This is a genomic window from Bacteroides sp. 43_46 (assembly GCF_001915455.1).
Classification (GTDB): Bacteria; Bacteroidota; Bacteroidia; order Bacteroidales; family Bacteroidaceae; genus Bacteroides; species Bacteroides caccae.
Genome location: NZ_MNQN01000016.1, coordinates 1 through 57,671 on the forward strand (window position 1 = coordinate 1; position 57,671 = coordinate 57,671).

The following is a 57,671-nucleotide window of genomic DNA, read 5'->3' on the forward strand; positions in this document are numbered from 1 at the left end:
TTGAGTGTGAAACATTGTTGCCAATCATGGCTTTCTTTCCGGTAATTTGACAAATCTTCGACATTTCTATCTTATTTTTATAGTTTTATATCTATACTTCTTTCAAACAGGACGCAAAGTAAGCACTTTTATCCGTATAAAACAAGAAATTCCTAAAATAATTCACTTCTGAATACCAATTTTCCCTTATTTGAGTAAATCCCGTAAAATTAATAACGCATTATTGCCGGCTCTTTCAATATTCATGGATCTTCCGCGATTTGTTTCCTGCTTGTAAGTACGAATTTCGTTTTTATAACCAGCAGCTATCCAAACTGTCCCTACCGGTTTTTCAGGAGTTCCTCCTCCGGGACCGGCTATGCCTGAAGTTGCCACAGCACAGTCGGTTTTCAATGCTTTCATCGCACCTTTTACCATTTCAATCACAGTTTCTTCACTAACAGCTCCATGCCGTTCCAAAGTTTCGGGAGAAACGTACAAGAGATTCATCTTTACTTCATTGGAATAAGCCACTATACTTCCATTAAAATATTCCGAACTTCCGGCAATAGATGTTAATCGTGCGGCAATACTTCCTCCAGTACAACTTTCTGCGGTGGAAACGGTTATTTTCTTCTTTTTTAGTAATTCGCCGATAATAACTTCCAAAGGAGTATCTTCCTCACAGAAGATATCTTCACCCAAAATTTTCTCTAATTTAGCTTTTTCGCTATCTAGAAGCGCCCGCACTTCTTTTTTATCTTGTCCGCGTCCAGTCAATCGCAGGCGGATTATTCCAAGTTTTGGTAAATAGGCCAGTTTGATGCTTTCCGGCAGTGCAGTTTCCCATAGTTCCAGTTTTTCAGCCAATACAGACTCTGGATAGTGTTGTACAAGAAATGTTTGATGCATAATCACATCCGTTTGAAATTTCTCATGCAGCTTGGGCAATATGGATTCCGTCATCACAACTTTCATCTCCTGCGGAACTCCCGGCATTGAAACGAGAACTCTGTCGTTTCTTTCAAACCAACTAACAGAAGCACTCCCTACCGGATTATTTATAACGGTACAGCCCTCGGGAACCATTGCCTGCCCTTTATTTAAGGCATTCATGGGGATTTTTCCGGCCAACACCCGTTTTATGTTTTCAAAAACTTCTTCACTAAATACCAGTCTAGTATGGAAATACTTACATAGCGTTTGTTTTGTTATATCATCTTTAGTAGGACCTAGTCCCCCGGTCACTAAAACAATATTCACCCTTTTCATCGCATTATCGATCGCTTCAAGAATCTCATCTTCCCGGTCACGGATTGAAACAATACGAAGAACCTCAATGCCTATCTTATTTAATTTCTGTCCTATCCAGGCAGAATTAGTGTCGACAACCTGCCCTATCAGCAGTTCGTCACCAATGGTTATTATTTCAGCAAACATACTTTCCTTATTTTATCCTATATATTAAGGTATATTTTTAGTCTTACGGACAAGGAGCCTATTTTCAATAAGGAAATTATTCTAATGTAACGCGAGAATAGGCCGGAAGATCAATAGAGCAAAAATCCCTATCCAAATATTTAAAATATCCGGTAATAGCGATCATTGCTGCATTGTCGGTAGTATAGCTGAATTTTGGAATAAAGATATCCCAGCCATATTTTTCGGCATGTTCCCGAAAAGCATTACGTAATCCGTTATTCGCAGAAACTCCTCCTGCTACGGCTACTTCCTTGATTTTGTATTCTTTTGCAGCTTTACGCAATTTATCCATTAGAATATCTACAACTGTTGCTTCCAATGATGCAGCCAAATCCACTTTATGATGTTCTATAAAATCAGGGTCCTCTTTCAGCCAGTCACGTAATGAATAGAGGAATGAAGTTTTTAATCCGCTAAAGCTATAATCCAGCCCCGGAATATGCGGTTTGCTGAATGTGAATACTTTCGGGTTTCCCTGGCGTGCCAGTTTATCAATAATCGGTCCACCCGGATAACCGAGCCCCATTACTTTGGAGCACTTGTCAATAGCTTCACCTGCAGCATCATCAATCGTCTGCCCCAAAATCTCCATATCGTTATAGGCTTTCACTAATATAATTTGTGAATTTCCTCCAGATACTAATAGACATAAGAAAGGAAAATTGGGTTGTCTATTTTCCTCACCTTCTGCTTTAATAAAATGAGCTAAAACATGTCCATTCAAATGATTAACATCAATCAATGGAATATTTAAGGAACGAGCGAATCCTTTAGCGAAAGAGACACCGACGAGCAATGAACCCATTAATCCCGGACCACGTGTAAAAGCTACCGCACTCAATTCTTCTTTAGTGACTCCAGCACGTTTCAGCGCTTCATGTACTACCGGTACGATATTTTGTTGATGCGCCCGTGAAGCCAGCTCGGGTACTACTCCACCGTATGCTTCATGTACGGCTTGGCTCGATACCACGTTCGACAGCAGATAACCATCTTTGATAACAGCTGCCGACGTATCATCACAAGAGGACTCAATTCCTAATATTATTACACTCATAAGTAATTAAACTATTAAAACGGTGCAAAAGTAATCATAAAACTACGATTCATAACGAACTATTTTATATTTTTGTTCGCAAAATAAAAATAATCGCTTATCAGAACGCTGAAAAAGACTGTACGCTGGGTAGTTGGTATTGTACTGGGAGTATATATCGGAACTATTGTTTTGCTGAATATACCAAGTGTTCAGCAAGTCATGAGTGTATTTGTAGCCGAGGAGCTCTCCGACTTATTGAATACACGGGTGACAATTGGCCGGATAAATATAGGATTGTTGAACCGTATCATCATTGACGATGTATTGCTTGACGACCAAGACGAGCAGGAAATGCTCAAAGTGACTCGTTTGTCTGCCAAATTTGATATCATGCCTTTTTTTAAAGGTAAGATATCCATTAGCAGTGTCCAGTTATTCGGTTTCAATATCAATCTTCAAAAAAAGACACCAGACTCTCCACCTAATTTTAAATTCGTATTAGATGCATTTGCTTCCAATGATACGGTGAAGAAAGACAACTCATTGGATTTGCGTATTAATTCTATCCTGATTCGTCGTGGGCGAATGGCTTATCATGTACTTTCAGAAGAAGAAACACCCGGGAAGTTTAATGCCAAACACATCCATCTTCAGAATATTATAGCTAATATTTCATTGAAAGCCTTGAGTAAAGATTCAATAAATCTGGGAATTAAGCGGTTGAGCCTTGATGAAAAAGTATCCGGTTTCTCTTTGAAGAAGATGAGTCTGAAGCTAGTTGCCAATAGCAGGCAGACAAGCATTGACAATTTTGCTATCGAATTGCCCGAAACATCTCTGAAACTGGATACAATTCATTTGATATATGATAGTTTGAAAGCCTTTGACCGTTTTACGGAGCAGGTTCGTTTTTCTTTCCGTACGTTGCCGTCACAAATCACTTTAAAAGATATTTCTCCTTTTCTTCCGGCGCTATCGCACTTCAAAGAGCCGATATCGTTGGATATGGAAGTAAAAGGTACTGTCAATCAATTGACCTGTTCGCATCTGGAAATAACAGCCGACAATCGTCAGTTCCGCCTTAAAGGAGATGTGGCACTTCAGGACTTGTCGCATCCGCAAGACGCTTATGTGTTTGGAACCCTATCCGAACTTACTGCTACTACTCGTGGCGTAGGATTTTTAGTCCGCAATTTGAGTCATGATTATAATGGAGTGCCTCCAGTACTGGAACGCTTGGGAAATGTCAGTTTCCGGGGAGAGGTTTCCGGCTATTTCACAGATATAGTAACTTATGGCCAATTGCATACTGATTTGGGCGGTGTCAATATGGACTTGAAATTGAGTTCTGATAAAAGTAAGGGATTGTTTGCTTATTCCGGTGCCGTTAAAACAACCGACTATAAGTTAGGTAAATTATTGGCTAACGAGCAACTGGGAGAAATCACATTCAACTTAGATGTACATGGGCGCCATGTAACCGACCGACTCCCTGTTGTTGAATTGAAAGGGCTGATAGCTTCCGTAGATTATAGTAGATATAGATATGAGAATATTACACTGGACGGAGAATATAAGCAAGGAGGATTTAATGGCAAAGTAGCACTGGATGATCCGAATGGCTCTATTTATCTGAATGGAGATGTGAATGTTTCCTCCAGAATTCCTACATTTAATTTTCAAGCTATTATCAATAAATTGCGGCCACATGACCTGAATCTCACCTCCAAGTATCCGGATACGGAATTCTCTTTGAAACTAAGAGCCAACTTCACGGGAGGCTCAGTTGACGAAATGATTGGAGAAATCAATGTGGATAGCCTCGAATTTATGTCACCAGAGAAACAATACTTCATGAACAACATGAATATCCGGGCCAGTAAACAGAATAACGAGAATCAGTTGAGATTGACTTCTGAGTTTCTGACAGCAAGTGTGGAAGGAAAGTTCCAGTATCACACATTGCCTGCCAGCATTCTGAATATTATGCGGAAATATGTCCCGTCATTAATATTACCTCCCAAAAAGCCAATTGAAACACACAATAATTTCCAATTCGATATACATATATATAATACAGATATTCTATCCACGATTTTTGATATTCCGCTGACGGTATATACTCATTCCACTTTGAAAGGATACTTTAATGATCCCTTGCAGCGTTTGCGTGTGGAAGGATACTTCCCCCGTCTTCAATATAAGAACAACTTTATTGAGTCGGGCATGATTTTGTGCGAGAATCCATCAGATCATATTCGTGCGCGGGTGCGCCTGACCAATCTGAAGAAGAAAGGAGCAGTCAACCTTTCTTTGGATGCGCAAGCTAAAGACGACAATATCAGTACGACATTGGATTGGGGAAATAGTGCTGCGGTGACATATAGCGGGCAATTGGCCGCTGTGGCAAAGTTCTTGCGTACCGAAGGAGAGAAGCCTTTATTAAAAGCAATGGTAGAGGTGAAACCGACGGATATTATTCTGAATGATACCCTTTGGCAGATACATCCTTCACAGGTAGTAGTGGATTCCGGCAAGGTAGACGTGAACAACTTCTATTTTAGCCACCAGGATCGTTATGTACGTATAAACGGACGTCTTTCGGACAATCCGCAAGATAGTGTAAAGGTTGATTTAAAGGATATCAACATGGGATATGTGTTTGATATTGCAAGTATTTCCGATGATGTAAATTTTGAAGGAGATGCTACAGGAACTGCCTATGCAAGTGGTGTTTTCAAAAAACCTGTGATGAATACGCGTTTATTTATAAAAAATTTCTCTCTTAATCAAGGACGTTTGGGCGATTTGAACATATATGGCGAATGGGATAATGAAAATAGAGGAATCCGACTGGATGCATCTATCAAAGATATTTCTACGACCCCGTCACGTGTCACCGGCATCATTCATCCGCTAAAACCGGAAAGTGGGCTTGACTTAAATATCGAAGCAAATGAACTGAATCTGAAGTTTCTGGAACATTATATGAAGTCTATTGCAAATGATATAAAAGGACGGGCAACGGGTAAAGTACACTTCTACGGGAAATTTAAAGGATTGAATCTCGATGGCGCAGTCATGACGAATGCTTCCATGAATTTTGATATTTTGAATACTCATTTTGCTATAAAGGATACCATTCTTTTAGCTCCTACCGGATTGACATTCAACAATATACATATTTCTGATATGGAAGGCCATTCGGGAAGAATGAACGGTTATCTGCATTTCCAGCATTTTAAGAACTTAAATTATCGTTTTGAGATACAAGCAAACAACATGCTTGTAATGAATACAAAAGAATCGACGGACATGCCTTTCTATGGCACGGTGTATGGTACCGGAAATGCATTGCTTACCGGAAATGCCATACAGGGACTGGATGTTAATGTCGCCATGACGACCAATCGAAATAGCATCTTTACTTATATTAATGGTAGTGTTGCATCAGCTACGAGTAACCAGTTTATCAAGTTTGTAGACAAAACTCCCCGCCGCACTATTCAGGATTCTATTCAAATAATTTCTTATTATGAACAATTGCAACAAAAACGTCAGGAAGCTGAGGAAGAACAAAAGACGGATATACGATTGAATATTCTTGTAGATGCGACGCCAGATGCAACAATGAAGATTATCATGGATCCTGTTGCCGGAGATTATATCAGTGGCAAGGGTACAGGAAATATACGAACAGAATTTTACAATAAAGGGGATGTGAAGATGTTCGGTAGCTACCAAATTAATCAGGGAGTATATAAATTCAGTTTGCAGGAAGTGATCCGTAAAGACTTTGTTATCAAGAACGGAAGTACGATTACCTTTAACGGTGCCCCTCTGGATGCAAACTTAGACATTCAGGCTTCCTACACGGTAAATTCAGCATCTCTGAATGACCTGATACCGGAAGAATCTTCGTCAATCATACAACAACCCAATGTTAAGGTGAACTGTATCATGAATTTGAGCGGGATATTGGTACGACCTACTATTAAATTAGGTATTGAGCTTCCGAACGAACGGGATGAAGTACAAACATTGGTACGTAATTATATTAGTACGGAAGAACAGATGAATATGCAAATCCTTTATCTATTGGGTATTGGTAAGTTCTACACGGAGGATGCACGTAATAATCAAAATTCAAACGTGATGTCTTCGGTGCTTTCTTCCACCCTCTCCGGTCAGTTGAATAACGCCTTGTCGCAAGTCTTTGAAACGAATAACTGGAATATTGGAACAAATCTAAGCACAGGCGATAAAGGCTGGACAGATATGGAAGTGGAAGGCATCTTGTCCGGTCAGTTACTGAATAACCGGTTACTTATTAACGGAAACTTTGGTTATCGGGATAATCCAATGGCAAACACGAATTTTGTGGGCGACTTTGAAGCAGAATGGCTGATAAACCGTTCGGGAGACATTCGTTTGAAAGCTTACAATGAAACGAACGACCGATATTATACAAAGACAAATCTGACTACACAAGGTGTAGGTATTATGTACAAGAAAGATTTCAATAAATGGAGTGACCTGTTCTTTTGGAATAAGTGGAAGCTACGTAATAAACGAAAACAGGAAGAAAAGTCCAAACAGCAGACAGACAGTATCGGAAATGCCAATACAGCAAAGTCTGTATTAAAAAGGCAACATGAGCAGTGATAAAACGCAGATGCCTTGAAAATAAGAGTTTCACCTAGAGAAACTCTTATTTTCAAGGTATGAAACCCATAAAAAATAATCGCATGATTGACTCTACCTAAAACTATAAATGAATAGTTCGTTACCGTTCCATAATAAGATTATTGTATAATTATTAGTCAAGTATTTGTCCGTCAGCTCTTATTTTTACATCTATCTCACTATTTTCTATGTCAATCAAGTAGTATGTAACACCCGTTGCTTCTTCAACATATTCAGTGTCGTCGTCATCAACTCGTCCAGGATATGTAGCATGAATCGTATTTTTTACAGGATCAGGCAATGTGTTGAAATGTACCTCCCATGAAGTTAAAACCCACTTACCTTCTTGAGTAAACCATGCAGATGCTTCATGTCCGTCATAGAAATCTGCTACGTAATATCCGTACTTGTTTTCCCATTCTACGTTTGTGGCATTCGGATATTTAGCCGAAAATGTACTTTGCAATTCAACAGGAACAGCTATTGATTCATCATCATTATTATCGCAACTATGTAAGCTCCATGCAACACCTAATACCAATAAAAAGGTAAAAATCTTTCGTTTCATCATTAGTTCTATTTTTTTAAGGTTTAGTTATCAATATCGATCAAATTGAATTTCAGATCGAACTTTAATTCCACACGATTGGAAAGTTGCACTTCATATTCCTTTTTATCGCGTTCAATTTTCAGCACTCTAGTATCAGGATAATTAGTTGTCACATATTTCTGAATAGTTGTGGGGATAATAGCTGTGGGAACAGAAGTATATTTGCAATTCACCTCCTCCCAGTTTCCATTCTTGCCAAACTCCACTTTATTGCCATTCGTGAAAATCACTTCATAACTTTTATAGAAGAAATCACTTTCCATTTTTGCCAAAGCAACTTTACTATCGGCAAAATGCTGTTTGATGAACTGTTGAGCCGGTTGTGGCATTTGAGTAACCTGGATTGGTTTGTCATCGTCTGCACGTGCTACTGTTTGCAAAGTAAACAAACATACTAATAAGAATACTAACTTTTTCATAATCGTTGTTTTTTTAATTGGTTTTACTGTTATCATTTAATTTATATTGCAAAGATGAGGGGAAAATCTGAAAAGATTTGGGAATTTTGAGAATTTCCGAAAAAATAAATCTCATAAAAATATAGTGACGCTATGCCCTCAACATAGTGTCACCATATCTATGGAATATCGTCACTATCGAATGGAAATAACGTCACTATATATTTCATCACAGAATTAGATTCTTTATGATTCTTTTAAAACTACTAATAAACACATCGTTTATTTTTGCAAACACAAATTTGACAGTATTCATATTAAATAACCATAAGAACTTTTTTATGACTATGAGAACAAATTGTTTTTTATTAGTAGCTATTCTATTGGGATTAATTCCCTTGAACTACACACACGCAAACGACTCAATTCCTAAAAGCGTGATTCTGTACACTCCCTACACCAAAATTTCTGTATCACCGGGAGCGTCAATTGATTACAGTATTGACCTCATTAACAATACGGATGAATTGACAAATGCAAACCTTTCTGTTAGTGGATTGGGCAGCAGTTGGAAACACGAAATGAAATCCGGCGGTTGGAGCCTTAGTCAATTGTCCGTACTTCCCAAAGAAAAAAAGACTTTTAATCTGAAAGTCGATGTTCCATTGAAGGTAAATAAAGGAAACTATCATTTTGTAGTGTATGCCGGAAATGTAAAACTTCCTTTGGATGTTGTAGTTGCTCAACAAGGTACTTACCAGACTGAATTTACTACCGACCAGCCCAATATGGAAGGTAACTCCAAGTCAACCTTTACCTTCAGTACCACTTTAAAGAACCAGACTGCCGACCAACAGTTGTATGCTTTAATGGCTAATGCACCAAGAGGATGGAATGTTATTTTTAAACCTAACTACAAGCAAGCTACCTCTGCACAAGTGGAACCCAACAGTAGCCAGAATGTAAGCATAGATATTACTCCTCCTGCCAATGTAGAAGCCGGAAGCTATAAAATCCCGGTACGTGCTGCTACGGGAACTACTTCGGCTGAACTTGAATTGGAAGTAGTTGTGACCGGTTCTTTTCAAATGGAACTAACTACTCCGAGAGGATTACTAAGCACCGATATCACTGCCGGAGACGTGAAGCGAATTGAACTGGAAGTAAAAAATACAGGTTCATCATTGTTGAAAGATATCCAGTTATCTGCCAGCAAACCAGCTGATTGGGAAGTAACTTTCGAACCAACAAAAATTGATGCATTAAAAGCCGGCGAAACATCGACGGTAACCGCTATATTAAAAGCTTCTAAAAAAGCACTCCCAGGTGACTATGTGACTACCATTATGGCAAAAACTCCTGAAGTAAACGCTGATGCGCAATTCAGAATCGCAGTAAAAACTCCGATGATATGGGGGTGGGTAGGCGTTTTGATTATTGCGGCTGCTATCGGTGTAGTTTACTATCTGTTCCGTAAATATGGAAGGAGGTAAATTATGGGCGAACAAGTGATCGTACTTACCGATCTGACCAAACAATACGGTAATTTTACTGCTGTGGATCATATTCGCCTGCATATTCAAAAAGGAGAAATATTCGGATTACTGGGTCCGAACGGTGCCGGAAAATCAACTACCATTTTAATGATGTTAGGGTTGACAGAACCGACATCGGGTTCCGTTGAGATTTGCGGCATCAATTCGACTACACACCCTATCGAAGTAAAAAGAAAAATCGGCTATTTGCCCGAAGATGTAGGATTTTATGATGATATGACAGGACTGGAAAATCTGATATACACAGCACGCTTGAATGGTATTCCTGATAAGGAAGCGAGAGAAAAGGCCATGGAGTTAATGAAACGTACAGGATTGGAAGATCAACTGAAAAAGAAAGCAGGAAAATATTCACGCGGGATGCGACAACGGTTGGGACTTGCGGATGTACTTATCAAGAATCCGGAAATTATTATTCTGGATGAACCGACTTCGGGTATTGATCCTGCTGGTGTTCAGGAATTTATCGAACTGATCCGTTGGCTAAGTAAGGAGAAGGGATTGACCGTGCTCTTTTCCTCTCATCACCTGGATCAGGTACAAAAAGTATGCGACCGGGTCGGATTATTTAGTAATGGGAAAATACTCGCACTGATTGATATGACAGAACTGAAAGATAAGAAACAGGAACTGTCTGATATCTATAATCATTATTTTGAGGAAGGAGGAGAACAACATGAATGAAGTCAATCATCCTTTTTGGGTTATCGTCAATAAAGAAATATCCGATCATGTCAAAAGTTGGCGTTTTATTATTTTGATCGGTATTATTGCACTGACCTGTATGGGTTCTCTATACACTGCCCTTACTAATATTGGCGCAGCAATAAAGCCGAATGATCCGGATGGTTCGTTTCTGTTTTTGAAATTATTTACAGCTTCGGACGGAACTCTCCCCTCTTTTACGTTGTTTATCAACTTTTTGGGACCTCTATTAGGTATTGCTCTAGGATTTGATGCCGTCAATTCAGAGCAAAATAAGGGGACATTAAGCCGTATGTTATCTCAGCCTATTCATCGTGATTGCATAATTAATGCGAAGTTTATGGCTGCTTTGATAGTAATAGGTGTTATGCTATTCGTACTCGGTTTTCTGGTAATGGGATTCGGACTGATTGCAATCGGTATTCCTCCTACGGCTGAGGAATTTTGGAGAATTGTATTCTTCATTATAACAAGTATTTTCTATGTTGCTTTTTGGTTGAATTTGGCAATCCTATTTTCATTGCGTTTTCGCCAGGCAGCTACATCAGCGTTGGCATCTGTGGCAGTGTGGTTGTTTTTCAGCGTATTCTACACAATGATTGTAAATCTGGTGGCAAAAGGATTGAGCCCTTCACAAATGGCGTCGCCTTATCAGATCATCAGTTATCAAAAATTCATTCTCGGATTAATGCGTCTGGCACCTAGCGAGTTATTTAATGAAGCTACTACGACGCTGTTAATGCCTTCTGTAAGAAGTCTAGGACCACTTACAATGGAACAAGTTCAGGGAGCTATTCCAAGCCCACTTCCATTAGGACAAAGTCTTCTGGTAGTATGGCCACAACTCACGGGATTAATTGCAGCAACAGTTATCTGTTTTGCTATCTCTTATATTATGTTTATGAGAAGAGAAATTCGATCCCGATAGAGATTCGTACCACAAAATCCACAAAGGACACGGAGAAATAGTTTGAACGATCAGTTTATAATAACCGATAAATATCTTGTTCACTCTCACTCCGTGTCCTTTGTGTTCTCTGTGACGAAAACGATCATTTCAAAATCTCGAAACAATGCTCCTCTTGTTCGAAGTAATAACGTATATTCAAATGTTGTAGACGACAAATTGAATCGGCTATTGCCAGCCCTAGTCCGGTAGAACCCTCTTTTTTACTTCCTTGATAGAAACGTTCAAAAATATGTTCTTCATCTAATGGATGTCCTGACCCGGAATTTCGGAAAGTAATGCTGTTTTTTGTAATAATAATCTGTATACGTCCTCCGTCCATATTATGCACGAATGCATTCTTCAAGAGATTAGTTAATAGAGCAACTGCCAAAGACTCGTTCATTACAATATGAAAACGATCCTGCTCAGTGATATTTACTTCTATGTTGCGGTAATCATAGACCTCTTTATAGTCTTCCAAATATTGCTTGAGAAGTGTGTTCAGTTCCAAATCTTTGGTATCAGTAAACTGTCCATTGTCAATCTTAGTAAGCAATAATAAAGATTTATTCAGTTTGGTTATATATTCCAATGTCTGATGCGTTTTCATTAGTTCTCCAAGTTGATTTTCCGACAATGAATCATCATCCATTAACATTTCCAACCGATTACGGCAAATGGCAAGTGGTGTTTGTATCTCATGCGAAGCATTTCCGATAAATTGTTTCTGTTGTTCGAACATTTGTTCCGTCCGTTCGGCATATCGGACAGCTGCATCATTTAGTTTCCGGAATTCTGTGATTTGGGTATCATTGTTCAATGCTTCGTTTTTCTTTCCCGTCTGATAACTGTCCAACCAATGAAGAAGTACATATAATGGACGCATATTTCGATAGAATACCCATACAGATATGATTATGATGCAGAGTAACAGGGCTACATATAAAAAGATAATCCATACTTGAATAGCATCTTTCAAATCATCCTTCTCGATACTGGGAGTAGATACAGTCAGTTCATAATAACGTCCTTCGTCATTTTTTAAGATAGTGGTCAGGATACGCGCCGGCTCTGTTTCCCCTTTTTCTACGATATAGACCATAGAATCTTTATATTGGATATCATTGCGGTTTCCAGCATATTCTTTAGTTACTTCAGTAAGATAATACTGATTATTTGAACCGTTGTTTTCAGAAGGAAGCTCCTCTCCTGCCAATGCCCGAATGATAATTGTCTCCGAGTAGTCTTCAAGTGAATCATCGACTTCATCATTTACTTCATCAATCATTGTAACATAAAAAAATACGGCCCAAATTGTCAGGATAAGTGTCAAGGCTAAAGTGATGCGGAGAATGATGTAATATATTAATTTCATGGATGACTCCTATTGTTTCTGTTATTCTACTATCATTTTGTAACCGAATCCGTAAACTGCTTTAATTTCAAGATCTGCTCCTGCATCCTTCAGCTTTTTACGAAGATTTTTGATTTGGGCATAAATAAAATCGAAGTTATCTACTTGATCGATATGATCTCCCCATACAGACTCTGCCAATGTATTTTTATTAACCAAGTGTCCAGGGCGATTTATGAAGTATAATAAGATATCATACTCCTTTCTATTTAATTCCAGTTCCTGATTATTGACAAAAACACGATATTTATCCGGCTCTATCCGTACATTTCCCTGACGGATATCAATTTCTCCGTCATGCTGATTGCGGCGAATTACACTTTTTATCCGGGCATTTAATTCAGCTAGATGAAACGGTTTCGGCAAATAATCATCTGCACCTAATTCTAATCCCAAGACCTTATCTTCCAAAGAATCTTTGGCAGAAATTATAATCACATTTTCCCGTTTATGCAAGGCTTTCAACCGTTCTAGAAGGTCAAGACCACTTCCGTCCGGTAACATAATATCCAATAAGATACAATCATAGTCATAGTCTTCAATTTTGCGTAAAGCAGAGTTGAAGTCACCTGCTGCTTCTACAACATAACGTTCTTTCTCCAGTGAACGTTGAATTAGTTCCCTTAAAGAGGGCTCATCTTCTACAATTAATATCTTCATAAAATCTTCTCCTTTCTTTCTTACATGATACAAAGAAAGAGGATATTTCTGAAAAAAAACTGAAATGGATAAAAAAAGAGTCCGAAATTTAATCTGAAACTTCGGACTCTTGTATGAGAAAGTAATATCTTTATTAAATAAATAGACCTTTCTTTCAACTGTTTAACCGCACAGTTTAATAAGAGCGTGCAAATATAACACGGCAAGCAGACGGTTTGCCTGTTACCATACATTTGCCCGGTTCTTTATCTCCCGGAACGAACGACTCGAATGGAATACAACGGATAGTTGCCTTCGTTTCTTCTTTGATTTTTTCTTCTGTTTCAGTTGTTCCATCCCAATGAGCCAAGATAAAACCACCTTCCTCTATCTTTTCCTTGAATTCTTCGTATGTGTCTACTACTGTAATTTTAGAATTACGATAATCCAATGCTTTCTTGTAGATATTAGCCTGAATTTCTTCGAGCAGGTTCTGAACATAAGCTTCAATGCCCTCGCAAGTGATAGTTTCTTTTTCAAGTGTATCGCGACGCATTACCTCCATTGTATTGTTTTCAAGATCACGTCCACCCATAACCAGACGAACAGGTACACCTTTCAATTCATAATCTGCAAATTTGAAGCCTGGACGTTTATTATCTGCATTATCATACTTAACAGAAATACCTAATGCTTTCAACTTGGTAACAATACCCGCTACTTTGGCATCAATTTGTTTCAGTTGCTCATCGTTCTTGTAAATAGGAATAATAACTACTTGAATCGGAGCCAGATGCGGAGGTAATACCAGTCCATTGTCATCTGAATGAGTCATAATCAGGGCACCCATTAAGCGGGTAGAAACACCCCATGAAGTAGCCCATACATATTCCAATTTATTCTCTTTGTTCACGAACTGAACGTCGAAAGCCTTGGCAAAATTCTGTCCCAGAAAATGAGAAGTACCACTTTGCAGTGCTTTTCCGTCCTGCATCATAGCTTCGATAGTGTAAGTGTCAAGCGCACCGGCAAAACGCTCGTTGGCAGACTTTACACCTTTCACAACCGGAACAGCCATATATTTCTCTGCAAATTCACCATATACATTCAGCATTCTTACTGCTTCTTCTTCAGCTTCTTCGCGAGTAGCATGGGCAGTATGTCCTTCTTGCCACAAGAATTCAGCAGTACGCAAGAACAGACGAGTACGCATTTCCCAACGGAAAACGTTCGCCCACTGATTGCAAAGAATAGGCAGGTCACGATAAGATTGAATCCAGTTTTTATAAGTATTCCAGATAATTGTTTCTGATGTCGGACGAATAATCAATTCTTCTTCCAATTTTGCGGCTGGGTCTACTACTACCCCCGAACCGTCTTCTGCATTTTTCAGACGATAATGTGTCACTACGGCACATTCTTTTGCGAAACCTTCCACGTGTTCAGCTTCACGGCTCAGGAATGATTTCGGAATTAATAATGGGAAATATGCGTTTACGTGACCTGTTTCTTTAAACATATCGTCCAGTTGACGTTGCATTTTCTCCCAAATAGCGTATCCGTAAGGCTTAATCACCATACATCCGCGTACGGCAGATTGTTCTGCCAAATCAGCTTTTACCACCAAATCGTTATACCATTGCGAGTAATTCTCGCTACGTTTGGTAAGGTCTTTCAGTTCTTTTGCCATTATATTTTTTTATTTAAAGTACTCATAAGTGTCAAAACAGGGTGCAAAAATACGAAAAATGCATGAACTGCCCTATTCTTCATGCATTATTTTCATAGTAGAAAGAGACTTTGCCCATTGTTATCTTTCAGTCACAAAAAGAAAGCCAGATAGCTAAAAAATAACTATCTGACTTTTATCGTGAGCGGTAAGCGAGACTCGAACTCGTGACCCTTAGCTTGGGAAGCTAATGCTCTACCAACTGAGCTACTACCGCATTTTTACCAGTTTAAAGGATCTTCCTTTAAATTACACTGCAAAGGTAAATATAATTTTTATATCTCAAATAAAATCCTTGATTTTTTAATAGGGGAAATATTACATAACTTTGAACTAAATCAGAATAATCGATAACTCTTTCATTGAGTTTAAAAAGTTGTTTCTCCATTTATTGGAGTGAACAAACCTGTTCCTTCATCTGTTAGAAAGTCTCAAATTTAGATTTAACCTAACCAGCATGAAAAAAAATAAATCACTTTTTGTACTACTTGCTTTGTGTTTCTCTGCTATTTGGGCAGATGCACAGGTTTCATTGAGTTTTGAGGAATCATTACGTCTACTCCGACAAGAAAATCAAAGCTTAAAGATAGCCGATAAAAGTATAGAAATAGCTAAGGCAGAGCGAGATAAATTGAATGCTTTTTGGTATCCCAGTCTTCAATCTTCGGGTGCATTTGTACATATGTCGGAGAAGATCGAGGTGAAACAGCCGTTGTCTCAATTTACAGATCCGGCAAAGAATTTTGTACATTCCATAATTCCGGACGATCAAGTTATTTCGGCGATTCTGGATCAGATAGGGGCAAATACTCTTGTTTTCCCCCTGACTCCACGTAATTTAACCTCTATTGATTTATCTGCAGAATGGGTACTCTTTTCCGGAGGAAAACGATTTCATGCAACTAATATCGGTCGGACAATGGTAGACTTGGCACGTGAAAACCGGGCACAGACTGTTGCTACCCAACAAAATCTGTTAACGGAAAGTTATTACGGATTACGGCTGGCACAGCAAATCGTAACCGTTCGGGAAGAAACTTATAAGGGACTGCAAAAACATTATGAGAATGCACTGAAACTGGAAGCTGCCGGAATGATTGACAAAGCAGGACGGCTTTTTGCCCAAGTAAATATGGACGAAGCCAAACGTACACTGGATGCTGCACGAAAAGATGAAACTGTGGTTCAAAATACGCTCAAGGTATTACTGAATAAAAAAGATATGGATGAAAACATTGTTCCCACTTCTCCACTTTTTATGAATGACTCTTTGCCGCCGAAAATGCTTTTCGACCTATCTGTTAACAGTGGGAACTATATGCTTAACCAGTTACAGCTACAAGAACATATTGCCAAACAGGAAGTGAAGATTGCTCAAAGCGGCTATCTGCCGAATATAGCCCTTTTCGGAAAACAGACCTTATATTCGCATGGCATTCAGAGTAATTTACTGCCACGTACAATGATAGGCATTGGCTTTACATGGAATCTATTCGACGGATTAGATCGTGAAAAGAAGATCCGGCAGTCGAAATTAACTCAACAAACATTAGCCCTCGGACAGATGAAAGCCCGTGACGATCTAGCAGTTGGAGTAGATAAACTCTATACGCAATTGCAAAAAGCACAGGATAATGCAAAAGCATTGAATACTACGATTGCTTTAAGTGAGGAACTTGTACGTATCCGGAAGAAATCATTTGCAGAGGGAATGGCAACTTCCACCGAAGTTATTGATGCCGAAACAATGCTTGCCAGTGTAAAAGTAGCTCGCCTGGCAGCCTATTATGAGTATGATGTAGCACTAATGAATTTACTTTCACTTTGTGGTACACCTGAACAATTTATAAACTATCAACCTAAACCGTAACAAACAATGAAACCAACTAGTAGAACCCTTTCATGGGCTTTTGTTATTATTTTGCTAGTCGTCGGTATCTTTACCGCCCTTGGAATGATATTGATGCACAAACAACCACTGGTTCTGCAAGGAGAAGCAGAGGCCACAGAAATCCGTATCAGCGGAAAACTTCCCGGACGCATTGATACGTTTCTCGTTCAAGAGGGAGATTGGGTGCGTCAGGGAGACACTCTTGTAGTAATTAATAGTCCGGAAGTACACGCCAAGTTTCAACAAGTCAATGCATTGGAGCAAGTAGCAGTACTGCAAAACAAAAAAATTGATGCCGGCACCCGACGACAGATTGTAGCCACTGCATTGCAACTCTGGAACAAGACTAAGAGCGACCTGTCACTTGCGAAAATAACTTATAATCGTATACTTACTTTATACAAGGACAGTGTAGTTACTTCTCAACGGAAAGACGAAGTAGAAGCTATGTATAAGGCAGCATTAGCAGCCGAACGCGCTGCTTACGAACAATATCAAATGGCAGTGGATGGTGCACAGACGGAAGACAAAGCATCTGCCGCCAGTATGGTAGATGCTGCCCGAAGTACTGTTGATGAAGTCTCAGCCTTACTGGTAGATGCCCGGTTGACTGCACCGGAAGACGGACAAATAGCCACAATCTTCCCTAAACGCGGTGAATTGGTCGCACCGGGAACTCCTATTATGAATCTGGTAGTCATGAATGACGTTCATGTTGTACTTAATGTACGCGAAGACTTAATGCCACAATTTAAAATGGGTGAAACGTTTGTTGCAGACGTACCTGCTATCGATAAAAAGAATATAGAATTTAAAATCTATTATATTAGTCCGTTAGGTAGTTTCGCAACCTGGAAATCAACCAAACAAGTTGGTAGTTATGACCTGCGCACGTTTGAGATCCACGCCCGCCCTACTCAAAAGATAAAAGATTTGCGTCCGGGAATGTCTGTATTACTGACGTTAAATTAATAAAAGAATGAGTCCATCACAAACATATTCACCCTTTCGTACCGTACTACTCCGGGAGTGGCGACGAATGACTTCGCGACGCCTTTATTTTGGTGTCTGCATCATCCTGCCATTATTCACACTCTTCTTTATGGCAACTATTTTCGGCAACGGACAAATGGAAAATATTCCTATCGGCATTATCGATCAGGATAATACCGCTACTTCCCGTAGTATTATTCGAAATATATCTGCCGTACCGACTTTTAAAGTAACAAAGTATTTCGTGAATGAAGCAGCCGCTCGGGAAGCCGTACAAAGAAAAGAAATTTATGGTTATCTTTCTATTCCTCCCAAATTTGAACAAGACGCCATTACAGGACAAGATGCAACTCTTTCCTACTACTATCATTATGCTTTATTGTCTGTAGGTGGCGAGTTAATGGCTGCATTCGAAACAGCATTGGCTCCAGTGTCACTCTCTCCTGTTGTGATGCAAGCTGTTGCTCTGGGAGTGGAACAAGATCAGATTACAACTTTCTTATTGCCAGTACGGGCAAGCAATCATCCAATATATAATCCAAGTCTGGATTACTCCGTTTATTTGAGCCAGCCATTTTTCTTTGTCTTATTTCAAATATTAATTTTATTGACTACAGTATACGCAATCGGCATTGAAATCAAGTTTCGTACAGTAACTGATTGGCTAGTTGCTGCAAAAGGGAATATGGTAACGGCGATATTAGGAAAACTGTTGCCTTATACTATTATATATATCCTGATAGGTTGGCTGGCCAATTATGTGATGTTCGGAATTCTACATATTCCCTTTCAAGGGAGTTGGTGGCTAATGAATATAATGACAATGCTTTTCATTATTGCGACACAATCATTGGGATTGTTCCTATTTTCATTATTTCCTGCCATTTCACTGATTATTAGCATAGTATCTATGGTAGGCTCTTTGGGAGCTACTTTATCCGGGGTAACTTTTCCTGTTCCCAATATGTATCCGTTGGTTCGGGATGCTTCCTATCTTTTCCCAGTCCGGCATTTCACGGAAATGATGCAGAATATGCTTTACGGGAGTGGCGGTTTTACCCAGCTTTGGCCATCGGCCATGTTTCTTTGTATTTTCCCCCTGCTCGCTTTTTCGTTGCTTCCTCATTTAAAAAGAGCCATAGAAAGTCATAAGTATGAAAACATTAAGTAAATTACAACAGTTATCATTCATCATTCAGCGTGAATTTCTGGCTATCAGTACCAGCTATGCAGTATTGTTAGTATTGATAGGAGGTATTTTTGTATACGGGTTACTCTATAATTATATGTATGCCCCTAACATTGTGACAGATGTCCCTATCGCCATAGTCGACAATTCGCACAGTGAGTTGAGCCGTAATTTTATCCGTTGGCTAGATGCTACTCCGCAAGCTGATGTTTACAGTCAGGCAATGGACTATAATGAAGCCAAAGAATGGATGAAACGAGGCAAAGTACAAGGAATACTGTATCTGCCACACGATTTTGAGGCACGGGTATTTCGTGGAGATGAATCTATTTTTTCCCTTTATGCAACAACTGATGCATTTTTGTACTTTGAAGCCTTACAAGGAGCTTCGTCACGTGTGATGTTGGCGATTAACGATAAATACCGACCCGATGAAGCTGTGTTTCTGCCCCCACAGGGATTATTGGCTGTAACTATGGCAAAACCGATCAATGTAGAAGGGACCGCACTTTATAATTATACGGAAGGATATGGCTCCTACCTGATTCCTGCCGTTATGATGATTATTATATTTCAAACTTTGCTAATGGTTATCGGTATGGTGACCGGAGAAGAATATAGTTCAGACGGAATCCGTACTTACGCTCCTTTCGGCCATACTTGGGCAGCCGCCATACGCATTGTAGCAGGAAAGACATTTGTATATTGCGGATTGTATGCTATCTTTTCTTTCTTCTTATTAGGATTGCTCCCTTATTTTTTCAGTATTCCCAATATTGGAAATGGTCTGTATATTGTGCTATTAATGATTCCTTACCTGATAGCTACTTCTTTCCTCGGACTGGCTGCTTCCCGTTATTTTACCGATTCGGAAGCACCTTTGTTAATGATAGCTTTCTTTTCAGTCGGATTGATTTTCCTTTCCGGAGTTTCTTACCCAATGGAGTTAATGCCTTGGTATTGGAAAGCGGCACATTATATTCTTCCGGCAGCTCCTGCAACACTTGCTTTTGTACAATTAAATTCAATGGGAGCAAGTATGGCTGATATACGACCAGAATACATTACTTTATGGATTCAAGTACTCGTTTATTTTATATTAAGTATATGGGTATACCAAAAAAAGCTTCAGAAAAGTCAACTTCGTTAAGTAAATAATCAACTTAGGAAACAAAAAATTTCCAAACGAAAGTTTTCTATAAGAATGTGCTACATTTTTTTGTTTTTCTCATCGCTTTTGTATAGTTTCGTAAACTATTATTTTTAAATAGCAGTTAAAAACAATTTAAAAATAAATGATTATATGAAATACATTGTATATATTTTCCTTTTGTTTCCTATTCTGGTCACGGCACAAACTTACAAATATATAGGAATAGAAAATGGATTAAGTAATCGAAGGATATTCAACATTCAGAAAGATGATCAAGGCTATATGTGGTTTCTCACCAATGAAGGAATGGATCGTTATAATGGTAAAGATATAAAGCATTATAAACTGAACAAAGATGATAATTCCGTTGCTTCCCAAATACACCTCGGTTGGTTATATGCTACTCCGGAGGCAGGTTTATGGGTGATTGGCAGAAAAGGACGTCTCTTTCAATATGAAAAGCAATATGATCGTTTTACGATAGGATATAAACTACCGGATATATCGAAAACGATTAATTATGGTTATGTAGACCACAACAATAATATTTGGTTATGCTGCAATGATTCTATTGTATTATACAATATCAAAAATGCTCATACATTTCAGTTCCCTAATATACTACACAGCAATATTACAGCCATAGAGCAGATAGATGACAATCATTTCTTTATAGCAACAGAAACAGGCGTGAGGTATGCTAAACTGGAAAACGGTGCTTTACAAATTATCCCTACCGAGACGCTTGATTATTTTCATACGCAAGTAAGTGTGTTGTATTTCCAGCAACAGCAAAAAAAATTATATATCGGCTCATTTGAGAGGGGTATTTTTGTATATGATATGCTTTCCCAAGAGATTATCCGGCCTGAAGCAGATCTTAGTGATGTGAATATAACCCGTATCAGACCATTAAATGAAACAGAACTATTAGTGGCAACCGAAGGCATGGGCGTATATAAGCTAGACATGAACAAATGCATATTAGAACGTTACATATCAGCAAATTACCAGAGCTATAATGAAATGAATGGTGACAACATCAATGACGTATTTGTTGATGAATCAAAACGAATATGGCTTGCCAATTATCCCACAGGAATTACAGTTATAGATTATCGTTATGAAAACTATCATTGGATGAAACACTCTATGGGCAACAAGCAGTCCATTGTCAATGACCAGGTGCACGCTGTCATTGAAGACAGTGATGGAGATTTATGGTTTGGTACGAGTAACGGCATTAGTCTTTACAATTCGGGAACGGGAGAATGGCATTCTTTTCTGAGTTCTTTCAATCATCAGCTAAAAGACAAAAATCATATATTCATAACTTTATGTGAGGTTTCACCCGGCATTATCTGGGCAGGAGGCTATACTTCCGGTATATACAAGATAAATAAAGCAGATTTATCCGTGGAATATTTCTCTCCTTATTTACTTTCACACATAAATATGCGCCCGGATAAATATATCCGTGATATGATAAAAGACTCAAAAGGACATATATGGTCGGGAGGATACTATAATTTAAAATGCTTTGATTTGGCAACTAACAGTGTTCGCCTATATCCGGGAGTAAGTTCTATTACAGCTATTGCCGAAAAAGATAGTCATAATATGTGGATCGGAACGGCAATGGGATTGTATTTGCTGAATAGAGACTCCGGGAAATACGAATATATTAAGTTGGAAGCCGGATCGACCTACATCAATACGCTTTATCAAGCAGATAACGGACTGCTATATGTTGGTACGAATGGAGCGGGAGTATTTATATATGATGCACAAAATAAGAAATTTGAGCATTATATAGCTAAAAATTCCGCACTTGTTTCCAACAGCATTTTTACTATTTTGCCTGAAGTTGACGGACGAATCATGATGAGTACGGAAAATGGGGTCACCAGTTTTCATACGAAGGAAAAAATATTCCATAACTGGACCAAAGGAGAAGGATTATTGCCTGCCTATTTCAATGCTTCATCCGGAGTATTACGTAAAAATAAGAACTTTGTATTTGGTAGTACGGACGGAGCTATCGAACTTCCCCAAAATGTAAAGTTCCCCGATTATGTATATACAAAGATGATATTCAGCGATTTGAATATTTCATACCAGCCTGTATATCCGGGAGAAGAAGATTCTCCATTGGAGAAAAGTATTAATGATACGGATGTGTTGGAGCTGAAATATAATCAGAATACATTCTCATTCAGAGTTTCCACTATCAACTATGATTCTCCGGGAAATGCTCTCTATGCATGGAAGTTGGATGGTTTCTTCGAAAAATGGACCGAACCGGGAGCAGCCAATCTGATTCGTTATACCAATTTGCCACCGGGAAAATATACTCTTTATGTACGTGCCATTTCAAGGGAAGAACATGATATTGTTTTTGAAGAGCGTACAATGAGAATTGTCGTTACGCACCCTTTTTGGTCTAGTTGGTGGGCAATCACTTGTTACGTGTTATTAGTAATTTTGGGATTCATCTTTATTCTACGGGTTATGAATTTAAGAAAGCAAAAGAAAATTTCAGATGAAAAGACGAGTTTCTTCATTAATACAGCTCATGACATACGTACTCCGCTAACTCTGATTAAAGCTCCTTTAGAGGAACTGCTGGATGAAGAACCTTTATCCGCCAACGGAATAACTCGTGCAAATACTGCATTAAGAAATGTGGGGACTCTTTTACGGTTAACCAACAATCTTATTAATTTTGAGCGTGCGGATGTGTATTCTTCAGAATTGTGTGTTTCCGAATATGAGTTGAACACCTATATGCACGAAGTATATGAAACTTTTTCTTCCTATGCTGCTATCAAACATATTGACTTCACCTATGAGAGTTCTTTCAGTTATTTGAATGTGTGGTTTGATAAGGAGAAAATGGATTCAATTCTAAAAAACATTTTATCAAATTCACTAAAATACACTCCGGAGAATGGTAAAGTAAGTGTTTCAGTATCCGAAAGTAATGATTCTTGGAAAGTAATAATTGAGGATACGGGCATTGGAATTCCATCCAGTGAGCAGAGTAAGTTGTTCAAGCTCCATTTCCGAGCCAGTAATGCTATTAATTCCAAAGTTACGGGTAGTGGCATCGGGCTAATGCTGGTAGGAAAATTAGTTCGTCTTCATGGTGGTAAGATTAATGTGGAAAGTATAGAACATCAAGGAACTACTGTCAGGATTGTTTTCCCGAAAAGTAATAAGCATTTTCAGAATGCGGGTTTGATTCCACCAGCCAAACCGTTGGAACAGACTCCTGAACTGACGGTTCCCAATATTTCTGCCACACCGGTGAATACCGTAGAAACAACAAACTCACAACGTATTCTAATTGTAGAAGACAATGATGAATTGCGTTCCTATCTGGTCAGTTCATTATCTTCGATGTATCACGTACAAGCTTGCGGAAATGGGCGGGAAGCACTAATTATTGCAAAAGAATTCTGGCCCGACCTTATTCTTTCAGATATCATGATGCCGGAGATGAGAGGCGATGAGCTATGTGTCGCTATAAAAAATGATATTGAGACATCACATATTCCGGTACTGCTGCTTACAGCTTTGGGAGATGAAAACAACATTCTTGACGGGATGTCAATCGGTGCAGACGCATATATTGTCAAACCTTTCAACGTGAGAATATTGAAAGCAAGTATTGCAAACTTATTGGCTAACAGGGCGTTGTTACGTAGCAGATATGCTAATCTGGATATTGATTCGGAACCTATGATACCGTCAGCAAACGGAACCACCAGTCTTGATTGGCAGTTTATATCCGCTGTAAAGAAAAGTATTGAGGAAAATATGGATAATACAGGTTTCTCTGTCGATGTACTTTGTGAGTTGCATCACATGAGCCGTACTAGTTTCTATTGTAAACTGAAGGCGTTGACAGGACAGTCTCCGACAGATCTGATTCGAATTACCCGTTTGAAACGTGCTACACAACTATTAAAAGAAGGTGGACATACTATTGCCGAAATCTCAGATATGACCGGCTTCTCTGAAAGCAAATACTTCCGGGAGGTATTCAAGAAACATTATAAGATGAGTCCGACTAAATATGCAAAAGAAGGAAGTAACTCCTCTCCTATTATAACGGAAGACAATTTATCCGATGACTAAAAAGGAGGTAACTTTCTCGTTTTAGGAAAAAGTTACCTCCTTTAATTATTCTTCGAATGAGTTATTTACATATCAGATACTTAATGAAAAGATAACCCCCGAATACTTGCAGACACATCCCGGGAATTCCAATGCGGAAATCCTGGATAGCATTATAAAAATTACCAATGTATATCCATTCTCCTAATGTACCTGCTACCTGATAGGCAAATACTACCCCTATCAGCATTATGACAGAAATACGTCTGAAGTGTTGCGCTGTCCATCCGGCAGCAATAGCCAATAATACGGATTTCAATAAAATTACAGGTAATGTGGCGGGAGCCGGCATACTAAACAGTAGAGAATTTATAGCCGGTGATAAGACGGCAGTCAGTAAACCGACTTTCCAACCATATTTATAAGCCCCAATCAGTGTAAAGAAGTAGATTGGCAGCCAAGTTATTCCTCCTTGTGGAATGAGATGAAAGAGTTTGGGAAAAAGGATGTTACCAATGATGAATAACGAGGCTGCCCAATAGGTCTTTACGTTGCTGTAATCCAACGAATAGAGTTTCACGGTTGTTGTTTCCATATCTTCATTATTTTAAAAATTCACATTAATGCCACCCATAAATGTTGCTTTTGGCATAGGATAGCCTGCATTTATTTCATATCGTTGCGCTAACAAATTCTCTCCTTTGACAAAGATATCTGCAAAATGACATATACGATAGTTGCCTCGAAGATTCCATAGAACAAAATTTTCTTGTTGCTCATGCCCCTTTGTAACGGAGGAATAAAGTCCGCTCACATATTGAAAGCCTGTTGAAATATTCCAACGACCGGAGGTATAGTCCATACCTGCATATAGTTTATGTTCAGGAGCGGCTAGAACGGGATTTTCCATGTGCAGCCAACTATAATTGGCATAGATGTTCCAATGAGAGTTAATACGATAGCCGACATTGGTTTCAATGCCCCAGTTTTCAATTTCTCCGGAGTTGATATTCAAAGGAGGCGTCAATCCATTACTCATAATAATATTGTCGCCATTGATGTAGTAAAGTTTCACTCCGTAAGACAATGCTCCTTCCAATAAACATTGAGAGTACGAGAACTCATAATTAATCATCTTTTCAGGCTCCAACTCGGGATTGGCAGGAGCAAACATATACATTTCCCGGATAGTCGGATTGCGATAGCCTTTACTTACCATTGCTTTTACTTCCGTATTTTTCGGAAAATGAAATGCCAGACCTCCTTGTGGAATCCATTCTGTACCGACATGAGAATGATGATCTACACGGACTCCTGCATCCAGAGATAACCAGCTATTTATATCCTGACGAAAGTCAATATACCCTGCAAATTCATCCATTTGCTTATCTACTCCCGATTTGCGTTCGCCCGTAGCCAGAACTTTATTCCAAGATTCCCCTCCGAAATGTTGATAATCAAATCCTGTTGTCACACGGTTACCCGTGAAAAGAGTGGCACTCTGATACCACGATATACCCAGCATCCGGTCTTTGGAATTAAAATGTGACTTTTGTGGTTCTTCTCCAGTTTTATATCCGTCGTTTATCTTATGCCGTCCCCAGTTGTAGAAAAAGCTCAAGGTACCTGAAGTCTTTTCATAATGATTCTCTAAAGCAAACGAAGTCATGCCGCGAGTGATGCGTGAATCATTGTCGAAAAGCGGAGTTTGAACCGTTCCTGGATTGGAAGCATTGAAATGCGTTACATTTATATCTCCCCATACTTTCCAGAAAGTACTAAAGTCATAGCCTAGTTTGGCATATCCTCCATATTGCTCGAACTCCATATCGGGACGATGTCCATCCGTCCGGTTGTATGAACCTGTCACGACACTGCTGAAACACCCTTTCTTCACCCGATTTGAAAATTCTGTCTGCAAAGTATTATAAGAACCATAACCTACTTGCATATTGTTCTTCACCCCTTCTTCCTGTTGTTTACGGGTAACAATATTGATAACTCCGCCCATTGCATTCGAACCATAAAGGACAGATGCAGGACCACGTAGAACCTCTACCCTTTCTGCCAGCATGGATTGGTAGGCATCTGCTATCGGATGTCCCATTAGCCCCATATATTGCGGGTGACCATCAATTAAGACTAATAGCCCCGCTGTCGGACTACCACCAATCCCCCGTAAACTCATGCCACCTGCTGCACCTGTAGACACACCATATCCCATAATACCACGACTGGTAGTAAACAACCCCGGTACTTGTTCGGTCAATAATGGCAACAAGGAAGGTTCATACCTTTTTTCTATCTGTTGTCTATTGACAATGGAAATAGTCATAGGCAAATGGCGTATATCCGTTTCATTGCGTGTTCCGGTAACTACGACCTCATCAATAACATAATTTCGTCCTACTTGCGTACTGTCTTTTCTGTTTTCTGCCATTCCCGAAATGGACAACAGACTACTGAATAGAAATAAACGAGCTGTATTCTTTCTCATACTTTAGTCTGTATTTTTACTCTTTATTTTTGATTCTTTCGAGAAAGCCACGAATCAGCTGCAAAATAGCTTCGGCCGATTCCTCTTCACTGCACATAGTTTCTACGGGACACCAGCCTGTATGGTCGCGATTCCATATAAAGGGCACTTCCTGTACAAAGTCTACTTTTACATCTGATGTCTGAAACAAGTCCATAGCGTTTGAACTGACAACATCTGTATATAACTCTTTTATACCACCTAAAATCATGAGGGCGGCAGCTCCTTTCCCAACTACTTTATCAGCAATCAGAGCTCCTTTCAGGAACTCCGGCTCCCGGGTCAGCAAATCGTATAAATCGGCTACTCCGCGTTGGGTAAAAGTGCGAATCTTTCCTTCGTTGGCTATCACACAGGAATATCCTCCTGTATGTAGTAGATTGATTAATTCTTCCATTATAAAGTCCCTTGTTTCAGTTGTTCTACAAATTGGTCTATCCGATGCAATTCTTTCGGTATATCAATATTCTGCGGACAATGTGACACACACTGATTACATCCGATACAATGACTGGCCTGTCGGAGTTTGGGCACGCTGCGATCATAACCGATAAGAAATGCCCGGCGTGCTTTCGCATAATTTTCATCTTGCCCGTTTTCAGGGACATTGCCCTCGTTGACACAACGATTATAATGTAACAGTATAGCCGGAATATCCAACCCATACGGACAGGGCATACAATATTTACAGTCATTGCAAGGAATGGTAGGGTATTTCAACATTAATTGCGCCGTTTCTTCAAGAAATTCTTTTTCTTCATCAGTAAGTGGTTCCAATGGTGAATAGGTACGGAGATTATCTTGTAAATGTTCCATATAAGTCATACCGCTTAGTACGGTCAATATATCCGGAAAAGAACCGGCAAAACGGAATGCCCACGATGCAACACTGTTTTCAGGACGGCGCTGTTTGAGTCGTGCTACTAAATTATCATTCAACTTAGACAGACGTCCGCCCAACAACGGCTCCATAATAATAGAAGGGATTCCTCTTTTAGCCAATTCACCGTACAGATATTCTGCGTCGGTATTTCGGGTATTTGTCTCTTTGGCATGTTTCCAGTCAACATAGTTTAGCTGTATCTGCACAAAGTCCCACTTTATTTCATCATGCCGGGAGAGGAGATAATCATAAACTTCAATATCCCCATGATAAGAAAATCCGAGATTCCGGATACGTCCCGCTTCACGCTCTTTAATCAGGAAGTCGAGCATACCATTGTCCAGATACCGTCCTTTAAGTGCATCCATTCCTCCCATACCGATACCATGAAGCAACATATAGTCAATATAATCTACTTGAAGCTCTGTAAATGATTTATGATACATTCTAAGTGAAGCCTCACGAGACCATGTGTCCGGCGAGAAATTGGACAGTTTGGTGGCAATAAAATATTTGTCACGCGGGTGGCGGCTTAATGCAATGCCTGTTGCCTTTTCAGAAAAACCTTGCACATAAGCCGGAGATGTATCGAAATAGTTTACTCCGTGAGCAATAGCATAATCTACTAATCCATTCACCGCGTCTTGGTCGATTACCTCACCGTTACCGTCGGGAGATGGCTTAAGAGGCCAACGCATACAACCGTATCCCAAAAGTGAAACACGGTCACCTGTTGTTGGCGAAGTACGGTAGGTCATTTTGTCAGTAGGTATTTCCCCTTCTCCCGATACACTACTTGATGAGGAAGTACCTTTAGAAGAACATCCGTATAATATGGCTGTTGATGTAGCTGCACTGATACCTACAATTTTAATAAAATCTCTTCTGTTTATGTTCTTTTTATTCTTTTCTTCCATAATCTCATCTCAATTTAGATTATATAATTCTATGCATCTGATGTCCTGTCACATAAATAGCACTGAAAGGACGGGACGGACATAGATTCTCACAAGCTCCGCAGCCAATGCATTTTTCCGCATTCACAACCGGAATTTTGGGAGAATCCGCCATATCCGGATCGGAAACTACCATTTGGATAGCACCGGTCGGACAATGACGCGCACAGTTGCCACATTCAACTCCATCGGTCAACGGTACGCAGTTTTCTTTAATCCATACGGCATGGCCGATTTGAATGGCAGACTTATCAGCAAGGCTGGTCAGATGAATAGCGTCCGTAGGACAGACCTCCGCGCATTTTGCACATTCAGGACGACAATAGCCACGTTCATAAGACATTTCCGGCTGCATCAAAGTCAACAAATTGCCAGAAGGGCGGAGTACCTGATTAGGACAAACCGAAACACATAATTGACAGGCTGTGCAATGCTGTGCAAAATTGCGCGCACTTAATGAACCGGGAGGTAAAATGGGATTTTCCCGATGGGGAATCTTCTTGTCTTCAATGGTTGCCAGTCCGCCGTCCACTTTCTTTTCCTGTGCTTTTAGTGCGGCGGTGGTTGCGAAGATAGCCGATGCAGAAAGAAAACTGCGGCGAGCATTGTCTACTTGCTCCGTAGTAACGGATTTAGCTTTGGAGGTAGTTATCATCTCAGGTTCCGCTTCTATTTCGGGGATACGTCTTGTGTATTTAATAGCCCCTTTCTTACATTTTCCCAAGCAGTTCATACAAACGACGCAACGGCTATAATCTATTTTATGCGCTTTCGCATCAATACAGGACGCCTTACAATTACGCGCACATAATCCGCATCCGTTACATTTGGAAGTATCAATCACCGGTTTGAAGATAGAATATCGGGATATGAATCCTAATACCGTACCTACCGGACAAATCGTATTACAGTAAGTCCGTCCATTACGCCATGCCAATATAATAAGTACAATTAGAGTAACCACGGCAATAACCAAAGTAGAAAAACTTTTTATCCATACGTCCACTTCATAAAAAGCATAACTGCCGGCCCGTTCGGCAAAGTATGCCAGAAGGTTGTTTCCCCACTGCCAAACCGGAGCGAACAAAGCAGAGACCATTCGCCCATACGCGCTATAAGGTGCTATCAGAATTGCCAAAGCATTCAAGCCTACAATCATTGCAATAATAAACACTGCTAAAACGCCATAGCGGAGCCATTTCATAGCCGGAGAATAACGGAAACGATTCTTTTTACGTTTGCCGGATACCCACGAAATAGCATCCTGAAATACTCCCAAAGGACAAATGACCGAACAATAAATACGCCCGAACAAGATTGTAAGTATGATAAGGAATAATACCACACCTATATTCAAGGCTAATACAGCCGGCAGGAATTGAATTTTTGCCAGCCATCCGAACCATGTATGCAATGTCCCTGTAAAGTCGAGAAATAACAGGGTGACAAGTGTAAAACACACAATCGCGGCTGTAAGTCTGATAGTACGTAACATAATTAAATTGTTTTCTTTTTATAGTAGTTTATATCTATATTACAGATTAATCAAGCACTCATTACTTTTTTTAGCATCATATACTTTATTTATACTAATAATTTATGCAGCAAATATACTCGATTTTAAATATTCGCAAAGTAGATAGATTACAGATTATTATACCAATATTACAGAATCACTGTTTATAGACGGGCTAAATCTTTTTTTGTTACCTATTATTCTTTTTTGTAAAAGCGATATCATGATATGAACATCTTATCGTCATTTTGCCTATCTTTGTGCCCCGAAGGCAAAGAACGCTCTTTTTTAATAAACTCACTATGCAGAAATTAGTCAAGAAGGAATATCAGATTCCTTTTATTCTGGTCACTTCCCTTTTCTTTCTATGGGGATTTGCACATGCTATTTTAGATGTGTTAAACAAGCATTTTCAGGATGTGATGAATATAAGCCGTGCTCATTCGGCATGGGTACAAGTCATGTTTTATCTGGGATATTTCGTCATGGCTATCCCAGCAGGACTGTTTATCAATAAATATGGCTATCGCAAAGGAGTAGTATTCGGTTTGTTGCTCTATGGTATCGGTTCTCTGCTTTTTATTCCCGGTGAATACTGGATGTCGTTTCAGTTCTTCCTTTTCTCCCTGTTTGTCATTGCCTGCGGTTTGGTATTTTTGGAAACAGCCGCCAATCCTTATATGACGGAATTAGGTGAACGGGAAACTGCCGCCAGCCGATTAAATCTGGCACAATCATTTAACGGATTGGGTTGTATCTGCGGGCCGCTTATAGGAGGTTTATTATTGTTTTCGGAAGAAGGTAGTTCGAATATCTCATTGCCATATACATTAATGGGAATCATTGTACTGGCAGTTGCTTTAGTATTTAACAAAGTCCGTTTGCCGGAGATTATCCATGAAGAAGACACGGATAAACAGGGGCAGGCACAGGGACTCTGGTCACACAAGCTTTTTATTTTTGGTATCGCAGCTTTATTCTGTTATGAAATTGCAGAAATCTCTATTAATAGTTTTTTTATTAATTATGTGGTAGATGACGGCTGGATGAACGCCCGCGATGCTTCTGTGATTCTTTCGTTCGGTGGTCTGGGGCTATTTATGTGCGGACGATTTGCCGGTAGTTGGGTGATGCGACAGATACGGGCAGAGAAAGTATTGTTCTTTTGTGCTGTCGGTACAGTCGTAACAAGTTCTTTAATTGTACTGAATCTGGGGATCATATCACTGATAGCTCTTTTCTTGGGTTACGCTTTTGAAGCAATTATGTTTCCTACTATTTTTGCACTTTCATTACGGGGACTGGGCAATCATACCAAACGTGCATCCTCTTATTTAATGATGTCTCCCATTGGAGGGGCTGTCGGCCCCTTGCTCATGGGATATGTAGCAGACCAGACTACAATGTCCTTCTCATTCATCGTTCCGTTGCTTTCATTCATAGTGGTGATGATGTATGCATGGAAAACATTGAGATAATTAACTCCGCCTGGGGCGGTATAGAATACCGAATATATTTATCAAATATCCTATCAGACATACTACGGGTGCTACTTTTATACGCAATCCGCTGAATATATCAGGGTTGTAGGCGGCAGGGGTACTCCCCTCACCGCTCATGAATAGATAACCTACTATTATTACTACCGAACCAATTAGCAGAATTATATAATTTCTTCTGCTAAATACTGTTTCTGTCTCTTTCTGTTTCATTATTTTTGATTTCATATTCTTCTTCCGTTTTAGTTTTTGTAATTCATAGTTGGAGCGAATAGCGCATATTTTTCCTCAAACCGCCGGTTGCTCTCTTTATATTTTTCTCCGTCTATCTTCTTCAAGAGTTCATTATATTGGTTCCATTGCCAGAATTTATAGATACAATCATTGCGAACCATTTCTATACGGTTTCCTTTTAATGAAAAAGCCCAGTTAATATAATCTTCCGCTTCAGCTATCAAATGTACAGCCAGAGTCACTGCTTTCGTTTTTTCACCCAAAGCAGCATAGGCCGTTGCTATATCATAAGAACCGCTTTCATGTGTTTCGGGAACATTATATCCCGGAATAACCTGTTCCGCATAAGCGAGTACTTTCTTTGCACGCTCATTATCTCCTTGCGCTATCAGTTCTTTGGCAAGTTGCGCAAAAAGCCTGCGATGATACCAACACGTGCGTAGTGTTGTTTCATCCAGATAGAGCCCCGGAGTATCCAGTCCGCCATATTTATATCTATTCATAACGTTGTCATAAAGCCTTTCCACATCTACTGCATAAAGTCTGTTTTCACCGACATCTCCCCACTTCTTATAGTCAAAAGGTGTAAAGCGGAATGCTAATCCTTCCTGTACAAAGTAATTGTCAAACTTCAGCTTACTGACACTTCCTACGGAAATTGCAAGATAAAGCGGACGTTCCCAATTACAGTTGGCAAGCATTTCCAGCATGAGTAAATCGACTTTAGTCAACATACGTATATCCGTTAAAGAAATATACAGTTTGTCCGGTATGGCATCCTTCAAGTCCTCCCCTTTCAAATGTCGTATTGTTTTGGGGAGCATGATTCCCGAACGGAGCAGCGCGTCCTTATCAATGTGGATATTTATCGTATCCGTAGGAATTACGTGAAACTCCGGTTTCTCTGAGAATACCCAATATTTCAAGATATTTTTTACCTCAAACGGGTCTTCTCCGAAGCTGTCACGGGCTTCCTCCGGGTGCTTCCGGTACAGTTCCTCAATTTGTTTTTTCAGTTCCGGACGTACGGCCACATATTCGTTGGTTCCTTCCTGATATTGATTTTTATTCCAGCTTATAGGCAGTCCGGGAGCATTATACAACGGGCATTGCTGTTGATAAATATACCAATCGGTCTGCGCATAACTTAGGTTACAAACACGTGCATCTCTGCGTACTTCTTCCGTATCCTGATTATACCATAGCGGGAACGTATCGTTATCTCCGTTACAAAAAATAATCGGATTTCCTTCATCGGGAAGAGTCATCAGATAGTTAGCCCCAAAGTCGCGACAAGTAAAACGGGCGCTCCGGTCATGGTCATCCCAGGTCTGGCTCGCCATTTGCACCGGAATCAATAAACAGATTGTCATTAACACACTGACTTGCACCGTCGAAGTTGTTTTCCGGCGAAGCATATCACATAATCCTGCCGCTCCTATCCCTATCCAGATAGCAAAAGCATAGAACGAACCGGCGTATGCGTAATCCCGTTCACGCGGCTGACCGGGAGTTTGATTCAGATAAAGCACAATAGCCAGTCCCATCATAAAGAAAAGGAAGAACAGTACACTAAACTGCTGTTTGCCTTTCTTACTGCGGTTCCATTGCCAATAGATTCCGAACAGTCCTAATAATAGCGGCAGTCCGTAAAACACATTGTGCCCTTTGTTCTGACGTAAAGATTCCGGTAACAAACTTTGGTCACCTAATCTTAAATTATCTAACCAGGAAATTCCCGTTATCCAGTTCCCATGTTCCGGTTCGCCACTCCCTTGCACATCGTTCTGCCGTCCTACAAAGTTCCATAAGAAATAGCGCCAATACATATAATTGAGCTGATAGGTAATGAAATAAGTGAGGTTTTCTTTTTGCGTGGGAGCCGCTTCGCTTCCTCCCGTCCAGTTTTTGTATGAAGCAGCCATTCGCTCATTCCACATTCGGGAAAACAACATATTCTGAGTATAGCACACATCTTCTTTATACCGGATTATTTTATATTTACCTTTTTCCTTATCCGGACGATATACAGCACTTCCCTTTGTCGTTTTTACTCTGTAATAGTCACCTTCAGGCACATATTCCGGATCGGATGCATAAGTTTTTCCATAAAGCAGAGGAGCACTTTCATACTGCTCGCGATTCAGATAACTTTTAAGTGTAAAAATGTTGTCCGGCGCATTCTCATTAAGCGGAGTATTAGCGTTGGCACGAATCAGTATCACCGCATAGGTGGTATAGCCTACGGTGAGCATAAGCAAGCAACATAAAGAAGTATGCAACATACGTTTTCGGAAACGATAAATGGCTCCGACCAGTACGAGAAATGTTAAAGTTAAAAAGACGATCAGCCCCGTATGGAAAGGAAGTCCGAACACATTGACAAAGAGCAGCTCGAACCACCCTCCCATATCAGCTATGCCAGGAATATAAACAAAAAGGATAAATACGATAAGAAGACCCGATATGACAATTGCAGCAGCTACTCCTTTAAACGATATTGCATGATACTTCTGATAATAGAAAACCAGCACAATGGCCGGGATGCAGAGCAGATTAAGCAAATGCACTCCAATTGACAGTCCAATAATATAAGCTATCAGGATAATCCAACGGTCACCATATACCGAATCCGATTCATCTTGCCAGCGAAGAATCATCCAGAAGACCAATGCCGTAAGAAAAGAAGAGAAAGCATAAACTTCACCTTCTACCGCACTGAACCAAAATGTATCACTGAATGTATATGCCAAGGCTCCGACAAATCCCGACCCCAGAATGACGATAACATCTATCGTTGATAAATTCTGCTCTTCATTTACTATCAGGGATCTTACTAACCGGGTGATGCTCCAAAAAAGAAACAGGATGCAACCGGCACTCAACAACGCATTCAGAAAATTCACCAGCCAAGACACTTGCGATGCCTCGGAAGCAAACTGGGTAAACAGGTTTCCTACGAGCATATAGAAAGGTGCACCCGGTGGATGCCCTACTTGTAACTTTTCGGCACACGAAATAAATTCGGGACAATCCCAAAAACTAGCAGTAGGTTCAATCGTCATTCCATATACAAAAGCTGCTATTAGAAAAACAATCCACCCACTAAAATCATTCCATTTTTTAAATAATAAGTTATTCATTGCTCTGTAACTTTTTTGTTTGCAAAGTTATAGAACAAGCATATAAAAGAGAAGATTCTTATCGGACGAATACGGACACTTTATACTTATAATCAGTTGATATTCAACAGCGTCACATAAACAAGCACAGACAAATGCAGACTATAATGATTTCACAATATCCTCCAACGATTCTTTAGAGTTTGCCAGCATTAATTTCTCCGTTTTTATCCTGGAGATTCTCCGGGTCAGAGTCTCAACAGTCAGTTTCATTAAATCTGCAAAACAAGTAGGCTGAACACCTTCGCGTAAAAAAGCACATACCCTCAAATCTTCTTCTGTAAGTTTCGGACTTATCTCTTTCAATTTGGATACAAGGCCATAAACGTTTTCCTGAAGTCGTAAAAGTTCCGTCCAGTCTCTTTCTGAAAAAGACGGTATTTTGGGAGACAAAGCAGTTCGTTCCTTCAACTGACGGACTTTCGAGATAACTGGAGAATTTTCATAAATATGCTGTTGAAGGGATTGATACTTTTCTTCGAGATAATTACATTGCATCGCCAATTTGTCAGATTCAACCTCTTTCATCTGCATTTCTTCCTTAAAGGTGTCCAGTTGCGAGTGTACAGACAGATGTTTCTTCCATAGCAATCCAAGCAAGAGGGACATGGCACCGAACACTCCCAAAGCGGAAGACAGAATCACGGTAGAACGGTCTTTACTGTCAATCAACATCAATTGGCTGGCATACGCTTTTCTTTCCATTTCCAGCGCTTCGTCAAAGTTGCCATATTTCTGATAATAAAGACTACATCTCCTGCAAATCTTAGTCATTTGTTCATATTCTTCTGTTTGCGCAGCTAGTCTTATTGCTTCTTTGAAATGAGTTTCAGCGTCTTTCTCCTGATTCAAATCACTTTCTACACATGCCAGATAATAATAGGCTTTTGACTTCTGAATTTCATTTCCGTATTGCTCATAATAAGACACGGCCTGACGAATCTGATGATCAGAAGAATGAGGTATATTCTTATCTTCATTGAATTGAGTACAAAGCAAATTGTATTCTGCAAGTTGCGCCTCATTCATTTGGTTCATTTGAATAGTTTCAAGAATAATGGATGCCGTATCCGGATCTTGCTCCATTAATTGAGCAGCTTTATCTAATCCTTGTTTCACATTAGTCCCCTCTGGATGACATGCGGCCAAAGAGAGGACAAATACATACAATAAAATTCGAAGATTACTCATAGTCTCAATTTTTAATCTCTACATACAAATATGCGACAAATTTATAAGATTATTGTTAGAGTAGCGAATATTTCTTCCTTCTTTTAGTAAACTCTAAACTTGATATAGTATAAAATTAATCGTCTGATAACTGTTATTCTTTCGTCTAAATTTGCTTTCTATACTTTTCTTGATAAATATCAAGGAACAGCAAGCAGTTAATTAGGAAGATAAGCTGTATCTTTGTAGCAATAAAAAATATATCATGATTAAGAACATTGTATTCGATTTTGGTGGAGTTATTGTAGACATTGACCGTGATAAAGCCGTTCAGGCATTTATCAAACTGGGATTGACGGATGCAGACAGTCGGTTGGATAAATATCATCAAACCGGAATATTTCAGGAATTGGAGGAAGGCAAACTTAGCGCTGATGAATTTAGAAAACAACTGGGAGATTTATGCGGACGAGAGCTTACTATGGAAGAAACCAAACAGGCATGGCTGGGCTTCTTCAACGAAGTAGATTTGCGCAAACTTGATTATATGTTGGAATTACGGAAGTCTTATCATGTATATATTCTTAGTAATACCAATCCTTTTGTCATGTCATGGGCTTGTAGCCCCGAATTTTCCTCAAGGAAGAAGCCATTGAATGATTATTGTAACAAGCTGTATCTATCTTATCAGGTAGGACATACAAAACCTGCACCGGAAATATTCGACTTTATGATAAAGGATTGTAATATAATTCCTTCCGAAACTTTATTTGTAGATGACGGAACTTCAAATATCCACATGGGCAAAGAGCTGGGATTCGAAACTTTCCAACCCCGGAACGGAACTGATTGGAGAGCAGAACTGACTGCTATATTAGAGGAGTAATAATTGGCCGTTATATCACTTTCTGAAAAAACATGCAACCACAAATCATACTTATCACCGGAGCATCTTCCGGGTTCGGGAAAATCACAGCGCAAATGTTATCTGAACAGGGGCACATTGTTTACGGAACAAGTAGAAAGCCTTCCGGAAACATGAACAATGTAAAAATGCTTGTTGCCGATGTCACTAATATTCTTTCTATCCACGAAGCTGTCGGACAGATTATATCAGAACAAGGACGGATTGACGTATTGATTAATAATGCCGGAATGGGTATCGGCGGCGCTTTGGAACTCGCAACAGAAGATGAAATATCCGGGCAGATGAATACTAATTTCTTCGGCGTAGTGAACATGTGCAAAGTGGTGCTGCCTTATATGCGCAAGGCACGAAGAGGAAAAATCATCAATATCAGTTCTATCGGTGGAGTAATGGGTATCCCCTATCAGGGATTTTATTCCGCTTCTAAATTTGCGGTCGAAGGATATAGTGAGGCTTTAGCCTTGGAAGTTCATCCGTTTCATATAAAAGTTTGTATTGTAGAACCGGGAGATTTCAATACCGGATTTACAGATAACCGGAATATTTCGGAAGCAACAAGAGTAAATACCGATTACAAGGAGAGTTTCCTGAAATCATTGGAAATTATAGAAAAGGAAGAACGTAACGGATGTCACCCGAAGAAGTTGGGGCATGCAATCTGTAAAATAGTAGCACGCAAAAATCCTCCCTTCCGTACGAAAGTCGGACCATGGATACAAGTCACATTCGCTAAGAGTAAGAAATGGCTGCCTGACGTTGTCATGCAATATGCTCTTCGAATATTCTATGCCATTCAATAGGCAGGTATGTGAAAATCGCCTTCTATAACTTTAATAGTTATAAAAAGCGATTTTTTATTTCTAGAAAAAACTATTCTCTCTGTTTCAGATTAGTTTTTGGGTACTAATTCCAGAAACATTGTAGTAGTCAGTAATATAGCCAATCCGATACAGACAGTTATTAATAACCAATTAATATATTTTGCTTTCGGCTTCGTATCGGCATGCAGGTTATTCAGGAAATACTCTCTGAAGAAAAGATACAAGCCGGGAATGGTTGCACTTGCCAACAAAAAGTCTTCCGGAATCTGGAAGAAATAAGTTTTGGATAATCCTATCAATGACCAGTGGCAAAGAAAAAGCACCAGAAACATATTCACTTTATGAGCAAACAGCAATAGTAGTCCGATTGTAAATACCACCACGGAACAGGGCATTACCGGAGAGGTCATTTCCGGGAAACTAAGTCCGCGGGCCAACGAAACCAGTGGGTATATAAAAGGCATTGCCAACAAGATATACGATAAGATATCATACTTATGTGTACGTTCAAAAGTTGTATATCCCGTAATAGTATCCCAAATCCAGATAATAGCCATTACTCCCCAAAACATAGCCATTACTCCATTATAGCTGCGTTCCTCACAATAAATATAATAATAGATAACTGAAATCCATGAATACAACCCTATCATGTAGAACTTCATTCCCATTTTCACACACGGACGTGGCCGGCAGATGAGCAATGCTGTCAGCACGATACCAATAAGAATAATAACTATCTGCAAAAGCCAGGTGGCTGAGTTATAATATGCGATTGTTCTCCAAAAAATCTCCATAAAAGTAGTTTAATTAATGTCTTGTTAAAGAAAAAGCCCGGTGTGGAAACAGGAACATCGGGAATGTGGCTCCTACCGCCAACATGAATATTACAGTACTGGCTATCAAGCTATTGGAGAAAAACATACCCATGAATTTATCCAGTTGCTCCGGGTCATTCATATTCTGTAAACACATAATCAGTGAAAATACCATATTATAGGCAAACTTGCCCGGAATCATCGGAAGCAATGCCGGAATATAGAGTACCGTCATTGGGCAATAGACCCTTTTTCCCAGCCATAGACTACCAAAACCTATTACCAAACCGGCAAATAAAGAAGCGGTAGCAATATCTACCCCTAAATAAGTCATCAGGCAAAAACGACATGCGTGTCCTAATGCCGCTAAAATCGCAATCATTTTAAATGCGCGCAAAGGTGGGTCGGAAATAGCTCCGAAGCCTATACCCGCCACTGCTGCAAAAAATCCATCGGAAAGAATATCGAGTGCTACCATATCAAATTAAGCTGTTTTTTACCATTAATAATGTAAAGGAAAGGCCGATCGCAATGCTGACAATCAGCAAGGACGCCTCCGTCAAGCGGGCAAATCCGGTCAGGACATATCCTTCTACCACATCAATCACACCATTAATCAAAGGCACCCCCGGAACGAGATACAGTACGCTGGTTGCCAGTGCTATTTCGGAAGTCGTATCAAATATCAAAGCTGTGGATGCACATAGGGAAGCCACGAACGCCGAAACAATAAATGTTATATAATGATTGATTTTCTTTTTCTGCATCTGTTGTTTCAGGTAAAATCCTGTAATTGTGGCTGAGAAAACAATGCCCATAGAAATCAAATCCCCTCCGAACAGTTTACAGAAAGAAGCATTGGCAAATCCTACCAGCAATAATACAAAAAGAGGATGTATCATCGGAGCGGAAACTATTTTCCTGTATTTTTCCGTCAGTTCTTCCAACGAGAGGCGATTGTCCACGGCTTCCCAACTCAATGCACTTAATTCCGAGTTATGTTCAAAACTAATAGGATGTGCAGGAATGTCTATAACCTCGTTGCAAGCCTCATTGGTTTGTTTGTCAATAATCGTAAGAATGATGTTTTTATGAAATACTCCTAATTTTACGTCTAGCCCGAAAGCCTCACCGATACGTTTGGAATTACGGACAACCCGCGAAGTATGTACTCCGGCTCCCATTAGGTGGGCAGAATATTCGGCAATGAATTTTCCTTTTGATAATAAAGATTCGCTTGTCTTCATGCATGTGGTATTTTTAAATCGGCTGCAAAAGTACAAAAAAGAGTCATAGCAGAAGCCTTATTCTTGAATATTTTCTCATTAAATATCCGAAAACAAAAACACAGCCTTTCACAGAGCTAAAAAATAAGCTACTGTGAAAGACTGTATCAATCCTTTGATTAGCAATAAAAATAAATCGTCTTCCTTAGATGGAATAACGGGAACCAACACGCCTGCCTCTTTTAATTCATTAATCTTCTGTTTCACTTCCGGTGAAAGTTCCACCGGATCGGGATTCATCGGACGGATTCAAGAATTGTTCGCGAAGCGAATGTATTTGTTGAGTACCGGAAGGACATATAACAGTCCATACCAATAAAGAAAATACAAATATTCGATGTTTCAGTCGGCTTTCCATTCCAATCTATATTTTTACTAAAATAAAGACGGAAATCCGGCCGTTTTGTACTCACTATCCTCTACTTCTGAGTAAAATAAATAAAAAGTTATTTTATATTTTTAACCGCCTCCTCAATTCTAGATCGCAAATTCGGATTACTCGGACGTGCCGAACTACCAAAATCAATAATCTGTCCTTTTCTGTTTATCAAGATATAATATGGCATATCATGCACATTCCATTGGTTACAAATCTTCTGATAATTTTCTTTTCCAAAAAAATCATTTGCATAAATACATTCAATTCCCCGGTTCCTCAATGAATACTTATCCAGGCACTCCTCCCACTCCTCTTTCGGTTCGCTGCCACATATAGAATATATGACCAAATCTTTTGTGGAATACTTACTGCGTAACTGCTTCAACGGTTCCATCTCCGTTAAACAAGGAGGACACCACTTAACCCAAAAATCAAAATAGATCACTTTTCCGCGATCTTTCTCGAGCATTTCATAAATAGGTTCCATAAATGACATAGACGTTTTTTGACTTGCATTTTCATGAAATACCCCATACAATAAATTATCGGAAACCGATTGAGGATTTTCCAAATATGACTTAGTCCGATTATATATTTGGGTAATCTGTGCACGTAAATGCGGCATCTTCACTATTGAATCAAACTGTGCGTGTCGTTTTGCTAAAGCAAGTGTATCATTAGCCGTCAAACAATTAGCCATCATCTTTGTATACAAATACTGATTCAATGTGTTCTCCCCAATTAGAGACATCATATCCTCTATCTTCGGATATTTCCTATTTTTCAAAGCCATTCCAAATAAAATATAGTTTTCTACACTTTCAGCAATATCAAATAAACGTGCTGATAGTATGCCTTTATGGTAAAGCCCGTTAATTTCAGGCAACAACGCATGATAGCGCTCCAACTCCTTACCAGTTTCATCTTGGATGTGAGAAGCATAAAGTAGCAAAGCGTAATAATAATCCTGTTTCAATAGTTCTTCTGTGAGAAATTCAACTTCTTCTGACGGCTTATATTTTTGTATATACTCTTGCCTACGTTCCAAACGAAGATTATACTCCCTTTTAAGTTCTGTTTCAAAATCATTATTATTCAAATTAGATCCTATACTATAATTCTGTATATAGTAATAAGCATTCTCAGTAAAAGCCAATATTTCTTGGTTTAATTTTTCAGCATCACCCGTTACTTTGGGATGAAACATATCCTTAAAATCAATCTCTACGTATACACTATCCCCCGGGTGCACATACAAATGTTCGGCATAATTACGAATAGAAATCTCCCTTATTTTTGCAAAAATAGGAAAACGGAAAGAGAATGATCCATCCTTTTGGATAGGTGCACAGTACTGATTCTCCATTTTTCTAAAAAAAGGAATAATAAGAGTCAAATCTTTTTCATTAGGATAAAAATCCCGGTTCAGCACCTTGCCTGTAACAATCACTTCTTCAGCGTATTCTTCAGGTAAAGAATAGCTTTCCTCCGCTTGTTCAGAAAGTTCAGGCTGAAAATTACTTTGTGTTTTTGAACGGCAACCAAATAACAGCAAAGAAGCTATTATCAGAAAAGAAAAAAGATGTTTCATCATGTGTGAGTAGTATTATAACGTTTCGGTAATCAGAATATATAAAGCAGAACAAAGATAATGATTATTATCTTTGTTCTGCTTTATTTGTATGACTTTTAAGATTAAATATCATGTCAGGTGTCAGCACCTTTTTTATTTATTTCATATATTTGCGAATTACTATTTTTAATTTTATGCAAACTTATATCGAAACATCCCGATTGATCCTTCGCGATTGGAAAGAGGAAGACATTCCTCTTTTTGCCCTCATGAACGCTGACCCTCACGTCATGGAGTACTTTCTCCAACCATTAACTCCGGAAGAATCACTCAATTTTTATCATCGTATCCAAAAGGAATTTCAAACCTGCGGCTTCGGTTTGTATGCCGTAGAACGCAAAGAAGACCATGCTTTTATGGGCTATACCGGGCTGCATCAGATAACATTCGATGTAGATTTTGCACCGGGTATAGAAATCGGCTGGCGGCTGGCACATGAGTATTGGGGACATGGCTATGCCCCTGAAGCAGCAACAGCTTGTCTGGAATATACTCGTAAACAACCGGACATTACAGAACTGTATTCATTTACTTCCCTGCCGAATCTCCGTTCGGAACGTGTAATGCAGAAGATAGGTATGACACGAATGAAAGAGTTCGACCATCCGCTTGTTCCTGCTGACCATCCATTATGCAAACACGTGTTATATCATATCAAAACAGGATGAAAGCATTATCCGGAAGATTTGTATTCCTTTTAAAACGATTAACACACCAACCGTGACGGGTGAAGGTGGATGAAGAAGACAATCCGGCAATTATATTGGTAAAACAAAAGAAATAAAGGTAAACATAGAAACTATTGACTTTGCTCTTTTTATTTTGTATATTTGTCCGAAAGAACCAACTGGAACAAGAATGAGATATACAAAAATAAAGACATAAAGATAGACTTTGAAGGCATAGATATATGTCCGTAAGAATAGAAACGGGGCAAAATCTGTAGAGATTTTACCCCGTTTTGTTTAATATATTCAGTTTCATTTACTAAATAACCCTGAATATCATTTATTATAAACGTGAGACCCGTTTATAATAAACTGTTCCATTATTTATTAAAAACACAAAATGAGTTTATTAGCATCTTGTATAAGAAAAAGAAAACTGTTTAAGAGTAGAAAAGACAGCAATGGGACATACACAAATATATCTATACATTGAAGACAATAAACGACCTTTACAACTAATTTTCTTTTTCACTTATTACTCATTTAGTGCCTCTCAACAATAGAGATAATATCACTATTGTTCACCTATTCGTATTTTATTCTTCAGTAAAGTTTCTGGTTCACCAATTCGTCAAAGAGCCTTGCATATTTCTCTGCGACTGCTTCTGCGAACTTTTTACCTTTTTCGGCAGAGGCTCCACGCGGATCACCTACCCCGGTATCTTTCGATACTTTTCCCCAGTTTCTGGGAATCCATGCTACTTTTTCATTCAAAGACTGCACGGCAAAGGTTTTATATTCTCCACTTCCTGCTTCTTCAAGATTGACCAGTTCGGGATGATAGTGCATCATTACAGATGTCTCGACTTCATCTGCATGGTCACCCGGATTTTCAAAATAGTCCTTAACCTTTAATACGGTATACCATTCACTTGATGCAATCAGAAAGTCAGGATAGTCTACCGATAAATCACGAATCATACTTTTAAAAGTATTGCCACCATGCCCGTTGATAATTACTAATTTCCGGATACCTTGAACATAAAGGGAAGAAACAATATCCGTCAGTATTGCTTTCTGAGTTTCATAACGCGTATGGATACAAAACGGAAGTTCCCGTTGTCCCGGATTTTGCGACCCCATGCCGATAGGTGGCATGACCATACAATTTACCCCATATTTCTGTTTGGCTATCAAAGCGGCAGAAACCGCTACATCATGAGAAAGGATACAATCCGTCATATAGGGCAAATGCAGATTATGAGGTTCGGTAGCCCCCCACGGTAACGCTACAATATCATATCTCCCATCTTTTACTTCTCCATAACAAGATATGGATAAATCAACTTTTCTATTCATATACCTTATTTATTTCTGATGATTATACTATTTCATTTTTACTATCACTTCTCTCTTTTTTTATCAGACTATACTTCTTGAAGCAAAAATAGGAATTGTTTGGAGATTCTATAGCTAATCAAGGACTAAATTCACTAACTAATTAACAAATATATTACAAGCGATAGGTAACCGTTCTTTCTTCGGAAGAGTCAATTCAAAGACGCCAGATACCTTCTAAGACTTTCTCTACGGTTCCTATATTCGCTTTGGGTTGGCGGCGGCTCTTGATTGTCAGATATCCCTTGCCTTCCGTTGCTTTTACTTCCTTCGTTTTATTATCCACGTGTTGCAATCTCAAAATTACGGAAACCGTGAGAAATTTCCGGAGAATAGATTTTTAGCCAATAATACTCTTTATATAATCCGTAGGGCATACATGATAGAAATCCTTAAATTTCTTCCTAAAATATTGGACATCACAATATCCCAACATACCTGCTATTTCCGAAATATTAAATTGTTGGGAAGCCAACAATTTAAGTGCTTTATCCATTTTGAATGAATAGATGTAATCTTCCGGTGACATACCTATAATATCCTTTATCTTACTGTAAAAAGCAGTACGACTCATCCCTATATCAACACAAAGTTTATCAATCCTATATTTCTCCGTTGAGAGATTCTTTTTCCAATATTTCATTGACTTTATTCATAAATAACAAATCTGTGTTTTCCATTTCCTGCCTCATAGGCACCAAAGGGAAAATGGCATCAGATAAAAAGTTTTTTATTCGTTCACGCAACGCTATACGATTCTCAATAAGCATGCAAATATCCGCCCTGAACTTACAGATACTCTCTGTACGCAATTTCAACCGATCTGCTCCACATCCTAAATGAGAAAGATAGCTTTCATTATCAAAAGACCTTATCAGCAGAACGACTGGTATCTCTCCCATTGTTTTATCTGCTTTAACTTGAAAACAGAGCGAATCGCCACTTATGCCGTTTACATTATCATCAATAATGATTGTGTCAGGAATTTGCCGGATGATAGTATGTATTATCAAATCAGGATCTTCAAGAATGGAAATCTGATAGTATCTCGACAAAGACTTTCTCAAATAATCACTGAACGGTTTATCCTTCATTACTAATAAGATATGAGGAGCATCCTTTGCTTTCAAATCTTGTTTTTCATCCTTATGAATTCGAGAGGATTTTATAACGGGACATTCTTGATTCTGGCAATGACAGTCCGTCGGGATAACAATCCTGAAAGTGGCGAATTTGCCGTGTCCGTAGCCAATCATTTTCCCTCCATGCAAACGAATGATTTTTCTGACAGTCCTCAAACCACTATATCCATATACAGGAAACAGAGCGGAAATAAAGGAAAATAAACTTTCAGCTTTATTCTCCGTTACGGTATTATTGCTGATATGTAATTCCCATGCATCCATTGTATGCGTTACGCTAATTGATATGCAACAACCCGAATTTGTTATCAAGATTATCTTGTATAAAAGATACTGAAGTGCGGCTGTCATTATGTTCTCATTTATCCTGCAACTGACGCAATCCGAACATTCGTTGACCTTCAATTTCACTTGACGGATGTTTGCGTATGGCCGACATTGATTAACAATGGAAGTGATATAAGTGGAAAGTTCAAAATCGACAGTAGCTGTCTTAGGCTTAATACTACCTTCAATCTTATCAAGCGTCATAACATTCTGATTACAGTCTATTATACGTTCAGCATATTTCAAGACTTCCTCTATTTTCAGAGAAACCGGTTCAGACAGACTAGCAGTTTTAATATCTTCCAACTGATTTCGTAATAATGTCAAGGGTGTATGTATCGAATGAAGCATATTCATTGCAATCTTATATTTTTCATGAGATTGAAACCGGACATTATACTCTGCCGCAAGATAGGCAAGTAGGCAAATAAATAGTCCAATACCAAGTCCCCCTACGGGAATTACATATCCAAGCAGAGACAAATCAGACAAAATTACATCAATAGTCTGTTTACTGCCCACAAAATCTGCTCCCTCCTTTAAAGGAAGTAAAAGCTGAAAACTAAATAATAAATTCAGGAAACAATCATTCATACTAATATCAGATTAATTTAATTAATATTTTACACTTTCAGTAAAACACGTCTGATGATTCTTTGACGTATTAAAATCCGATGCAAGTATAAACTTTTCGATACCGGTTTACGAGGTGGTTTCTGACAAAAACAAAGGGTGTTTTCTATCTAAAATGGTAACATTTTCATTTATTACTCTAATATAAGCAAATGTAAATGTAAAGCTACATTTTTATCCGATTTACATACAATAATATATATTTTTACTATGAAATTAATCAATAGAAAGCATACAGGTACAAAACAAAAACGGGCAAATATGCAATACATCACGCATATTTACCCGCATCCTATTATAATCGAGAATTCCTATTTTCTGGAAATAGAATCTTTCCTGCCTTGTTTATTTAGAATAGTTGGATTTCCTTTATATTCAATATCTCCGCTACCGCTAACTTTTGCATCCAACTGTTTAGAAGCATAACAAGAGATATCGCCGGAACCTGAAACAGTGGCAATCACTTCAGTAGCCGCCAACTTATCAGCACTGATGTCACCGGAGCCGTTTACAGTCAATGCAGCCCATTTCGCAGTGCCTTTGATATTCACATCTCCCGAACCGCTGACTATCGTTTTTACAGTAGTGCCCTTCACATTTTTCACATCGATATCTCCACTCCCTTTTATATAAGCAGAAAGATTAGTATATTGCAGATTCTCCGCTTCAATATCTCCGGAACCGGTTATGTTCAGAGTCAAATCAACACCTTTAATAGTACCCTTCAGATATACATCTGCCGAACCTTTAATATCTACTTCATCTAATGAAGGAGAAGAAGCAATCACTTTCAAACGACGTTCTCCACTAAGAATCTTAACCCCCTTCTTGATATTCACCTGCAACACTCCATTCGCAGTAGACACTTCCAGCAAATCGACCAAATTGTCCGAACCATATATAGAGATCTCTGTTTTAGAGCCACTACTCTGTCGATATTCAACATCAGTACTGCCTAGCACCTTGATTGAGCTAAAATTGCTTACGTTATTCAACTCCTTTGTAATATACTTCTTACTGGGAGTTACGGTCTGTGCCTGCATTCCTGTTATAAACAAGAACATCAGTACTGCCAACATAGATGTAACCTTTAAACTTTTCATAATTTTTTTCGTTAAATGTTCTAACGACAAATATAAGAAGTATATTTCAATTTACAAGAAAAGAACGAATATAACTTTGCCAACCTTCCGGATCAATGCGGAACAATAATGGTCCAATAATTAAACTATACATTTTAGTTATTTGTTTATAATGAATAGATAAGTACACATTATTGTATTTACACTTCCAACGTATTTTCACCTATGCATAGTAAGTCCTTTTCAGCCGGATATTGAAATTCGTTTTTATGCCCGATAACTTTTAATTATTTCTACACCTTATTGCCTGTAGTATTCATGCACAAGAAAAGTAACCACCTGTGCAGGAATATAAACTCTGGTACGATCGCCCGGCACAAGTATGGACCGAAGCATTACCATTGGGAAACGGCCGTTTAGGGGCCATGGTATATGGAATAGAATCACCCGCTCGTTTGGACAAAAAGGAGCGGGCGATTCTTTGCATTTATCCTTTTTATATTTTACATTTGCCAGTAAAAAAGAAATTATGGCAGATAATTATATAGAAAGACAGCAGGAACAATATGAAGCCAGAAAAGCAGCTTGGAAACAAGCACAGAAGTATGGTAAAAAGAAAACCGGAACAACGCATCAGGTGAGAACGGGACAAGCTGACAAGATACCTTCCGATGCAAACAGACGGAAAAGAAGAGTTTTCGTAACAGGCGGAGCGGAAGGAATAGGCAAAGCAATCGTAGAAGCATTTTCTCAAGCGGATTGCCTGGTCGCTTTCTGTGATACGAATGATGCATCCGGTCAACAAACTGCAAAAGAAACAGGAAGCATATTCCACAAGGTTGATGTAAGCAATAAAGAGTCGTTGGAGAATTGTGTCCTGCAAATTCTGAAGGAATGGGGCGATCTTGATATCATTATTAATAATGTAGGCATTAGCAACTTTTCTCCTATCACGGAAACAAGTATAGAGGATTTCGACAAGATTCTCTCTGTCAACCTGCGTCCTGTATTTATCACTTCACGATTACTTGCCATTCATCGTAAAGCCCTTTCCTTTCCCAATCCTTACGGAAGAATTATCAATATCTGTTCCACCCGTTATCTGATGAGCGAGCCCGGAAGTGAAGGTTATGCCGCCTCAAAAGGTGGTATCTATTCTTTAACCCATGCATTAGCCTCATCATTATCCGAATGGCACATTACGGTAAACTCTATTGCACCGGGGTGGATACAGACACATGACTACAACCAGCTCCGCCCGGAAGACCATTCACAACACCCTTCCCGGCGAGTGGGCAAACCGGAAGACATTGCCCGTATGTGCTTATTTCTTTGCGAGGAAAACAATGACTTCATCAACGGAGAGAACATAACCATTGACGGAGGAATGACGAAAAAGATGATTTATGTGGAATAAGTCTATCCTTCTTGGGATGTCACGCCAATGCGATCTAATGCATTTCGAGTAATCTCAATCCCCGTCTCTACAATGGACTCTGCATGATGAAACTCCAGCATATCATAAGCATTGCCGGACATCCGTATTAATATGTCCGGCTGACAGCGTTCTATCTGATAACGAGTAATTTGTTGCATCATCATTCTTGAAGATTCTGTCAACAGATTATAAGGACTCATCTTCTTTCTCTTTCCGCAATCAACCGGTGCATTCACATCGACTGCTATCAAAATATCTCCTTCGGTGCGATGTACATGATTGAGCGGGAGGGGATTCAAGATCCCCCCGTCAATCAATACCATGCCGTCTTTCCGCAAAGGGCGGAAAAGCATTGGTATGGAAATGGATGCGCGGATAGCCTCATGTAAGCTGCCACTATCGAATCTCACCTCCTGATCACAAACAATATTGGTGGCCATGGCAACATAAGGAATCGGCAAGTCCTCGATGTTCATATCGGGGATTATCTCCTTTAACTCTTTGATGAAGCGATCTCCTTTCACCAGTCCGTCCCGACTTAATGTGAGGTCTGCCAGTTCCCACATCTTGCGCTTATCCCAGCTATACAGCCATTCTTTGCATTCTTCCAGTTTTCCCGAAGCATACATCGCTCCCACCATTGCTCCCATTGAACTTCCGGCAATAGAAGTTATTTCATAATTGTGACGTAATAATTCTTCTATGACTCCAATATGTGCAATACCACGCGCACCACCCATAGAAAGGACTAATGCTACTTTCTGTTTTCCCATAATAAATCCATTTTCTACAAAGGAAACAAATTCCGGAGAAAAAAGTCGGTTAGAAACATATAATTATCGCAAATTACTATTCGCCTTGCAGCATTCCACTGTTTACCCCAGGGATTAGGCACTTTTATCCCGGGAGTTATCTACAACGAACCCATAGTGACGCTGTTCCAGCTATATAGAGACACTATACCCGACACATACCGTCACTCTTTTTTATCGGGAACAACAATCAATATAAATGTAATAAAAAATGGGCTGCCGAACCCTGAAAAGTCCGACAGCCCTGTCAACCCAAAAACGATACCTATGAAACACTGTGTGTTACTTTAAATCAAATAATATACGTTGACTATGAACCAGTTCATCATGCGTGATACGGTATTGATTGAATTTCTTTCCGTTCAATAACACCTTGTTAATATATAAAGTTCCCGGTTGAGTGCGATTGCTTTCTATCACTAATTCTTTTTCCTTATACCATTTCGGATCTAAACGAATAGTCACTTTATTGAATACAGGAGTCGTTAATGTATATTCCGGCAATCCGGGACAATCGGGATAAAAACCAATCATATTAAAAATAGCCCATGCAGACATTGTCCCTGTATCATCATTACCGGGAATACCATTCGGCTTCGTTGTAAAGTACTTATCCAACAGCCGTTGTGTTTCTTTCTGCGTGCGCCATTCCTCTCCTCTAAAATAAGAGAATAAATGAGCATAGGCAATATCCGGTTCATTGGCCGGGTCATAAAGACCTTCGTCAAAAACCATTTGCAGTTTTTTGATAAAGGGGTTCTTTCCTCCCATTAACTTGGCAAGTCCATAAACATCATGTGGCACATAGAATGAATAATTCCATGCACTACCTTCATGGAAACCGGGATTCGGTTCAAAATTCTCCCCTTGTCTGGGATTAAACGGACTGTAAAAAGTGCCGTCAGGAAGAATCGGACGGAAAGTACCGAACTCTTTGCTATAATAATGCTTATAACCTAAAGAACGTTTATAAAACATTTCCGCATCCTTTTTCTTTCCCAAAGCTTCCGCAAAGCGAGACAACGCAAAATCTGCAATATAATATTCCAATGCATGAGATACCGAGTTATCATACTGCTCACGAAGCGGTACATAGCCTTTGGACATATAATCATCATTATCCGGACGCATCAGATTCTTTGCTCCCGGCAATGTAGCCGACTTATACATCGCTTCATAAGCCAAATCAACGTCAAAATCACGTAATCCTTTCATCCATGTATCTACGATAACCGGAATACTCGGATCACCTTCCATAGTCAATGTCTCTCTTCCATACAATTCCCATTTGGGCAGCCACCCATGTTCCCGATACATATCAAGCATAGTACGTACCATTTCCATTTGGCGTTCCGGATAGACCAATGTCAGCAACTGATGAACATTGCGATAGGTATCCCAGAGAGAAAACACTGTATAGCGGTCTCCCTTTGTCGTCATAATCTTATCACTCTCCATTGCCGGATATTCTCCGTTGACATCCTGTAATATATTCGGATGAATCAGCAAATGATATAGTGCCGTATAGAAAACAGTCTTCTGAGCATCAGTACCTCCTTCTACAGTAATTCTCGACAAATCGTCATTCCATTTTGCCCGAGCCTCTGCATGAATCTGTTCAAAGTTCCTACCCTCCTGTTCACGATCCAGATTCAGCCGGGCATTCTCTATACTGACAAACGAAACGCCCATTTGCACTTCTACCTGTTCGCCTTCCTCCGTATCGAACGAAAAATAAGTACCAACATCATCTCCTGCTATCTCTTTTCCATAGCGGGTATAAAGTTTATATTTTCCCTGGTCCGGATCCCATTCTGCCTCTACACCAGTCATAGGTCTCTGTTTCTTCCAATACCCTGTTGTTACAGGTGTTTTCTTTACCCGCATCACAAAATAAATAGGAAATACAGCTTGAGGATTATAACAGAATGTACCAAGCAGCTTCATTCCCTCAACTTCGCAATCGCTTACACGGCGAAGCATAGCACCACTTTCATTTGTCAGTCCCTCTCCCAGATTTAGTAGTATATGGCTCTTACCTTTAGGGAAAGTAAAACGGGCGATACTTGTACGTGGAGTAGCCGAAACCTCTGTTTTTACATTATACTTTGTCAGATAGTTGGAATAATAACCGGGTGAAGCCTGTTCATCCTTATACTTACTTCCATACTCCTTATAGTCTACATTCAACTCTCCGGTAGTAGGCATCAGCAACAAAGAACCTAATTCAGGACATCCGACTCCACTTAAATTAACATGAGCATATCCGGTAAAGAAGCAGTTGGTATGCTCATAAGGTGTGGACCACCAGCGGGCATCTTTATCGTATTTATTTTCTGAAGATCCCATTACATTGAAAGGAACCACAGACATCATCCCGTTCGGGCAAATTGCTCCCGGATTGGTAGTGCCAAAATTTGTTGTCCCGATAAAAGGATCAACATAATCTATCAAAAGACTTTTCTTCTCAGCAGGGGAGCTTCCTCCCTCTCCCCCATAAACGGGAAGAAGGATGAAAGCTAATGTGTAAGTTAATAGAATACGTTTCATATCTTATTAAATGATACTTGTCCGTTTAGTAAAATCAATAATCTCCTGAATATATCCGAAAGCCATACCCACAACGGTATCCGCCGCACCATAATAAACGGCTACACGTTCACCGTCCTGTAAAGCTGCACAAGGAAATACCACATTAGGGACATCCCCTTGAAGTTCATAAGGAGCAGCAGGGCCAAGCAGGTATTCGCGAGTACGATAAAGTACCTTTTCCGGATGATTTTTATCAAGTATGGCAGCCCCCATCGCATAGCGGAAACCATTACAAGTAGTAATAACCCCATGATAAAAGAGTAACCAGCCCTCATCTGTAAGGAAAGGAACAGAACCTGCACCGATCTTTGTGCATTGCCATGCACTTTCAGGGAATGGAGTTACTTTCATTACGCAACGATGCTCTCCCCAATATTTCATATCCGGACTGAAACTGATATATATATCACCAAACGGAGTATGACCGTTATCACTAGGACGACTCAACATTGCATATTTGCCGCCTATCTTTTGCGGAAAAAGAACGCCATTACGATTGAAAGGTAAGAAAGCATTCTCACATTGAAAAAATTCTTCAAAATCAAAAGTATAAGCGATACCGATTGTAGGACCATGGTAACCGTTGCACCAAGTTATCCAATAACGGTCTTCAATCCATGTGACACGAGGGTCATATTTATACTCCGATTCAATCATTTCTGTATTACCGGCCTTGAATTTTATAGGTTCATGGCTGATATCCCAATGAATACCGTCTTTGCTGAATCCTGTAAAGATATTCATCTGCACAGCTTTATTATCACAACGGAATACCCCTGCAAACCCCTCCTTAAAAGGTACGACCGCACTGTTGAAAATACTGTTAGATGAGGGAATATGATAACGTCCTATAACCGGATTTTGTGAATAGCGCCACATAACGTCTGTACATCCGGACGGACGGTCTTCCCAAGGCATTTGAATCTTACTCATAATCATTAAATTTTTATGTTATTTATTTTTTTGAATCATCATAAGTGAATGGTATAAAATAGGTAATCAGAAAAGCCGGAATTGTAGCAATCAAAACATAGATGAAGAAATCCCGATATCCTAATAAATCACTGAAATAGCCACTAACCATGCCCGGAAGCATTACTCCCAAGTTCATAATTCCGGATGCAAATGCATAATGCGACATTTGATGTTTCCCCGGAGCTATCTGTTGCATCATAAACAGTGTCAAACCGACAAAGCCAAAACCATAACCAAAATATTCCATAGTAATACAGGTTCCTATCAGATAAACATTGGTTGGTTGAGTTACAGCCAGAAAAGTATAGGCCACAAACGGAAGATTAAAAATACAACAAAGTGTAAAAAGTGTCCGTTTTAACCCGAACTTAGAGACATAGATACCTGCCAGCAAAGAGCCGAGCACAAAAGCTGCCGAACCAAAAACTCCATTTAACGTACCTATCTCTTTTAAAGACAATCCCAATCCGCCAACTTCTCTTGAAGCACGTAAGAAAAGTGGAGCTATCTTCATAATAAATCCTTCCGCCAAACGATATAATATAATAAAGCAGATATAGTAAAAAATATGCTTTTTAGTAAAGAAATTAGCAATTACCGCTACTAACTCCCGCCCTACTTCTGAGGTCGTCTTTTTTGTTGTAGACGGTATCTGATTAGACGGCAACATCCTTATATGATAGAGACCTATTAATACCATTATTGCCGCAATCACAGCAAAAATAATCATCCATGCATAAGAATATGCTCCTTTATTTGCTTCTAAAGAAGCCCCTTCTATTGCCCCAAAGTATTCTGCCAGTGCTCCCGCCATAGCAACTAATCCTCCGTTAGCTACCAACTTAGCAACATTATAAAATGCACCTTGCACTCCAATATATTTTGCCTGTTCTTCTTTATTCAGTTCAGCCATATATACACCGTCACAAGCTATGTCATGGGTAGCCCCACTAAAAGCAATAACAGCCATTGTAGAAATGCTAATAGCAAAAAAGTAATCGAAAAATAAAGAAAAAGCCACTATCCCAAATAATACCCCACTCAACAACTCTGTCACTAATACGAAAAACTTTTTCGTCCGATACATCTCAAGAAAAGGACTCCACAGGAATTTCAGTGTCCAAGGCATCATAATAAGAGAAGTCCAAAATGCTATTTGCGTATCTGAAATCCCTAAATCCTTGAACATAAATACAGAAACCAGATTAATAGCAATAAAGGGAATCCCCATTGCAAAGTAAGCGGTAGGCACCCAGTAAACCGGGTTGATAGTTTTCTGTTGAGAAACTGTTTTATTCTGCTGCATAAATCATAGTATATAGATGAAAAAAAATCTAATCCATTTATATATAATACAACTAAAAGAGGAAAACTACTAACGCCTCTCCTCTATTTTTTATTTTATTATCACTCTGTCTACTAATGATGATATAGTCAACAGCACAAATATACTAAGGAAAAATCTTTTTATCATGTTTTTATTTCGTTTCTTCTACTACTTTCATTATTTTTGTCTTATATAACACCCAATCATTAAATAATGAGTGAACTCTTAGTCTATAAAGCCTCCGCCGGTTCAGGTAAAACATTTACCCTGGCCGTGGAATATATCAAACTATTAATTCTAAACCCGCGAGCCTATCGTCAGATTCTTGCCGTAACCTTCACTAATAAGGCGACAGCAGAAATGAAAGAACGTATTCTTAGTCAGCTGTACGGTATTCAGACAGGAGACAAAGGATCCGAAGCCTATCTCAACCGTATCAAAGAAGAAACGGGAAAAACAGAGCAGGAAATACGGGAAGCAGCAAGCATTGCCCTTGGTTATATGTTACACGACTACAGTCGGTTTCGGGTAGAAACAATAGATTCTTTTTTCCAGTCTGTTATGCGCAATCTGGCTCGCGAACTGGAATTAAGCCCTAACCTGAATATCGAACTGAACAATACGGAAGTGCTTAGTGAAGCGGTAGACAGTATGATTGAGAAATTAGGCCCTACCTCTCCTGTCCTCGCATGGCTACTGGATTATATCAATGAGCGGATTGCAGACGACAAACGTTGGAACGTATCGGACGAAGTCAAGAATTTCGGCCGTAATATATTCGATGAAGGATATATAGAAAAAGGAGAAGGACTCCGTCATCGGCTACGCAATCCGGATACCATTAAAGAATACCGTAAACAGTTGAAAGCACTGGAGACTGAGATTTTGGAACAAATGAAGGGATTCTATGATCAGTTTGAAGGAGAATTAGACGGACATGCGTTAACTGCTGACGATCTGAAAAACGGTTCACGAGGAATCGGAAGTTATTTCCGTAAGCTCAACAACGGTATTTTAGGTAACGATGTTCGCAATGTTACAGTAGAAAAGTGTCTGGAAGATGCCAAAAACTGGGCTACAAAAACGTCTCCACGCTATGCAGACATTATTGCTTTAGCCAATTCCAGCCTTATGCAGATTTTGGAAGATGCAGAAAAGTTACGATCAAAAAATAACCTGTTACTGAATAGTTGCCGACTGTCTTTGCAGCATCTCAACAAAGTACAACTTCTCGCCAATATCGACGAAGAAGTACGCGAGTTAAACCGGGAAAATAATCGGTTCCTACTCTCAGACACCAATGCCCTGCTCCACCAATTAGTAAAAGACGGTGATTCCTCTTTCGTATTCGAAAAGATAGGAACGAACATCCGCAATGTTATGATTGACGAGTTTCAGGATACCAGCCGGATGCAATGGGGTAATTTCAAACTGTTATTGCTCGAAGGATTATCCCAGGGAGCCGACAGCTTGATTGTAGGAGATGTCAAACAGTCAATCTACCGTTGGCGTAATGGCGACTGGGGAATCCTCAACGGGTTAAATGACCATATCGACCACTTCCCGATTCGCGTCAAAACACTGGCAACCAACCGGAGAAGTGAAACGAACATCATCCGGTTTAACAATCATATATTTACGGCCGCTACTGATTATTTGAATGGAGTTTATAAAAAACAGCTCAACAAAGATTGTCAAGATCTGCAAAAGGCATATGCAGACGTCGTACAAGAATCTCCCTTAAACACCCAAAAAGGTTATGTCAAAGCCTCTTTCCTCGAACCGGACGAAGAACATGACTATACCGAACAGACACTTATCAGCCTGGGAGAAGAAGTCGAACATCTGCTCGCTTCCGGTATCCACCTGAACGACATAACTATTTTAGTACGAAAGAATAAAAGTATTCCCCGCATCGCAGATTACTTTGATAAGGAGCTGCATTACAAAATAGTGTCAGACGAAGCCTTCCGTCTTGACGCTTCCCTTGCTATCTGCATGATGCTGGATGCTCTTCGTTACCTCTCGGATGAAAACAACAAGATAGCACGGGCCCAACTTGCCATAGCCTATCAGAATGAGGTCTTACAGAAAGGACTGGATTGGAATACCCTCTTGCTTCTTCCCGCCGAAAGCTATCTTCCTACGGCATTTCTTGATAAAATAAAAGAGTTTCGGTTAATGCCTCTCTACGAGTTATTGGAAGAATTATTCAGCTTGTTCGAGATGAATCGCATCAAAGAACAAGATGCTTATTTATTTGCCTTTTTTGATGCAGTAACAGATTATTTGCAAAATAATTCTTCTGAACTCGACGGATTCATTCGCTATTGGGACGAAACTTTGTGTAGCAAAACAATTCCCAGCGGAGAAATCGAAGGGATCCGGATTTTTTCCATACATAAATCAAAGGGATTGGAATTTCATACCGTGCTTCTTCCTTTCTGTGACTGGAAATTAGAGAATGAAACGAATAATCAACTGGTATGGTGTGCTCCTCAAGAAGCGCCATTCAATGCTTTAGATATTCTTCCTATTAATTATTCCACGCAAATGGCAGAATCTATCTATGGAAACGATTATCTGCATGAACGCCTCCAACTTTGGGTGGATAACCTGAACCTGCTCTATGTAGCGTTTACCCGTGCCGGAAAAAATCTAATAATCTGGAGCAGAAAAGGGCAAAAAGGAACAATGTCCGAACTATTAGCAAATACTCTTCCTATGGTTGCCCTCAAAGAAGGAATCGAATGGGAAGAAGATTGTTATGAGCAAGGAGAACTCTGTCCGTCCGAAAAAGAAAAGGTCAAAGCCTCCACTAATAAATTAACCCAAAAAGCAGAAAAATTGCCCATTCAAATGGAGTCCATGCGGCACGACATCGAGTTCCGGCAATCCAATC

46 protein-coding genes and 1 tRNA gene (1 of these 47 running past the window's edge) are annotated in these 57,671 nt (G+C 39.4%); 16 read left to right on the forward strand and 31 right to left on the reverse strand.

Annotated elements, in window-relative coordinates; all coding sequences use genetic code 11:
• From BHV72_RS01015 to tsaD, 3 genes are all read right to left on the reverse strand, one after another.
• Positions 1-64, reverse strand: a 64-nt coding sequence (locus tag BHV72_RS01015; protein WP_286853643.1) for a large ribosomal subunit protein bL28, incomplete at its 3' end; no start/stop codon positions are given.
• 122 nt (positions 65-186) lie between these two features.
• Positions 187-1,419, reverse strand: coding sequence for a competence/damage-inducible protein A (locus tag BHV72_RS01020; RefSeq protein ID WP_005675792.1), 1,233 nt, complete (start codon positions 1,417-1,419; stop codon positions 187-189).
• 76 nt (positions 1,420-1,495) lie between these two features.
• Positions 1,496-2,518, reverse strand: coding sequence for a tRNA (adenosine(37)-N6)-threonylcarbamoyltransferase complex transferase subunit TsaD (gene tsaD / locus BHV72_RS01025; protein ID WP_122295395.1), 1,023 nt, complete (start codon positions 2,516-2,518; stop codon positions 1,496-1,498).
• Positions 2,519-2,719: 201 nt separating this feature from the next.
• Between tsaD and BHV72_RS01030 the strand changes: the two genes are divergently transcribed.
• A complete protein-coding gene (locus tag BHV72_RS01030) occupies positions 2,720-7,165 on the forward strand; it encodes a translocation/assembly module TamB domain-containing protein (protein WP_122295396.1) in 4,446 nt (1,481 codons plus the stop codon).
• A gap of 154 nt (positions 7,166-7,319) precedes the next feature.
• Here BHV72_RS01030 and BHV72_RS01035 read toward each other — a convergent pair whose 3' ends face one another.
• Positions 7,320-7,757 (reverse strand): PepSY-like domain-containing protein, encoded by a 438-nt coding sequence (locus tag BHV72_RS01035; RefSeq protein ID WP_022041511.1) that lies wholly within the window; start codon positions 7,755-7,757, stop codon positions 7,320-7,322.
• A gap of 20 nt (positions 7,758-7,777) precedes the next feature.
• Positions 7,778-8,215 (reverse strand): PepSY-like domain-containing protein, encoded by a 438-nt coding sequence (locus BHV72_RS01040; protein ID WP_005681163.1) that lies wholly within the window; start codon positions 8,213-8,215, stop codon positions 7,778-7,780.
• Positions 8,216-8,535: 320 nt separating this feature from the next.
• Here BHV72_RS01040 and BHV72_RS01045 point away from each other — a divergent pair, with 320 nt between their 5' ends.
• From BHV72_RS01045 to BHV72_RS01055, 3 genes are read left to right on the forward strand one after another with little or no spacing between them, the layout of a single operon-like run.
• On the forward strand, positions 8,536-9,687 hold the full coding sequence (locus BHV72_RS01045) for a COG1470 family protein (RefSeq protein ID WP_122295427.1): 1,152 nt from the start codon (positions 8,536-8,538) through the stop codon (positions 9,685-9,687).
• 3 nt (positions 9,688-9,690) lie between these two features.
• Positions 9,691-10,434: an ABC transporter ATP-binding protein gene (locus tag BHV72_RS01050; protein ID WP_005675786.1), complete on the forward strand. Its 744-nt coding sequence runs from the start codon at positions 9,691-9,693 to the stop codon at positions 10,432-10,434.
• Complete coding sequence (locus BHV72_RS01055; RefSeq protein WP_032837767.1) at positions 10,427-11,383, forward strand: ABC transporter permease; 957 nt, start codon at positions 10,427-10,429, stop codon at positions 11,381-11,383. The genes BHV72_RS01050 and BHV72_RS01055 overlap by 8 nt, the downstream gene beginning before the upstream one ends.
• Before the next feature lie 124 nt (positions 11,384-11,507).
• Here BHV72_RS01055 and BHV72_RS01060 read toward each other — a convergent pair whose 3' ends face one another.
• The 4 genes from BHV72_RS01060 to BHV72_RS01075 form a co-directional block, all read right to left on the reverse strand.
• On the reverse strand, positions 11,508-12,779 hold the full coding sequence (locus tag BHV72_RS01060) for a sensor histidine kinase (RefSeq protein WP_286853601.1): 1,272 nt from the start codon (positions 12,777-12,779) through the stop codon (positions 11,508-11,510).
• 21 nt (positions 12,780-12,800) lie between these two features.
• Positions 12,801-13,478 carry a response regulator transcription factor gene (locus BHV72_RS01065; protein ID WP_022041509.1) on the reverse strand — a complete coding sequence of 226 codons (678 nt, stop codon included), beginning with the start codon at positions 13,476-13,478 and terminating at the stop codon, positions 12,801-12,803.
• A 175-nt stretch (positions 13,479-13,653) separates the two neighbouring features.
• Complete coding sequence (gene proS / locus BHV72_RS01070; RefSeq protein WP_005675780.1) at positions 13,654-15,147, reverse strand: proline--tRNA ligase; 1,494 nt, start codon at positions 15,145-15,147, stop codon at positions 13,654-13,656.
• 183 nt (positions 15,148-15,330) lie between these two features.
• Positions 15,331-15,403: transfer RNA gene (locus BHV72_RS01075), tRNA-Gly, on the reverse strand.
• A 240-nt stretch (positions 15,404-15,643) separates the two neighbouring features.
• On the opposite strand from BHV72_RS01075, the gene BHV72_RS01080 reads away from it, so the two are divergent.
• The 5 genes from BHV72_RS01080 (at position 15,644) to BHV72_RS01100 (ending at position 24,555) form a co-directional block, all read left to right on the forward strand.
• Complete coding sequence (locus BHV72_RS01080) at positions 15,644-17,056, forward strand: TolC family protein (RefSeq protein ID WP_122295397.1); 1,413 nt, start codon at positions 15,644-15,646, stop codon at positions 17,054-17,056.
• A gap of 6 nt (positions 17,057-17,062) precedes the next feature.
• Positions 17,063-18,049 carry an HlyD family secretion protein gene (locus BHV72_RS01085; protein ID WP_005675778.1) on the forward strand — a complete coding sequence of 329 codons (987 nt, stop codon included), beginning with the start codon at positions 17,063-17,065 and terminating at the stop codon, positions 18,047-18,049.
• Positions 18,050-18,056: 7 nt separating this feature from the next.
• On the forward strand, positions 18,057-19,241 hold the full coding sequence (locus BHV72_RS01090) for an ABC transporter permease (protein WP_122295398.1): 1,185 nt from the start codon (positions 18,057-18,059) through the stop codon (positions 19,239-19,241).
• Positions 19,225-20,409 carry an ABC transporter permease gene (locus BHV72_RS01095; protein ID WP_122295399.1) on the forward strand — a complete coding sequence of 395 codons (1,185 nt, stop codon included), beginning with the start codon at positions 19,225-19,227 and terminating at the stop codon, positions 20,407-20,409. The genes BHV72_RS01090 and BHV72_RS01095 overlap by 17 nt, the downstream gene beginning before the upstream one ends.
• A gap of 153 nt (positions 20,410-20,562) precedes the next feature.
• Entirely contained in the window at positions 20,563-24,555 is a 3,993-nt protein-coding gene (locus BHV72_RS01100) for a hybrid sensor histidine kinase/response regulator transcription factor (RefSeq protein ID WP_195578820.1), read from the forward strand.
• A gap of 61 nt (positions 24,556-24,616) precedes the next feature.
• Here the strand turns inward: BHV72_RS01100 and BHV72_RS01105 are convergent, their stop codons facing one another.
• Genes BHV72_RS01105 through BHV72_RS01125 form a run of 5 tightly spaced genes read right to left on the reverse strand, consistent with a single transcriptional unit; the run spans position 24,617 to position 30,404 of the window.
• Positions 24,617-25,129, reverse strand: coding sequence for a hypothetical protein (locus tag BHV72_RS01105; protein ID WP_005675772.1), 513 nt, complete (start codon positions 25,127-25,129; stop codon positions 24,617-24,619).
• A gap of 12 nt (positions 25,130-25,141) precedes the next feature.
• A complete protein-coding gene (locus BHV72_RS01110) occupies positions 25,142-27,031 on the reverse strand; it encodes a TonB-dependent receptor (protein ID WP_286853612.1) in 1,890 nt (629 codons plus the stop codon).
• Positions 27,032-27,047: 16 nt separating this feature from the next.
• Entirely contained in the window at positions 27,048-27,467 is a 420-nt protein-coding gene (locus tag BHV72_RS01115; RefSeq protein WP_005681172.1) for a DUF1893 domain-containing protein, read from the reverse strand.
• Entirely contained in the window at positions 27,467-28,870 is a 1,404-nt protein-coding gene (locus tag BHV72_RS01120; protein ID WP_055171438.1) for an aldo/keto reductase, read from the reverse strand. Before BHV72_RS01120 ends, BHV72_RS01115 begins: the two co-directional genes overlap by 1 nt.
• Before the next feature lie 19 nt (positions 28,871-28,889).
• Complete coding sequence (locus BHV72_RS01125; RefSeq protein WP_022043069.1) at positions 28,890-30,404, reverse strand: 4Fe-4S binding protein; 1,515 nt, start codon at positions 30,402-30,404, stop codon at positions 28,890-28,892.
• A gap of 323 nt (positions 30,405-30,727) precedes the next feature.
• On the opposite strand from BHV72_RS01125, the gene BHV72_RS01130 reads away from it, so the two are divergent.
• The gene (locus tag BHV72_RS01130) at positions 30,728-31,903 is read left to right on the forward strand and encodes a sugar MFS transporter (protein WP_286853618.1); all 1,176 of its coding nucleotides are present in this window, start codon (positions 30,728-30,730) and stop codon (positions 31,901-31,903) included.
• Here the strand turns inward: BHV72_RS01130 and BHV72_RS01135 are convergent, their stop codons facing one another.
• From BHV72_RS01135 to BHV72_RS01145, 3 genes are all read right to left on the reverse strand, one after another.
• Positions 31,904-32,152 (reverse strand): DUF3098 domain-containing protein, encoded by a 249-nt coding sequence (locus tag BHV72_RS01135; protein WP_274666272.1) that lies wholly within the window; start codon positions 32,150-32,152, stop codon positions 31,904-31,906. It abuts the gene before it with no gap.
• A 14-nt stretch (positions 32,153-32,166) separates the two neighbouring features.
• A complete protein-coding gene (locus tag BHV72_RS01140) occupies positions 32,167-35,301 on the reverse strand; it encodes a glycosyltransferase family 117 protein (RefSeq protein ID WP_286853620.1) in 3,135 nt (1,044 codons plus the stop codon).
• A 141-nt stretch (positions 35,302-35,442) separates the two neighbouring features.
• On the reverse strand, positions 35,443-36,531 hold the full coding sequence (locus tag BHV72_RS01145; protein ID WP_005675762.1) for a hypothetical protein: 1,089 nt from the start codon (positions 36,529-36,531) through the stop codon (positions 35,443-35,445).
• A 244-nt stretch (positions 36,532-36,775) separates the two neighbouring features.
• Here BHV72_RS01145 and BHV72_RS01150 point away from each other — a divergent pair, with 244 nt between their 5' ends.
• Both BHV72_RS01150 and kdsR read left to right on the forward strand, forming a co-directional pair.
• Positions 36,776-37,396 (forward strand): HAD family hydrolase, encoded by a 621-nt coding sequence (locus BHV72_RS01150; RefSeq protein WP_122295402.1) that lies wholly within the window; start codon positions 36,776-36,778, stop codon positions 37,394-37,396.
• Positions 37,397-37,428: 32 nt separating this feature from the next.
• The gene (kdsR, locus tag BHV72_RS01155) at positions 37,429-38,238 is read left to right on the forward strand and encodes a 3-ketodihydrosphingosine reductase (RefSeq protein WP_274666274.1); all 810 of its coding nucleotides are present in this window, start codon (positions 37,429-37,431) and stop codon (positions 38,236-38,238) included.
• An 89-nt stretch (positions 38,239-38,327) separates the two neighbouring features.
• Here the strand turns inward: kdsR and BHV72_RS01160 are convergent, their stop codons facing one another.
• The 5 genes from BHV72_RS01160 to BHV72_RS01180 all read right to left on the reverse strand — a co-directional run bounded on the left by BHV72_RS01160 (position 38,328) and on the right by BHV72_RS01180 (position 42,333).
• Entirely contained in the window at positions 38,328-39,056 is a 729-nt protein-coding gene (locus tag BHV72_RS01160) for a DUF6064 family protein (RefSeq protein ID WP_005675759.1), read from the reverse strand.
• Positions 39,057-39,069: 13 nt separating this feature from the next.
• Entirely contained in the window at positions 39,070-39,555 is a 486-nt protein-coding gene (locus tag BHV72_RS01165; protein ID WP_005675758.1) for a threonine/serine exporter family protein, read from the reverse strand.
• Position 39,556: 1 nt separating this feature from the next.
• On the reverse strand, positions 39,557-40,324 hold the full coding sequence (locus BHV72_RS01170) for a threonine/serine exporter family protein (RefSeq protein WP_005675757.1): 768 nt from the start codon (positions 40,322-40,324) through the stop codon (positions 39,557-39,559).
• Between the two features lie 108 nt (positions 40,325-40,432).
• Positions 40,433-40,603 (reverse strand): hypothetical protein, encoded by a 171-nt coding sequence (locus BHV72_RS01175; RefSeq protein WP_153816366.1) that lies wholly within the window; start codon positions 40,601-40,603, stop codon positions 40,433-40,435.
• A 206-nt stretch (positions 40,604-40,809) separates the two neighbouring features.
• On the reverse strand, positions 40,810-42,333 hold the full coding sequence (locus tag BHV72_RS01180) for a TlpA family protein disulfide reductase (RefSeq protein ID WP_032838144.1): 1,524 nt from the start codon (positions 42,331-42,333) through the stop codon (positions 40,810-40,812).
• Positions 42,334-42,509: 176 nt separating this feature from the next.
• On the opposite strand from BHV72_RS01180, the gene BHV72_RS01185 reads away from it, so the two are divergent.
• Complete coding sequence (locus tag BHV72_RS01185; RefSeq protein ID WP_005675745.1) at positions 42,510-43,043, forward strand: GNAT family N-acetyltransferase; 534 nt, start codon at positions 42,510-42,512, stop codon at positions 43,041-43,043.
• Between the two features lie 603 nt (positions 43,044-43,646).
• On the opposite strand, the gene BHV72_RS01190 is transcribed toward BHV72_RS01185, so the two are convergent.
• From BHV72_RS01190 to BHV72_RS01210, 5 genes are all read right to left on the reverse strand, one after another.
• The gene (locus BHV72_RS01190) at positions 43,647-44,402 is read right to left on the reverse strand and encodes a creatininase family protein (RefSeq protein WP_005675743.1); all 756 of its coding nucleotides are present in this window, start codon (positions 44,400-44,402) and stop codon (positions 43,647-43,649) included.
• Positions 44,403-44,598: 196 nt separating this feature from the next.
• Positions 44,599-44,727 (reverse strand): hypothetical protein, encoded by a 129-nt coding sequence (locus BHV72_RS01195; RefSeq protein WP_255387405.1) that lies wholly within the window; start codon positions 44,725-44,727, stop codon positions 44,599-44,601.
• A gap of 54 nt (positions 44,728-44,781) precedes the next feature.
• Positions 44,782-45,084: a helix-turn-helix domain-containing protein gene (locus BHV72_RS01200; RefSeq protein ID WP_286853628.1), complete on the reverse strand. Its 303-nt coding sequence runs from the start codon at positions 45,082-45,084 to the stop codon at positions 44,782-44,784.
• Entirely contained in the window at positions 45,044-46,504 is a 1,461-nt protein-coding gene (locus BHV72_RS01205) for a hybrid sensor histidine kinase/response regulator (RefSeq protein ID WP_286853630.1), read from the reverse strand. Before BHV72_RS01205 ends, BHV72_RS01200 begins: the two co-directional genes overlap by 41 nt.
• Positions 46,505-46,854: 350 nt before the next feature.
• Entirely contained in the window at positions 46,855-47,646 is a 792-nt protein-coding gene (locus BHV72_RS01210; protein WP_195414733.1) for a head GIN domain-containing protein, read from the reverse strand.
• Between the two features lie 320 nt (positions 47,647-47,966).
• On the opposite strand from BHV72_RS01210, the gene BHV72_RS19615 reads away from it, so the two are divergent.
• Positions 47,967-48,173: a glycoside hydrolase N-terminal domain-containing protein gene (locus BHV72_RS19615; RefSeq protein ID WP_502691042.1), complete on the forward strand. Its 207-nt coding sequence runs from the start codon at positions 47,967-47,969 to the stop codon at positions 48,171-48,173.
• On the forward strand, positions 48,155-49,042 hold the full coding sequence (locus BHV72_RS01220; RefSeq protein WP_022043078.1) for an SDR family NAD(P)-dependent oxidoreductase: 888 nt from the start codon (positions 48,155-48,157) through the stop codon (positions 49,040-49,042). The genes BHV72_RS19615 and BHV72_RS01220 overlap by 19 nt, the downstream gene beginning before the upstream one ends.
• A 2-nt stretch (positions 49,043-49,044) precedes the next feature.
• Here BHV72_RS01220 and BHV72_RS01225 read toward each other — a convergent pair whose 3' ends face one another.
• The 4 genes from BHV72_RS01225 to BHV72_RS01240 all read right to left on the reverse strand — a co-directional run bounded on the left by BHV72_RS01225 (position 49,045) and on the right by BHV72_RS01240 (position 54,748).
• Entirely contained in the window at positions 49,045-49,836 is a 792-nt protein-coding gene (locus tag BHV72_RS01225; protein WP_122264405.1) for a patatin-like phospholipase family protein, read from the reverse strand.
• 321 nt (positions 49,837-50,157) lie between these two features.
• Positions 50,158-52,425: a GH92 family glycosyl hydrolase gene (locus BHV72_RS01230; protein WP_122264404.1), complete on the reverse strand. Its 2,268-nt coding sequence runs from the start codon at positions 52,423-52,425 to the stop codon at positions 50,158-50,160.
• A gap of 6 nt (positions 52,426-52,431) precedes the next feature.
• Complete coding sequence (locus BHV72_RS01235; RefSeq protein ID WP_005681191.1) at positions 52,432-53,400, reverse strand: 1,4-beta-mannosyl-N-acetylglucosamine phosphorylase; 969 nt, start codon at positions 53,398-53,400, stop codon at positions 52,432-52,434.
• A 22-nt stretch (positions 53,401-53,422) separates the two neighbouring features.
• Positions 53,423-54,748, reverse strand: coding sequence for an MFS transporter (locus tag BHV72_RS01240; RefSeq protein ID WP_286853636.1), 1,326 nt, complete (start codon positions 54,746-54,748; stop codon positions 53,423-53,425).
• A gap of 234 nt (positions 54,749-54,982) precedes the next feature.
• Here BHV72_RS01240 and BHV72_RS01245 point away from each other — a divergent pair, with 234 nt between their 5' ends.
• Positions 54,983-57,671, forward strand: partial view of a UvrD-helicase domain-containing protein gene (locus BHV72_RS01245; RefSeq protein WP_286853638.1) — the 5' portion only. It continues 482 nt past the right edge of the window; only the first 2,689 of its 3,171 coding nucleotides appear in the window; its start codon is at positions 54,983-54,985; the stop codon falls past the right edge of the window.

Coding starts and splice junctions, on each gene's coding strand:
- BHV72_RS01205 (WP_286853630.1), bottom strand. CDS start 46,504: ATGAATGATTGTTTCCTGAATTTATTATTTAGTTTTCAGCTTTTACTT.
- BHV72_RS01130 (WP_286853618.1), top strand. CDS start 30,728: ATGCAGAAATTAGTCAAGAAGGAATATCAGATTCCTTTTATTCTGGTC.
- BHV72_RS01230 (WP_122264404.1), bottom strand. CDS start 52,425: ATGAAACGTATTCTATTAACTTACACATTAGCTTTCATCCTTCTTCCC.
- BHV72_RS01235 (WP_005681191.1), bottom strand. CDS start 53,400: ATGAGTAAGATTCAAATGCCTTGGGAAGACCGTCCGTCCGGATGTACA.
- tsaD (WP_122295395.1), bottom strand. CDS start 2,518: ATGAGTGTAATAATATTAGGAATTGAGTCCTCTTGTGATGATACGTCG.
- BHV72_RS01045 (WP_122295427.1), top strand. CDS start 8,536: ATGACTATGAGAACAAATTGTTTTTTATTAGTAGCTATTCTATTGGGA.
- kdsR (WP_274666274.1), top strand. CDS start 37,429: ATGCAACCACAAATCATACTTATCACCGGAGCATCTTCCGGGTTCGGG.
- BHV72_RS01100 (WP_195578820.1), top strand. CDS start 20,563: ATGAAATACATTGTATATATTTTCCTTTTGTTTCCTATTCTGGTCACG.
- BHV72_RS01160 (WP_005675759.1), bottom strand. CDS start 39,056: ATGGAGATTTTTTGGAGAACAATCGCATATTATAACTCAGCCACCTGG.
- BHV72_RS01180 (WP_032838144.1), bottom strand. CDS start 42,333: ATGAAACATCTTTTTTCTTTTCTGATAATAGCTTCTTTGCTGTTATTT.
- BHV72_RS01080 (WP_122295397.1), top strand. CDS start 15,644: ATGAAAAAAAATAAATCACTTTTTGTACTACTTGCTTTGTGTTTCTCT.
- BHV72_RS01170 (WP_005675757.1), bottom strand. CDS start 40,324: ATGAAGACAAGCGAATCTTTATTATCAAAAGGAAAATTCATTGCCGAA.
- BHV72_RS01135 (WP_274666272.1), bottom strand. CDS start 32,152: ATGAAATCAAAAATAATGAAACAGAAAGAGACAGAAACAGTATTTAGC.
- BHV72_RS01020 (WP_005675792.1), bottom strand. CDS start 1,419: ATGTTTGCTGAAATAATAACCATTGGTGACGAACTGCTGATAGGGCAG.
- BHV72_RS01030 (WP_122295396.1), top strand. CDS start 2,720: ATGAGTGTATTTGTAGCCGAGGAGCTCTCCGACTTATTGAATACACGG.
- BHV72_RS01115 (WP_005681172.1), bottom strand. CDS start 27,467: ATGGAAGAATTAATCAATCTACTACATACAGGAGGATATTCCTGTGTG.
- BHV72_RS01040 (WP_005681163.1), bottom strand. CDS start 8,215: ATGAAAAAGTTAGTATTCTTATTAGTATGTTTGTTTACTTTGCAAACA.
- BHV72_RS01225 (WP_122264405.1), bottom strand. CDS start 49,836: ATGGGAAAACAGAAAGTAGCATTAGTCCTTTCTATGGGTGGTGCGCGT.
- BHV72_RS01120 (WP_055171438.1), bottom strand. CDS start 28,870: ATGGAAGAAAAGAATAAAAAGAACATAAACAGAAGAGATTTTATTAAA.
- BHV72_RS01105 (WP_005675772.1), bottom strand. CDS start 25,129: ATGGAAACAACAACCGTGAAACTCTATTCGTTGGATTACAGCAACGTA.
- BHV72_RS01085 (WP_005675778.1), top strand. CDS start 17,063: ATGAAACCAACTAGTAGAACCCTTTCATGGGCTTTTGTTATTATTTTG.
- BHV72_RS01055 (WP_032837767.1), top strand. CDS start 10,427: ATGAATGAAGTCAATCATCCTTTTTGGGTTATCGTCAATAAAGAAATA.
- BHV72_RS01035 (WP_022041511.1), bottom strand. CDS start 7,757: ATGATGAAACGAAAGATTTTTACCTTTTTATTGGTATTAGGTGTTGCA.
- BHV72_RS01140 (WP_286853620.1), bottom strand. CDS start 35,301: ATGAATAACTTATTATTTAAAAAATGGAATGATTTTAGTGGGTGGATT.
- BHV72_RS01210 (WP_195414733.1), bottom strand. CDS start 47,646: ATGAAAAGTTTAAAGGTTACATCTATGTTGGCAGTACTGATGTTCTTG.
- BHV72_RS01145 (WP_005675762.1), bottom strand. CDS start 36,531: ATGAGTAATCTTCGAATTTTATTGTATGTATTTGTCCTCTCTTTGGCC.
- proS (WP_005675780.1), bottom strand. CDS start 15,147: ATGGCAAAAGAACTGAAAGACCTTACCAAACGTAGCGAGAATTACTCG.
- BHV72_RS01190 (WP_005675743.1), bottom strand. CDS start 44,402: ATGAATAGAAAAGTTGATTTATCCATATCTTGTTATGGAGAAGTAAAA.
- BHV72_RS01220 (WP_022043078.1), top strand. CDS start 48,155: ATGGCAGATAATTATATAGAAAGACAGCAGGAACAATATGAAGCCAGA.
- BHV72_RS01185 (WP_005675745.1), top strand. CDS start 42,510: ATGCAAACTTATATCGAAACATCCCGATTGATCCTTCGCGATTGGAAA.
- BHV72_RS01095 (WP_122295399.1), top strand. CDS start 19,225: ATGAAAACATTAAGTAAATTACAACAGTTATCATTCATCATTCAGCGT.
- BHV72_RS01060 (WP_286853601.1), bottom strand. CDS start 12,779: ATGAAATTAATATATTACATCATTCTCCGCATCACTTTAGCCTTGACA.
- BHV72_RS01065 (WP_022041509.1), bottom strand. CDS start 13,478: ATGAAGATATTAATTGTAGAAGATGAGCCCTCTTTAAGGGAACTAATT.
- BHV72_RS01150 (WP_122295402.1), top strand. CDS start 36,776: ATGATTAAGAACATTGTATTCGATTTTGGTGGAGTTATTGTAGACATT.
- BHV72_RS01125 (WP_022043069.1), bottom strand. CDS start 30,404: ATGTTACGTACTATCAGACTTACAGCCGCGATTGTGTGTTTTACACTT.
- BHV72_RS01165 (WP_005675758.1), bottom strand. CDS start 39,555: ATGGTAGCACTCGATATTCTTTCCGATGGATTTTTTGCAGCAGTGGCG.
- BHV72_RS01200 (WP_286853628.1), bottom strand. CDS start 45,084: ATGAAATATTGGAAAAAGAATCTCTCAACGGAGAAATATAGGATTGAT.
- BHV72_RS01050 (WP_005675786.1), top strand. CDS start 9,691: ATGGGCGAACAAGTGATCGTACTTACCGATCTGACCAAACAATACGGT.
- BHV72_RS01240 (WP_286853636.1), bottom strand. CDS start 54,748: ATGCAGCAGAATAAAACAGTTTCTCAACAGAAAACTATCAACCCGGTT.
- BHV72_RS01175 (WP_153816366.1), bottom strand. CDS start 40,603: ATGAATCCCGATCCGGTGGAACTTTCACCGGAAGTGAAACAGAAGATT.
- BHV72_RS01090 (WP_122295398.1), top strand. CDS start 18,057: ATGAGTCCATCACAAACATATTCACCCTTTCGTACCGTACTACTCCGG.
- BHV72_RS01110 (WP_286853612.1), bottom strand. CDS start 27,031: ATGAGAAAGAATACAGCTCGTTTATTTCTATTCAGTAGTCTGTTGTCC.